Genomic DNA, 55108 nt, shown 5'->3' with positions numbered 1-55108 from the left:
AAGAGAACGTCAAGGATCTCCAGGACATCCCCGAGAACGTCAAGAACCACCTCGAGATCGTGCCCGTGCGATGGATCGACAAGGTGCTGGAAGTCGCGCTGAAATCGATGCCCCAGCCGCTGGTGGACGAAGAGCCGAAGCCGGAGACGCCCAAGCCGGACGCAGCACCTGCAGCAGGTGGAGAAGTGATCAAGCATTGAGCCGGTCCCGGGGCGGAGCGCTTGCGCGACCCCCTCCGCTTCGGCTATACTGCGGGGCTCGCAAGGAAGCGATTTCTTGCGAGCAGCCAGTGAAAAGTGTGCGGGAATAGCTCAGTTGGTAGAGCGCAACCTTGCCAAGGTTGAGGTCGCGAGTTCGAGCCTCGTTTCCCGCTCCAGTCTTGTGATGAAAGGGAAGCTCATGCTTCCCTTTTTTGTCAGCGGTTTTTTGTCAGAATTGCTGGCATCGTCGACAGCGGCTCCAGGGCGCGGTAGCAAAGCGGTTATGCAGCGGATTGCAAATCCGTCCAGGGCGGTTCGACTCCGCCCCGCGCCTCCAGTCTTCCGATCGACGTGTTCCAGTGCATCCTCATCGCCCCGCTCGAGCGGGGCGTTTTTGTTTCCGGCCTCCTGTGCGGCGCTACCATGCGTGCAGGCCTCGATGGCGAAATTGGCAGACGCAGCGGACTTGAGATCAATTTGAGCGCTCGCGCGGAAACGCGCGAGATGAATCCCGTCAAATTCGGAGAACCCCCTGCGGTGCGTCACGCGCTGCGAGGCAACGCCGAGCCAAGCCGCAGCCGAGCCGGAGCGGAAGGTGTAGAGAGCGGACGGCGGGCACCTAAGGCGCAAGCGATGGTGAAGGCGCGCTCCAGACCCCGAACGTGCGCAGCGCTGGCTGCGTGCGGCGGCGAAAGCCGTAGCAGGTAAGAAAATCCGCCGGACCCTGATCGGTCCATCCCGGTTCGATCCCGGGTCGAGGCACCATCGGAACCTTGCGCGGGGGCTGCCGCGTGCCGACACGTATGCGGGCGGGGCGCCTCAAGCCGGCAGCAGCACCTGCGTCTCGGCCTCGAAGCCCAGCCATCGGCCCGCGACCGACTGCAGAGTGGACAGGTCACCGGTGGTCCACAGGCGAGCAGTCTGGCGCGGCACTGCGTCGGTGGCGGCTTGCAGGCTGGTCGCGAGCTGCTGCGCGCGCCGCGCCACAGCATCGGCCGTGTCGACCAGTCGCACCTCGGCCCCGAGCGCCTTCTGAATGTGCTGTGCCACGAACGGGTAGTGCGTGCAGCCCAGCACCACGGTGTCGACATCCGCCTCGCGCAACGGGGCCGTGTACCGGTCCACCAAAGCCAGTACCTCGGCGCTGTCGGCGTCGCCGGCCTCGATCGCGTGCGCGAGACCGGCGCAGGCTTGCAGATGCAGTTGGGCACCCTGCGCATGCGAGCTGACGAGCTGGCGGAACTTGTCGCTGGCCAGTGTGCCGCGCGTGGCCATCACACCGATACGGCCGTTGCGGCTCAGCGCGATGGCCGGCTTGATGCCGGGCTCGACCCCGACGAACTGCACGCCGGGGTGCTCCTCGCGCAGCGCGCGCACGGCCGCGGCAGTCGCCGTGTTGCAGGCCACGACGATGAGTTGTGCGCCTTCGCGCAGCAGGTGGGCGGTCAGCACGCGCGAGCGCTCGATCACGTAGCGTTCGTCGCGCTCGCCATAGGGGGCGTAGCCCGAGTCCGCCACGTAAAGCAGGCGCGAGCGCGGCAGGTGCCGATGCAGTGCCCGCAGCACCGACAGCCCGCCGACGCCGGAATCGAACACGCCGACGCAGGCGGCGGATGCTCGATCGTCCAGGGGCGCGGCGCTGTTCGTCATGGGCGCGCGAGTCTAGCAAGTGGCCGGATCGCGCAGATCCGAGCCCATCATTGACGCCTTCGGACATGTGTAGCTCCGGTGGGGCTCGGTATCATCGTCTTAGAATCGAACGATCGTGCTTTTCTAGGGGCGACATCCCGGACTCGTCGGGCGTCCTCCATAGAATCGCAGCGCAGGTTTGCATCAATCCCGGAGAAGATCGAATGAAGGCACTGGTCGCCGTGAAGCGCGTGGTGGACTACAACGTGAAGGTTCGCGTGAAGAGCGACGGCACGGGAGTGGACACCGCGAACGTCAAGATGAGCATGAACCCGTTCGACGAGATTGCGGTCGAAGAGGCAGTGAGGCTCAAGGAGAAGGGTGTGGTCAGCGAAGTGATCGCCGTCTCCTGCGGCGTCACCCAGTGCCAGGAGACTCTGCGCACCGCGATGGCCATCGGCGCCGACCGCGCCATCCTCGTCGAGTGCACCGAAGAGCTCCAGCCGCTGGCGGTGGCCAAGCTCCTGAAGGCCCTGGCCGACAAGGAACAGCCCCAGCTCGTCATCCTCGGCAAGCAGGCCATCGACGACGACTGCAACCAGACCGGCCAGATGCTCGCCGCGCTCGCCGGCTGGCCCCAGGCCACCTTCGCCAGCAAGGTCGAGATCGCCGACGGCCGCGCCCAGGTCACCCGTGAAGTCGACGGCGGCCTGGAGACCCTCTCCATCGCCCTGCCGGCCGTCATCACCACCGACCTGCGCCTCAACGAGCCACGCTACGTCACCCTGCCCAACATCATGAAGGCCAAGAAGAAGACCCTCGAGGTCCTCAAGCCGGCCGACCTGGGCGTCGACGTCACCCCGCGCCTCAAGACCCTCAAGGTCAGCGAGCCGCCCAAGCGCGGCGCCGGCATCAAGGTGCCCGACGTTGCCACCCTGGTGGCCAAGCTCAAGAACGAAGCCAAGGTGATCTGAGGACCCCCACCATGACCGCCATCCTTGTCATCGCCGAACACGAACACGCCCAGCTCAAGGGCGCCACCCTCAACACCGTCAGCGCCGCCACCGACATCGCCAAATTCACCGGCGGCGAAGTCCACCTGCTGGTGGCCGGCCACCAGGCCGGCGACGCCGCGAAGCACGCCGCGCAGATCCAGGGTGTCACCAAGGTCCTGCACGCCGACGCCCCGCAGCTCGAGGAACAGCTGGCCGAGAACATCGCCGCCCAGGTGCTCGCCATCGCCGCCGGCTACGGCCACATCCTGTTCCCCGCCACCGCGCACGGCAAGAACGTCGCCCCGCGCGTGGCCGCGCTGCTCGACGTCGCCCAGCTCTCCGACGTCACCAAGGTCGACGGCGCCGACACCTTCGAGCGCCCGATCTACGCCGGCAACGCCATCGCCATCCAGCAGAGTTCGGACAAGATCTTGGTGCTCACCGTGCGCACCACCGGCTTCGATGCGGCCGCCGCCCAGGGTGGCAGCGCCCCGATCGAGAGCCTGAGCCCGGTGGCCGACAGCGGCAGCAGCCGCTTCGTTGGCCGCGAAGTGACCAAGAGCGACCGGCCCGAGCTCACCGCGGCCAAGATCATCGTCAGCGGCGGGCGGGCGCTGGGCAGTAGCGACAAGTTCAACGAAGTGCTCATGCCGTTGGCCGACAAGCTCGGTGCGGCGCTGGGGGCCAGCCGTGCGGCGGTGGACGCCGGCTACGCGCCCAACGACTGGCAGGTCGGGCAGACCGGCAAGATCGTGGCGCCCAGCCTGTACATCGCCGCGGGGATCTCCGGGGCCATCCAGCACTTGGCGGGCATGAAGGACTCCAAGGTGATCGTCGCGATCAACAAGGACCCCGAGGCCCCGATCTTCAGCGTCGCCGACTACGGCCTCGAGGCCGACCTGTTCGACGCCGTGCCCGAGTTGGTCAAGCAGCTCTGAGGCCGATCGTCCCCAACCCCATCCGAGCGCCTCGACGTTTCCAGCGTCCGGGCGCTTTTTTGAGCCGACAGAAGCTCGACCCTCCAGGAGACAAGTCATGAGTTACCAGGCCCCCGTCAAGGACATGCTGTTCTGCATGCAGGAACTCGCCGCTCTCGAGGAAGTGGCCAGGCTGCCGGGCTTCGAGGACGCCGGCATCGACACGGCCCAGGCCGTGCTCGAGGAATGCGCCAAGTTCAACGAAGGGGTGGTGGCGCCGCTCAACTGGGAAGGCGACAAGCAGCCGTCGTCGTGGAAGGACGGCCGTGTCACGACGACGCCGGGCTTCAAGGAGGCCTTCCGCCAGTTCGTCGAGGGCGGCTGGCAGGGGCTGCAGCACTCGGCCGACTTCGGCGGCCAGGGACTGCCCAAGACCATCGGCTCGGCCTGCGGCGAGATGCTCAACAGCGCCAACCTCAGCTTCGCGCTGTGCCCCTTGCTGACCGACGGCTGCATCGAGGCGCTGCTGACCGCCGGCTCTCCGGAGCAGCAGCAGACCTACATCCCGAAGATGATCTCCGGCCAGTGGACCGGCACGATGAACCTGACCGAGCCGCAGGCCGGTTCCGACCTCGCGCTGGTGCGCACGCGCGCCGAGCCGCAGCCCGACGGCAGCTACAAGCTGTTCGGCACCAAGATCTTCATCACCTACGGTGAGCACGACATGGCCGAGAACATCGTCCATCTGGTGCTGGCCCGCGTCAGCGGCGCACCGGAGGGCGTGAAGGGCATCTCGCTGTTCATCGTGCCCAAGTTCATCGCCAAGCCCGACGGCTCGCTCGGCGAACGCAACGACGTGCATTGCGTCAGCATCGAGCACAAGCTCGGCATCAAGGCCAGCCCGACGGCGGTGCTGCAGTACGGCGACCATGGTGGCGCGGTGGGCCATCTGGTCGGCCAGGAGAACCGCGGCCTCGAGTACATGTTCATCATGATGAACGCGGCCCGCTACGCCGTCGGCGTGCAGGGCATCGCGGTCGCGGAGCGCGCCTACCAGAAGGCCGTGGCCTACGCGAAGGACCGCGTGCAGAGCCGCCCGGTCGACGGCTCGGTGCGCGGCAGCGCCGCCATCATCCACCACCCCGACGTGCGCCGCATGCTGATGACGATGCGCTCCCACACCGAAGGCTGCCGCGCGATGGCGATCGTCGCCGCGGCCGCCTACGACGCGGCGCATGCCCACCCCGATGCCGAGGTGCGGGCACAGAACGAGGCCTTCTACGAGTTCATGGTGCCGCTGGTCAAGGGCTACAGCACCGAGATGAGCGTCGAGGTCGCGAGCCTGGGCGTGCAGGTGCACGGCGGCATGGGCTACATCGAGGAGACCGGCGCGGCGCAGTACTACCGTGACGCCAAGATCCTGACCATCTACGAGGGCACGACGGCGATCCAGGCCAACGACCTGGTGGGCCGCAAGACCGCGCGCGACGGCGGTGGCACCGCGAAGGCGATCGCGGCCCAGGTCGCCCGCACCGAGGCCGAGCTCGCGGCGCGCGACAGCGTCGCGGCCCGTGCCGTGCTCAAGCGCCTGACAGCGGCGCGCATGGCCTTCGAGCAGGTGGTCGATTTCGTCGCCGGCCACACCAAGGCCAGCCCGAACGCGGTGTTCGCCGGCAGCGTGCCCTACCTGATGCTGGCCGGCAGCCTGATGGCCGGCTGGCAGCTCGCGCGTGCGCTGCTGGTGGCCGAGACGCGTGCCGCGGCCGGCGACGACGTGGCCTTCATGACCGCCAAGGTGGCCACGGCACGCTTCTATGCCGAGCACCAGCTGAGCAAGTTGCCGGGCCTGCGCGACAGCATCGTCGAGGGGGCCGACTCGGTCACCGCGCTGGCGCTCGACGCGTTCTGAGCCGCGGGTCCTCCATGGCGCTGCCGCCCATCCTGCAGAAGCTGCCGCTGCCGATCATCGGAGCGCCGCTGTTCATCATCAGCAACCCCCGGCTCGTGATCGAGCAATGCAAGGCCGGCGTCGTCGGCTCGATGCCGGCGCTCAACGCGCGGCCGGCCACTCAGCTGGACGACTGGCTGGCCGAGATCACCGAGGCGCTGGCGGCGCACGACCGCGCGCATCCCGATCGTCCAGCCGCGCCGTTCGCGATCAACCAGATCGTGCACCGGAGCAACGACCGCCTCGAGCACGACATGGCGGTGTGCGCGAAGTACAAGGTGCCGATCGTCATCACCTCGCTCGGTGCGCGCACCGACATCAACGACGCGGTGCATGCCTGGGGTGGCGTGGTGCTGCACGACGTGATCAACAACGCCTTCGCGCACAAGGCGATCGAGAAGGGCGCCGATGGCCTGATCGCGGTGGCGGCCGGTGCCGGCGGCCACGCGGGCGTGAAGAGCCCGTTCGCCCTGGTGCAGGAGATCCGCCAGTGGTTCGACGGCCCGGTGGCGCTCAGCGGTGCCATCGCGCACGGCGGCGCGGTGCTCGCGGCGCGCGCGATGGGAGCCGACTTCGCCTATGTCGGCTCGGCCTTCATCGCCACGGAGGAGGCCCGCGCGGTCGAGGGCTACAAGCAAGCCATCGTCGACGGCAGCTCGGACGACATCGTCTACAGCAACCTCTTCACCGGCGTGCACGGCAACTACCTGAAGGGCTCGATCCGCAGCGCTGGCCTCGACCCGGACGCGCTGCCCGAGAGCGACCCGAGCGCGATGAACTTCGGTGCGGCGCTGAACGACAGCGGGCCGAAGAAGGCCTGGAAGGACATCTGGGGCTGCGGCCAGGGCATCGGCGCGGTGACGCAGGTCGTGCCGGCCCGCCTGCTGGTCGAGCGGCTGGCGCGCGAGTACCGCGACGCGCAGTCACGCATCGCGGCCTGAGCCCTGGGCGCGCTCAGCGCGCGTTCAGCCCCAGCAATTCGACCTCGAACACCAGCGTCGCATTCGGCGGGATCAGGCCACCGCCGGCGCCGCTGGGGCCGTACGCGATGTCGGACGGGCAGGTCAGCTTGGCGCGGCCACCGACCTTCATGCGCTGCACGCCCTCGGTCCAGCAGGGGATCACGCGGTTGAGCGGGAACTCGATGGGTTCGCCGCGCTTGTAGGAGCTGTCGAACTCGCGGCCATCGGTGAGCTTGCCGCTGTAGTGCACCTTCACCACGTCGGTCGGGCGCGGGCTGCCGCCGCTGCCATCCTTCAGCGACCGGTACACCAGGCCGCTGGGCGTCACCACCGCGCCCGCCTCCTTGGCGGCGCTGGCCAGCGCGTCTGACTGGGCGTGGGCCGTCAGGCTGCCGAGCGCCAGCAGGCCACCGATCAGCAACGCGGGGAAGTTCGAGGTCGGTTTCGTCACGGGCGGCTCCGGCAGCAAGGGGATGAGGCGGCGGATCATGCCCGCGTCGCCGTGCCTGCGCAAACGCGCGGTCATGCGCGACTTCACTCTAGGGGCTGGGGCCGTAATCCTCTTCGCGGCATACCGGGCCGGGCGCACACTCGCGCCCGGTGCTTCCGCTGCGAACGAGGTGTCGCCATGCTGACGGCTCGCGTGCAACTGTTCGAGTTTCTCGATGCCCTGCCGCTGGCGGGCAGCCAGGCGCAACTGCGGGTGAGGGTGGCAGGGCAGTGGATGGTCCGCGTGCAGGTGCCGCCGATCGAGGGCGAACCGCACCCGCATGGCCCTCCGGAGTTCGTGGAAGAACTTCGCCCCGATTTCTCGCGCGCCGTCACCGTCGAAGGCAGCGGCATGACCGGGCTTGACGGTCGTGCGCTCATCGAGCTGTCGCTCGATGCGGCCGTGGCCGCCGTGCGGCGGCAGCGCAAGGGCGGCAAGTCGCCGGTGTCGCTGGCCTTCGACCAGTCGCTGAGCGCCGATGCCTTCGGGGTCTCGCTGCCCTGGAGCCCGCGGGTGCAGGCGGTCGGGCTCGGCCCCGACGCGATGATCGACCGCACGCTGGTGATCGACGTCGCCAAGTCCATCGTGGGCGACACCTCGGCGGTCCACACCACGCTGTGGTTCCAGCTGCACGGCGCGCCGGCGGCCGGGGACCGCCATGTGTGCGAGCTGCGCACGGTCGGCAGCAACCAGCCCGCGCGACGCCTGGGCCTGCGCTTTGATGCCGCCCGGGCGCAGACCGCCACCACAGTCTTCCTCGGCCTGCAGCCCGCCACGCGCTATGCCTACCTGCTGATCGCCGTGCGCGCCGACCACAGCGAACACGTGCTGACGCAAGGCCGGCTGCGCACGCTGCCGGCCGACCCGCAGCGGCTGAGCCTGGCCTTCGGTTCCTGCCATCTGCCCAGCGGTCCGGCGGCGCTCGGGCGCTGGCAGACGCTGGCGCGCCGCGACGACCACGACCTGCTGTTCCTGATCGGCGACCAGATCTACGGCGACGGCATCGAGAAGCAGTTCCCCGACACCGACAGCTGGCTGGAGCGCTACATCCGCCGCTACAACCAGCTCTGGGCCTACCAGCCGATGCGCGACGCGATGCGTAGCCGGCCCACCTACATGAGCCTCGACGACCACGAGGTGGTCGACGACTGGGGAACCGATCGGCCGAAGAGCGAGCCGGCCAAAAGCGAGTTCGAGGCGCGCGAGCGCGACGGCGTCGAGGCCTACCGCATCTTCCAGCAGGCCCACAACCCGGGCGGCTACGGCGCGCCCCGCTTCGACTACCACTACCGCCGCGGCCCGGCGGCCTTCTACTTCACCGACAGCCGCAGCGCGCGCGGACGCAGCGCCGCCTACCCGGTCATGGGCTCGGCCCAGCTCAACCGCATGCGTGCGTGGTCGCGGTCGGCCGAGGTGCGCGAGGCCGACCTGGTGTTCGTCGTCGTGCCGGTGCCGCCGGCCATCCTGCCGATTGCCGAGATCGAGAAATGGGCCAGCCTCGCCGCGCCGGTGGTCGGCGCGGCCGGCGGCTCGCTGGCCGGGGCCATCGCTGGCGGCATCCTGGGCGGCATCGGCGGCTTCATCGTCGGCGGGCCGGCCGGCGCGGCGGCGGGTGCGGCGCTGGGGGCCGAGATCGGCGCGGGCACCGGCGCCGTGGTCGGTGCGGTCGGCGCCAGCGCGTATTACGAGCACCTCGAGGACACCATCCAGGACCCCGACGTGCGCGACGCCTGGACCTACGACAAGAACCTGCCCGATCTCGTGCGCCTGATGGACCTGCTGTTCGACGTCGCCAACGACATCGACGCGCAGGGCCGGCCCGGCCCGCGGCCCAAGGGCGTGTTCATCCTCAGCGGCGACTACCACTTCGGCGCGATCCACCTCGTGCGCTCCACACGCAAGTCGGGCGCACACGACCACCGCAACAACCCGGCGATGGTGCAGATCACCAGCTCCTCGATCTCCAAGGACGCGGTCAACATGCCCGAGTTCGAGACCATCATCCGCGCCGTCGAGTCGGGCGGCGAGTTCCCGCTCGACGGCGACCACTACCGAGCGAAGTTCGTCGGTCGGCTGATGCAGCGCAACTTCGGCCGCGTGGCCTACGAGCGCAGCGGCCCGGGCCGGCGCTACCGCATGCAGATGTACGTGGAGGGCGACAGCGACGCGCTAGCCGAGCTGTTCGAGATCGATCTGGACGCCCGGCCGGTCACGATGCGCAACCTGGTCGGCGAACTGCTGGCCGCGCGCGGCCGCATCACGCTGCTTCGCGTGCACGACATCGGCGGCGGCTACGGCCCGCCCTCCGACCGCATCGACGGCGAGGTGATCATCACGCTCGACAGCGAGCCCGGCCGGGCCTTCGGCTTCCAGCTGCGTCGCGACGCCTCGCTGGCGCTGCGACAGCGTCTGCTGGGCCTGCTGCGCGACGCCTTCAACCACAACCGCACGGTCGCCATCGACTATCTGCGGACCGGCCAGCACAACGGCACGCTGATCCGTGCCAGCGCACTCAACCCCTAGGAGAACGGCATGGGACTCGAGACCAAGAGCGGCAAGATCGTGCTGTTGCGCGTCAACGAGGTCGGCGACGTGTTCGGTCCGGCCAACGACAACATGCAGGTCGAGGTCGTGGTGCAACTCGACAGCCACGTCGCCGGCGCGGCATCGGGCTTCAAGCTGCGCACCGACGGCAGCCAGCCGGTGCGCCAGGGCATGCTCGACCTGCTGCGTGATGCCTTCAACCACGGCTGGCGCGTCGGCTTCGATCACCAGATCGCCGCCGGCAAGACCAAGGGCATCATCGTGCGCGTCTGGCTCACCAAGGACCCCCCCCAAACGACTGGCGGCACCCTCGTGAGCGGCCCCTTGCTCGGCACGGTGGTGATGCGCTGACGCCCGGCGGCGAGGGCCTGGCCCAGAGCGCGCAGGGCGTCGACCGGCAAGCGCGTCGGTGCGTTTCCTACAGAGGGTGCAGCCGCTGGCCGACCCCCGGCTTGGGTGGTGAGCTACGGCGCCTGCGTGCCGTTGCGCCTAAGCTGTTCTCATCGCCACTGCCGATGCATGCAGCACCGATGGGAGCCCGCACCATGAGCACCGCCTTGTCCCTTGCCGCCGCCGGCACCAGCTACGAGTTGCGCTTCGACTCCATGTTCGTCGCCGGCCGCGGGCTGTCCTTCCCCTGCGACGCCAGCGGCTGTGTCGACCTCGATCGCCTGAGCGAGCGCGCGCGCCACAACTACCTGTATGCACGCGCTGTGGTCGGGCGCGAGTTCCTGACGCCGGCCGTCTGCTGCCGCGCGCTGCACTGAGACCGACGAAGGCGGCGTAGGACGCCGCCGACATCGAGCTTCGGCCACTGGCTACCGCTCTGGCGGCCGGAGCTCGCCAAGCTTCTGACAACCTGCGTCGCTCGCGACCGAGCACGACACCGACGGTCAGGACTCTACGTCGAGGGCCACGACCGAATTCTTCGATGACCGCAGCGAGAAGTCGCTGAACCCGCTCCAGCCTCGAGCCGGCCCGGCGCCTATCACAAAGCGCGGCGCGCGTGACGGCCGTCGGCACCGTCGAGCGAACGTCGGGAAGTTTTCCCGGGCGTCGAATTTGCTGCTTGAGGGAAACTCTCCCGCCTGTCACGCATCCCACGCAGGCGCGGATTCGCCGCAGGCGCCGCGTTTCGAACGACAACCGAGGAGACCTTACGCATGAAATTCCATCGCCCGCGTGGTGCCACGCTGCTGCCTGCCTTCGCGATCTCGCTGGTCGTCGGCCTCCAGGGCCCGGCGCTCGCAGCCGGCGAAGCCGGCCTGGCCTACGTCAGCAACCAGAACGGCGAACTGTCGGTGATCGACCTCGCCACGATGGAAGTCACCAACGAATTCAGCAGCCCGGGCAAGGAGCCGCGCGGCCTCGGCGTCACTGCCGACGGCAAGCTGCTGGTCACGGCGAACCGCGCGGATGGCAACATCTCGGTGATCGACCGCGAGACCGGCAAGCTGCTGAGCACCATCGCGATCGGAAAGAACCCCGAGTTCGTGCGCACCCGCGGCCAGATGGCCTTCGTGTCCTTCGAGCCGGCCTCCGACGGCAAGCCGCCGCCGAAGCCGGGCTCGCCGGAGGCGATGGCTGCCGAGAAGGCCAAGGACGACGACGACGAAAGCCCCGCCTATGTCGCCGTGGTCGACCTGAAGGCCGGCAAGGTGCTGCGGCGCATCCGCGGTGGTCTCGAGACCGAGGGCATCGAGTTCTCGGCCGACGGCAAGCACATCCTCGTGACCAACGAGGAAGACGACAACATCACGGTCCACAACATCGCCACCGGGAAGAAGGTCAAGACCGTCGATGTCAAGCCGTATGGCGATCGGCCGCGTGGCATCAAGCGCGCGCCGGACGGCAAGTCCTATGTGGCCACCATCGAGCACGGCAACACGCTGGTGGTGATGGACGACAAGTACAAGGTCGTCAAGTCGGTGCCGACCGGCGACACGCCGTACGGGCTGGCCTTCGACCGCAGCGGCGAGCGCCTGTTCGTGGCCAACGCGAAGAGCAAGACGCTGCAGGTCTACAACGCCAAGACCTACGAGACCCTCAAGACCATCCCGACCGGCGAGCGCTGCTGGCACTTCACCTTTACCCCCGACGACAAGCAGATCCTGATCGCCTGCGGTCGTTCGAACGAGGTGGTGGTGATCGACGCTGTGACGCTGGACGCCACCAAGCGCATCGCCGACAAGAAGCTGCCCTGGGGCATAGTCACGTATCCCAAGTCGGTCGGAAGCCTCGACTGGCCGGAGTGAGCGGCTCCCGCTGGTTCGGGTCGCCGTGCGCGACCTGAACCGCGGAGGTGAATCATGCTCGGAGTGGCCGACTACGGCGCGTTCGTTATCACGGTGATCGTCTTCCTGGCGATCCCGGGGCCCGGCAATCTGGCGCTGATCACCTCCACCGGCAAGGGTGGGCTGCGCGGCGGCTTCGCCGCGACTCTGGGCGTCATCGCCGGCGACCAGGTGCTGATGTGGCTGGCGGTGGCCGGCGTCGCGGCCCTGCTGCAGGCCGCGCCGCTGGTGTTCGGGGCGGTGCAGTGGCTGGGCGCCGCCTACCTGGCCTACATCGGCTACCGGCTGATCACCAGCCGGCCCGGCGACGCGCCGGTGGTCCAGATCCTGCCGCGGCACTATTTCCGCCAGGCCTGCGCGATCACTCTGCTCAATCCCAAGGCCATCGTGTTCTACATGGCCTTCTTCCCGCTGTTCGTCGATCCGGCGCGCCACCAGGGCCTGCCGACCTTCGGTCTGATGGCGGCGACGATCGCCGCACTGACCTTCCTCTACGGCGCCATCGTGGTGCTGCTGACGCACCGGCTGGCCGACCGGCTCCGGGCCAGCCCGCGCATGACGAAGGCGCTGGAGCGGTTGGCGGGCACGCTGCTGATCGGTTTCGGCGTCAAGCTGGTGTTGAGCAAGTAGTCCGCTCCAGCGGGCGGGCGGCGCGCGGCCGACCCCTTGCCGAAGAAGCCTATTGCGTCGCCGGTACAACGGCGGTATCAATGCAGCATTCCCATCGCTCGCCAACCACCGAGGAGACTGCATGGCCACCAAGACCGGGATCGACCAGGAAGCGCTGATCACGATGTTCTCGCAGGCCAGCGCCAAGCAGGGCGAGGCGCTGCGCCAGGCCGTCAGCGAGACCACGCTGCGCGCCCTGCAGGGGCGCGAGCTGACGCTGAAGAACATCCGCGGCGTGCTGAAGACCGTGACCGAAGCCGCCTCCACCGGCGCGGCCCAGCACGGCGGCAAGCCAGCCGAGGTGGAGGCACTGCTCAGCTCGGCGATCGACGGCATGGACACGGCCCTGCTGCAGGCCGTCGAGGCCAACCGCCGAGCGCTGCAGCAGTTCCTCGACCAGGGTGCCGACCTGCAGCAGGGCGGCATCAAGAGCGCGCTGAGTGACCTGGAGAAGCTGGAGAACACCTTCTTCAGCAGCGTCAGCAAGGCGGCCCAGACGGCCGGCGCGCCGCTCCAGGGGCCGTGGACGCAGGTTCTGGACTCGATGAAGCTCAAAGGCACCGACAGCGGCGCGCAGGCGGCGCAGACGGTCGAGCAACTGCTCTCGCAGACGCAGACGGCGATGCGCGACGGCCGGGCCATGAGCCTGCGCGCCGGCAAGGCGTTGATGGACAGCTATGCCGCCCTGGTGAGCGGGGTGCTGATCGGCATGTCCGAAGGCCTGCAGCGCGGCGGCAAGGACGCCGGCGAAGGGCGTGCCGCGCCTTCCTCGCGCAAGCGCTGAGCCGACTCGGGAGCAACGTCATGACCGACCATGTCTACAAGACCATCGAGCTGACCGGCTCGTCGAAGAAGGGTATCGAGCCCGCCGTGCAGAACGCCATCGCGAAGGCACACGAGACCGTGCGCAATATCCAGTGGTTCGAGGTCACCGAGACGCGCGGTCACGTCGTCAAGGGCAAGGTGGCGCACTGGCAGGTGTCGCTGAAGGTGGGCTTCACGCTCGATTAGGTCTCAGGTCTGGTGGGGTAGGCGGTATGGAACTGGCGTTGATCGATCGGGTCTTGGCGGGAATCGCACTCGCCATCTGCGTCGTGCTGCTGCTGCGCCTGGTGGCCGGTGCACGGCGCCGCGACCGTTTCGACGCCGCCGCGCGGCGCGCCTGGCGGGCCGGCCGCCAGCGCGCGGTGGCGCTGTGGCGCTGGCCGGGCCAGCGCCGGGCGGCGGCCCGCGCGGCCGACGAGATCATCCGCCGCGCCGCGCGCCGCGACGCCGACCAGGACGGCAACGTGATCCGTCCCAAGGCCTTCCACGAAGGCCGCGGGCCGCGCAAGCCGCACTGAGCCCGCCGGTGCGCCGGCCGTCGGCGCCCGATCCGCCGCGGTCGGTACGGCTGGTGGCAACATGGCCGCGTTCCCCGCCGTCTCGCCGACGGCCACCGACGGAGATTTCTCGACGATGCGACAGCTGTTCCTGCCCCTGCTGCTGGCCACCGGCCTGCTGGCCTCGTGCGCCACGGTGGTGAACCCGGTCACCGGCCGCGAGGAGCGCACGGTGATGAGCGAGGAGGCCGAGATCGCCGAGGGCAAGAAGGCCCACCAGCAGGTGCTGGCCGAGTACGGCGCCTATGACGACGCCAAGGTCCAGGCCTATGTCGACGACCTGGGCCAGCGCCTCGCGAAGCAGTCGCACCGTGCCAACCTGCAGTGGACCTTCACGGTGCTCGACAGCCCCGAGATCAACGCCTTCGCGCTGCCCGGCGGCTACGTCTATGTGACGCGCGGGATCATGGCCTACATGGAAAGCGAGGCCGATCTGGCCGGCGTCATCGGCCACGAGATCGGCCACGTGACGGCGCGCCACGGCGCGCAGCGTGCCACGCGCCAGCAGACCGCCGGCATCGGCGTGCTGGCCGCCAGCGTGCTGGGCGCCGTGCTGGGCGTGGGCGACGTGGCGAGCCAGGTCTCGCAGAGCGTGGCCGCCGGCTACGTGGCCTCGTACAGCCGCGAGCAGGAGCTGCAGGCCGACCAGCTGGGCGCCGAGTACCTGTCACGCAACCGCTACGACCCGCAGAACATGGTCGACGTGATCCGGGTGCTCAAGCGCCAGGAGCAGTTCGCCGCCGACCAGGCCAAGGCCGAAGGCCGAACGCCGCGCCAGGGCGGCGACTGGCTGGCCTCGCACCCGAGCAACGAGCAGCGCCTGCAGCAGATCACGCAGATCGCCGCCGGCTACAAGGGCAGCGGCTACGTCGACGACGGGCGCACCCGCTATTTGCAGGCCGTCAACGGCCTGCCGTTCGGCGACAGCCGCGAGCAGGGCGTGACGCGCGGGCGCAATTTCTATCACGAGCCGCTGGGCATCGCGCTCACGGCGCCGCAGGGCTGGAAGATCCAGAACGCGCAGGATGCCGTGACGGTGGTCAACGCGGCCGGCGATGCGGGGCTCATCATGCAGACCGTGCCCGACAAGGCCGGCAAGACCCACGAAGAGATCATCCGCAACGTCATCAAGCCGAGCCAGGGACGCACCGAGCCGCTCACGCTGAACGGCCTGAGCGCCACCCATTTCGTCGGCGCGCGCCAGAACCAGCAGGGCCAGACGCAGAACGTCGAGGCGACGCTGGTGACCGGTCCGGGCGCGAAGAACTACGCGCTGCTGTACGCGGGAAAGAACGCCGCCGCATTGCAGAACGCCCGCCCGCAGCTGCGCGAAGCCGAAGGCTCGTTCCGCGCGCTCACCGCCGCCGACCGCAGCGCAGCCCGGCCGTGGGCGCTGAAGTCCGTCGCCTATCCGCGCGGCGGCTTCGCCGAGCTGGCCCGGCGCTCGCCGATCAGCAGCAACGCAGAGCAGCAGCTGCGCCTGATCAACGGCCTCTACGGCGCGACCGACGAGCCCAAGGCCGGCCAGTTGGTGAAGGTGGTGGAGTAGGGTAGGGCGGGCGCTTCAGCCTGCCGCGTCGACCGTCCCGGCGGCGCGCCGCTCGGCATGCTCTCGCACCCCCGTGGGCAGGCGCTTGAGCATGAAGCGGATGGCCAGCGGCACCAGCACCAGGTCGTCGACCACGCCGAAGAAGGGCACGACGTCGGGGATCAGGTCCAGCGGCGAGAACAGGTAGAGCACCACCATCGCCGTGCCCGCCTTCAACCACAGTGGTGCAGCCGGGTGGCGCAGCGCGTACCAGAGCTGGCGCGCGTCCCCGCGCACCGCGAGCCACAGCACCGACAGACGTTTCCACATTGCAGCACCTCCGGGTCATCCGCATCGCTCGGCGAGCGACGACCCTGGCAGTTGCGGCCCGCGGCGCCGAAACTCAAGGGGCTGCCGCCAGAATGTCGACCGATTCCCCCGCGGGGAACCCTGGGGCCTCTCGCGTATCAGACACCGATGACCATGACGAACGACTGGATCGAAGCCCTGAACCGCAGCCTGCGCGGGGCCGTCTCCCTGGTGCTGAAGATGGCGCTGACCCTTGCGGGCCTGGTGTTCATGCTCGGCGTGGTGGTGCTCGGCCTCACCCTCGGCGCGGTGCTGGTGGTGTGGGCGCTGCTGCAAGGCAAGCGGCCCCGGGCCGTGCGCTTCGGCCGTCACCCCGGCGCCGACTGGAACCGCTTCCGCGCGGCCGCCGCAGCGCGGCGCTCGCCGGGGGCTCGCGCCGACGTGCCGTCGCGCGGCGAGGTCGTCGACGTGGAAGTGCGCGAGATCGCCGACCCGCGGCCGCGCGGCGACTGACGGACGGCCAGCGCTCGGCCCAAGACGGCCACGGCGCCGCGAACCGTCCAGCCCGGAGGCACAGCGCGATGGACCGCCGAGTGTTCCTGGCTCAGGCGGGTGCGGGTGCCGTTGCGGCGACCGTGCTGCCGCCCGTCATGGCCGCTGCGGCGCAAGCCGGGCTTCCTGTGCTCACCCGACCCATCGCCCGCAGCGGCGAGCGGGTGCCGGTGGTGGGCATGGGCACCTGGCTCAGCTTCGACGTGTCGCCGGGCGATGCCGAGGCGCTGGCGCGGCGCGGCCAGGTGCTGGCGCGTTTCTTCGCCGGCGGCGGGCGCCTGATCGACTCCTCGCCGATGTACGGCCACGCCGAGGCCGTGCTGGGTGCCTTGCTGCCGGCACTGCCGCAGCCGAAGGCGCTGTTCAGCGCCACCAAGGTCTGGACGCCGATCGGCAGCTATGGCCCCACGCAGATGCAGCGCTCGCTCGACCTGTGGGGGCTGCCGCGCTGCGACCTGATGCAGGTGCACAACCTGCTGAACTGGTCGGCCCACCTGCCGACGCTGCGTCGCTGGCGCGCCGAAGGCCGGGTGCGCCACCTCGGCCTGACCACCTCGCACGGCAACAAGCACGACACGGTGCGCGAACTGCTCGACAGCGAGCGCGACCTCGACACACTGCAGATCACCTACAACCCCGCCGACCGACGCGCCGAGCCATTGATGCGCCTGGCCGCCGCCCGCGGCATGGCCGTCGTGCTGAACCGTCCGTTCGACGGCGGCAGCGTGCCGCGCCGGCTGCGCAACGAGCCGCTGCCGCCGTTCGCCGCCGAACTGGGCTGCAGCGCCTGGGCGCCGCTGGTGCTGAAGTGGGAACTGGTGCACCCGGCGGTGAGCTGCGTGATCCCGGCCACCACCGACCCGGATCACATGGCGCAGAACCTCGAGGCGCTGCGCGGGCCGATGCCGGATGATCGCCAGCACGCCGCGCTGACGGCCGTGTTCGACCGCGTGTTCGGCTAGGGCCGGTCGACGCTAGCCGGGCGTCGAGGCGTCGCCGTCCTCGCCGCCGTGGGCCAGGGCCTGGCGCGCCAGCTCCTCTTCGCTGAGCTCGGGCGCAGCCTCCAGCGCGGCCAGTTCCTCCAGCATCTCGGGCGTGGCTTCGGCGTTGCCGAGCAGCACGTCCTCGAGCGTGGGGTGGGCCACCGGAATCTCATCGTGGTCCTCGGGCGAAGGGTGCACGACGCTGCGGTCGAGTGCCGGCAGGCGGGCCGCGGCGAGTTCGAGCTGCTGGTCGATCAGCTTGGAGAAGTTGCCGTCGTCGGGCAGGGTGGTGGTGCTCATAGCGGGCCTCCTTGCGGTCGGGTCGACGCACCGATCATGCGCCTGCGGGCGGGGTCTTTCCGTCGGGGTTGCCCTCGATGCGCGCGGCATGTGACTTCATGGCGGGACCGTGCCGATCGGGACGAGGTGAGGCTGCAGGATCTCGGCCACCCAGGCCATGAAGGCCTGCACCCGCTGGGGCAGGTGGCGGCGGTGCGCGTACAGCAGCGAGACCGGCAGCGGCGCGGCGCGCCAGGCCGGCAGCACCTCGACGAGCTGGCCGTCCGCGAACAGCCGTCGCACCGCGGCCTCCGGCACCTGGATCATCCCCAGCCCGGCCAGACAGGCGGCCAGGTAGGCCTCGGAATTGTTCACGCTCAGCGGCCCGGGCATCGGCAGGAAACGGGTCTGCGGGCCGGCGGCCTCGTCCACGTACTCGAAGCCTGCCGAGCGCGCGCCCAGCGTCGGCACGTAGTGCACCAGCCGATGCCGGGGCAGATCGTCCAGCGTGACGGGGATGCCATGCGTGGCGACATAGCCCGGGCTCACGCAGTTGACCATCCGGTAGTGGCCCAGCGGGCGCGCGACCAGGCTCGAGTCGACCAGGCTGCCCGCGCGCAGCACGCAGTCGAAACCTTCGCGCACCACGTCGACGCGGCGGTCGGTGCTGCTCAGCTCGACCTCCAGCGCCGGGTGCGCCGCCATGAACTCCGGCAGCCGTGGCACGACGATGTTGCGCGCCGCGCCCAGCGGCATGTCGATCCGCAGCCGTCCGCGCAGCGCCGACGGCGCCGGCCGGAACATCGTCTGCAGTTCCTCCACGTCGGCGAGCATGTCCTTGCAGCGCTCGTAGAACGCCAGCCCGTCCTGGGTCATGTGCACGCGCCGCGTCGTGCGGTGCAGCAGGCGCGTGCCGAGCACCGCCTCGAGCCGCTGCACCGCCGCGGAGACGCTGGCCTTGGGCAGGCCCAGGCTCTGCGCGGCCTGGGTGAAGCTGGCCAGTTCGGCCACGCGGGCGTAGACGCCCATTTCCTGGAGCAGGCTCATGCTGTGGACTCTACTGTTCGTTTTATAGGGACAGTCTAGCTAACTAAGGCGTATTTATCTTATTGATTTGCCTCAATAAAGTGAAGGGATCGGATCAGGCGCCATCCGGCCCCGACTGCAACGTCTCTCTTCACGACAGGAGTTCTCATGAACAGCCCCCCCATCCCCACCGGCAAGATCGCTCTCGTGACGGGCGGCAGCCGCGGCCTCGGCCGCAATGCCGCGCTCCAGCTCGCCGCCCGCGGCGTGGACGTGATCCTCACCTACCGCAGCCGCCGCGACGAGGCCGACGCCGTGGTGGCCGAGATCGAGCGCCAAGGCACCCGCGCGGTGGCGCTGCCGCTCGACGTGGCCGACAGCGCGTCCTTCGCCGGCTTCGCCGCCGCGGTGCGCGAGCAGCTCGCCGGCCGCTGGCAGAGGGGGCACTTCGACCATCTGGTCAACAACGCCGGTATCGGTATCCATGCGTCCTTCGCAGAGACCACCGAGGCGCAGTTCGACGAGCTGATGAACATCCAGCTCAAGGGCCCGTTCTTCCTGACGCAGGCACTGCTGCCCTTGCTGGCCGACGGCGGGCGCATCGTCAACATCTCCACCGGCCTGACGCGCTTCGCGCTGCCCGGCTACGCAGCCTATGCGGCGATGAAGGGCGCGGTGGAGGTGCTGACGCGCTACCAGGCCAAGGAACTGGGCGCACGCGGCATCGCCGTCAACGTGGTGGCGCCCGGCGCGATCGAGACCGACTTCGGCGGCGGCGCGGTGCGCGACCGCAAGGACCTCAATGCCTACATCGCCTCTCAGACCGCGCTGGGTCGCGTGGGGCGGCCCGACGACATCGGCCGGGTGATCGCGGCGCTGCTGTCGGACGACAACGGCTGGGTCAACGCGCAGCGCATCGAGGCCTCGGGCGGCATGTTCCTGTGAGGCGCCGGCCCGGACGCCCGGGCCGGCGGCGCATCGAGGCTGCGGGAGTGCCCGGAGGCGGTCCGCTTGGGTAAGCTCTGCGCGCCGGTGCTCCACCGGCCCCCACATGCGCCCGCCCCGGGCGCGACAAGCTCACGATGAACAGCGACAGCCCACGCCCCTCCGTGCCTGCCGGCGCCGCGCTCTACATCGCGGTGGTGCAGTTCCTGTTCGTCACCACCTGGACCCTCTACGTTCTCTTCCTGCCGCGTCTGCTCGAGTCCGCCGGGCTGCCCGCAGCGTGGACGCCGTGGATCCTGCTGCTCGACCAGGTGGTGTTCCTGGTCGCCGACGTGGCCAGCGGCGTCTTCGCCGACCGGGTGCAGCGCACGCTCGGCCGCATCGGGCCCTGGATCGTCGGGGCAACGGCGGTTTCCTGCGTCGCCTTCCTGCTGCTGCCACATGCCGTGCGGCTGGGTGGCGCAGCGCCACTGCTGGCGCTCGGACTGACCGTGGTGTGGACTCTCACCTCGTCGGCACTGCGGGCGCCACCCTGGGTGCTGCTCGGCAAGTACGCCGCGCGGCCGGCGCTGCCTTGGCTGAACGCGCTGACGCTGGTCGGTCTGGCCGCCGGCGGAGCCACCGCACCCTTCCTCGGCGTGGTGCTGAGGGACGTCGATCCGCGCCTGCCGTTCGCGATCTCCAGCCTGACGCTGCTGGCGGCGACGGCAGGCATCATCCACCTGGAGCGCAGTCTGGCGCGGCGGTCGACCGCAGCGGCGACCGCCACCGCGCCGACACAGCCACAGGCGCCGCGGGTGCTGGACGCGCGTCAAACCGCGTGGATGGTCGGCATCCTGATGCTGGCCGCAGCCTTCCAGTCCCATGTCTCGCTCAATGCCGCGGCGCAGTACCTGCGCTTCGTCCGGCCGGCTGCGCTGGAATTGCTGATGCCGCTGTTCTGGGTCGGCTTCGGCGTGGCCATGGTGGCCGGTGGCGCGCTGTGCAGGCGCCACGGCGCTCTGGCGCTGATGGCCTCGGCCGCGCTGGTGGGGGCGGGCAGTGCACTGGCGGCCGCGAACGCCGGGTCGCTGCCGCTGCTGATCGCGGCGCAGATCGTTGCCGGCGCAGCCTGGGGCGGCATGCTGGTGGCGATGTTCTCGTCGGCCGCGGACCTGGGGCGCAGCGGACGGGAAGGGCTGGCGCTCGGCACGATGTTCGCCATGCTCGCGCTCGCCGCGATCGCCCGCATCGGCGCGGTGCTTGCGGGCTGGCCCACGAGCGCCGCGATGGCGCCGGCAATGGCCTGGTTGCCGGTGGCGCTGTGGGGCGCCGGCGGCGTGCTCATCGGACTGCTCGCGCGGCGAGCTACCTGGCCCAGGAGTCCTTCAGGCCGGTGATCCGGTTGAACACCGGCTGGGCCGGCTGGTGCGCACCGGCGTCCGCCACGAAGTAGCCGTGCCGCTCGATCTGCAGCCGCGCGTCGGCCGCCACGTGCGCGAGCGAGGGCTCGACGTAGCCGGTCACGACCCGCTTGCTCTGCGGGTTCAGCACCGTCAAGAAGTCGCGCCCGCCGGCGTCGGGTTGCGCCTCGGTGAACAGGCGGTCGTACAGCCGCACTTCGGCCGGCACGGCCTCGTGCACGCCCACCCAGGTGATCGTTCCCTTGACCTTCACCGCGTCGGCGCCGGGCGTGCCGCTCTTGGTGTCCGGCACCACCGTGGCGAGCACGGCGTTCGGCGTGCCGTCGGCGTCCTTCTCGCAGCCGGTGCACTCGACCACCACGCCGTACTTCAGCCGCACCTTGTTGCCGGGGAAGAGGCGGAAGAAGCCCTTCGGCGGCGACTCCGCAAAGTCGTCGCGTTCGATCCAAACCTCGGGGCCGAGCGTGAACGCTCGCGTGCCCAGTTCGGGCAGGTGAGGGTGGGCCGGCGCGTGGCAGGGCTCCAGGTGGTCGGCGCTGCCGAACACCTCGGCCCAGTTCGTGAGCTTGAGCTTCAACGGATCGAGGACAGCCATCGCGCGCGGTGCCTTGCCTTCCAGGTCGTCGCGCAGCGCGGCGTCGAGCGTGGCGTAGTCGATCCAGCTGTAGTCCTTGCTGACGCCGATGCGCTCGCAGAACAGCTGGATGCTCTCGGGCGTGTAGCCACGCCGGCGCAGGCCCACAAGGGTGGGCATGCGCGGGTCGTCCCAGCCGTCGACATGGCCCTCGTCCACCAGTTGCTTGAGCTTGCGCTTGCTGGTGACCACGTAGGTCAGGTTGAGCCGTGCGAACTCGTGCTGGTGCGGGCGCGGCTGCGCCAGCAGGCCCAGCGTGCACAGCGTGTCGAGCAGCCAGTCGTAGAACGGGCGCTGGTCCTCGAACTCCAGCGTGCAGATGCTGTGGGTGATGCCCTCCAGCGCGTCCTCGATCGGATGCGCGTAGGTGTACATCGGGTAGATGCACCAGGTGTCGCCGGTGTTGTGGTGCGTCGCGCGCTTGATGCGGTAGATGGCCGGGTCGCGCAGGTTGATGTTGGGCGAGGCCATGTCGATCCGGGCACGCAGCACCGCGGCGCCGTCTGCGAGCTCGCCGTCGCGCATGGCCCGAAAACGCGTCAGGTTCTCGGCCGGCGTGCGGCTGCGGAACGGGCTGTCGGTGCCGGGCGTGTTGAAGTCGCCGCGGGTGGCGCGCATCTGCTCGGCGGTCTGCTCGTCCACGTAGGCGTAGCCGGCCGCGATCAGGGCCTCTGCCGCGCGGTACATGAAGTCGAAGTAGTCGCTGGCGTAGTACAGGTGGTTCACCAACGTCTCCGGGCGGGCGGGATCGCGGCCCTGCCAGTCGAAGCCGAGCCACTTGACCGCGTCGACGATGGCGTCGACGTACTCCTGCTCTTCCTTCTCGGGATTGGTGTCGTCGAAGCGCAGGTGACACACACCGCCGTAATCGCGCGCCAGCCCGAAGTTCAGGCAGATGCTCTTGGCGTGGCCCACGTGCAGGTAGCCGTTGGGCTCGGGCGGGAAGCGGGTGCGGATCTTCGCGGCGTCGGGCGGCGCGCCGGCGTGGTGGGCGGCGTCGCCGGGCGATCCGGCGTAGCGTCGGCCGGCATACGTGCCGGCGTCCAGGTCGCGCTCGATGATGCCGCGCAGGAAATTGCCGGGGCGGTGCATCTCGGCGGGAGCGGCGCCCGGGCCGGGCTTCTTGGGAGCGTGGTTCATTGCGGGCGGGAAAGGGAATCGGCCATTCTAAGGAGCGACCTCCTGGCGGCTGCGGGGTGCCGCATTCACAAAACTTCACCCGCTTTCTTGCATCTGGATACGGATCGCTGTGAACCTGTCTGGGGGCTGACCCGTTCATAGCAGTACGGACATGAAAACCTTCCCCTCGGAAGCGTCCTGACAAGGAGACCGTATGAAGCAAGCGATCCGCAAGACCCTGGCCGTCGCCGCACTCGGCCTCGCCGGGCTGGCAGCCACCGGCGCGGCGCATGCCGGCGGTGTGAACTGGCACATCGGCATCAACCTGCCGGGCATCTTCTACCCGGGGCCGCAGGTGGTCTATGCACCGCCGCCGGTCGTCTACGCGCCGCCGCCGGTGGTCTACGCCCCGCCTCCGCCGGTGTACTACCGCCCGGCGCCCATCGTCTACCAGCCGGCGCCGGTCTATGTGCAACCCGGGCCCCGCGGCTACTGGCGCGAAGGCCGCTGGCATGACCACGGTCGTCGCGACGGCTACCGCGACGACCGCCGCGGCCAGGACGGCTACCGCGATCGCAACGGCGACGGTCGGCCGGACCGCTACCGCTACTGACGGCGGGCCGACAGTCTCGGGTCCGGCACCCGTCGGATCGAGACGGGCAGGCTCCGTGGGCGTCCGTGCCCGCGGGGCCTTTTCTTTGCCGGCGGCCGTGCCGCGGGCCCGGCGATCGGCCTCCCTTAGAATTCAGGCCCACAGAGTACGTGTCATCAGGGAGTCGTGTGCCGTCCGTCCAAGTCATCCAGTCCGCTGCCGGTGCTCCGCTGGAAAAGTCCGCGTCGGAGCATGAACTGGCGGTGCTGCTGGTCGAAGCCCTGAATCTCGAGGTCGCACCGGCCGACATCGATCCGAACGCACCGTTGTACGGCGAAGGCCTCGGCCTCGATTCGATCGACATCCTGGAGGTCGCGCTCGAGGTCTCGCGACGCTACGGTTTCCAGTTGCGATCCGACGACGAGAACAACCAGCTGATCTTCCAGTCCTTGCGCAGTCTTGCGACGCATGTCGCCAAGCACCGCAGTACCTGAGAGCCAGAGCCTCGTCATGCCGAACGGGCGCCTCAGTCTCGGGCTGCTGGCGGCAGCGGCCTACGCAGTCCTTTCCCACTGGCTGATGGTTCACGCGGCCAACCAGCCCTGGGCCATCGCGGCGCTGTTCGGCCCGCTGCTGCTGGCGGCGTTGGGCTTCGCGCTGCGGCAGCGCAACGGTCCGCTGCTCGCCGGGCTGGGGTTCGCGCTGCTCGGGCTCTACGGCATCGTCGCGCGCGGTGGCGTCGGCGACGTGAACCGCCTCTACGTGTTGCAGCATGCCGGCATCCATTTCGCGTTGTTCGTCAGTTTCGCGGCCTCGCTGCGGCCAGGGCGTCTGTCGCTGATCGGCGGCGTGGCGCAGCGCGTGCACGGGGGGCTGTCGCCGGAGATGCGGGTCTACACCGGCAAGGTCACGCGCCTGTGGGCCGGCTATTTCCTCGCCATGACGCTGGCGTCGCTGTGCGTCTATGCGCTGGCGCCATGGAGCGTGTGGTCGTTGCTGGCGAACCTGATCACGCCCGCGCTGATCGCCGCGCTGTTCGCCGGTGAACATCTGCTGCGCTACCGCCTGCACCCCGAGTTCGAACGTGCCACGCTGGCCGCGGCCGTGCGCGCCTACAGCCAAAAGCCGGTGAACGGCGACGCAGCGAGGCGATGAGCGAGGAGGCCGCCTTGACGACTGCCCGGCCTGCCCTGCTGCCGCTGATCGAGCGCGCCGACCTCGACGCACCGCTGGCCTGGCGTGGCGGCGTCGCCGTCAGCGGTCGCCAGTTCCTGGCCGATGTGGCTGCCCAGTCGGCGCGCTTGGCGGCCGTCGGCCCGCTGGTCAACCTGTGCGGCGACCGCTATCGCTTCGCGGTCGGCCTGGGCGCGGCGCTGCTGCGCGGCCGGACCAGCCTGTTGCCGCCGAACGCGCTGCCTGACACGCTGGCGCGCCTGCGCCGGTCTGACCCGACGCTCCAGGCCCTGACGGACGACGAAGGCCTCGCCGTCGACGGCGTGCCGCTGCTGCGGGCCGCGACCGACGCGGCGGTGCCGGGCTCGGCGACGGTGCCGTGCATCGCCGCCGACCTGGAAGCCGCCTGCCTGCTGACCTCGGGGTCGACCGGTGAGCCGCAGCCGCATGCGAAATCCTGGGGCGCGCTGGTCGCCAACATCCGTGCCGCGTCGCAGCGCCTCGCCGAGGTGCTGGAGCGCCCCTCGCTGGCTGGTCTGAACGTCGTGGCCACGGTGCCGGCGCAGCACAGCTACGGCTTCGAGTCGAGCGTGCTGCTGGCGCTGCTGGGCGGCGCGGCTTTCGACAGCGCGCGGCCGTTCTACCCGGCCGACATCGTGCAGGCCCTGGCGCGCCTGCCGCGCCCGCGCGCGCTGGTCACCACGCCGTTCCACCTGAAGACCCTGCTGCTGTCCGGCGTGGCGCTGCCGCCGACCGACCTGGTGCTGTGCGCGACCGCGCCGCTGTCGCCGCAGCTCGCGCTGCAGGCTGAGCGCGCCTTCGGCGGGCCGCTGGTCGAGATCTACGGCTGCACCGAGGCCGGGCAGGTGGCGACGCGCCGCACGGTGCATGGCGAGTCATGGCAGACCTTCGGCGCGCTGCGCGTGCACAGCGAAGGCGAGGGAGAGTCCGAGCGCTTCATCGTCGACGGCGGGCACGTTCTGCAGCCGACGCCGCTCGCCGACGTGCTGCAGCTCGACGGCGCGCAGCGCTTCCGGCTGCTCGGGCGTGCCAATGACCTGATCCACGTGGCCGGCAAGCGCAGTTCGCTGGCGCACCTGAACTACCACCTCAACAGCATCGAGGGCGTGGTCGACGGCGCGTTCTGGCTGCCCGAGGACGTCGCCGACGGCGTGGTCCGGCCGGTGGCCTTCGTCGTGGCGCCGGGGTTGAGCGGCGCACGGCTCATCGCGGCCTTGCGTGCACGGCTCGAGGCGGTGTTCGTGCCACGCCGGGTGGTGCATGTCGACGCACTGCCACGCGAGGCGACCGGCAAGCTCACCGCCGGCGCGCTCGCGCAGTTCGCGCAGGCGCGACTCGGCAACCGGGCGGCGCCGTGAGCGACGCCGCCCTGTGCATCACGCGCCGCGTGGCGGCCGACCACCCGGCGTTCGCGGGGCATTTCCCGGGGCAGCCGCTGTGGCCCGGCGTGTTGCTGCTGGCCGAGGTGATGGAGGCCGTGCAGACATCGCCCGGTCTGGCGGCGCGCCTGGGCGAGCGGCCGACGCTGGCGCAGGCGAAGTTCCTGGCGCCGGTCGGCCCCGGCGACGAGTTGGGCATCCTGCTGCACGACGAGCCCCGCGGCCTGCGCTTCGAGGTGCGGCGCGGCGAGGTGCTGGCCGCCAGCGGGCTGCTGCAGCCGGAGACCGCGGCATGAGCGCGGGCTCGCAGACCACCCGCCACCGCGACGAGGTGCCCATCGACTGGACCCGCGAACCCGAGCGCAGCAACGCCTTCGCGCTGCGCGTGATGAGCTGGATCGCGCTGCACGGCGGCCGGCGCATGGCGCGCTGGTTGCTGCATCCCATCACGCTGTATTTCCTGCTGTTCGCGGCCGGGCCGCGGCGGCAGTCGCGCCGCTATCTCGGTCGCGTTCTGGGCCGTCCAGCCCGCCTGTCCGACGCCTACCGGCAGGTGCACGGCTTCGCGTCGACCATCCTCGACCGGGTCTATTTCCTCGGCGGACGCATGGACCTGTTCGACGTGCAGGTGCACGGCGAATCGCTGATCGACGCAACGCTGGCCGACGGGCGCGGCGCCTTCCTGGTGGGCGCGCACCTGGGCAGCTTCGAGGCGCTGCATGTGGTGGGCCGCACGCGCCCGGCGCTGCGCATCGCGATGGTGATGTACCCCGACAACGCCCGCCTCATCAACAGCGCGCTGGCCGCGGTGGCGCCCGACTTCCGCGCCGACATCATCGCGCTCGGCCGCATGGACTCGATGCTGGCGATCCGTGACTGGCTCGACGCCGGCGGCCTGGCCGGCATGCTGGCCGACCGCTCGCTGCCCGAAGGCAGCTCGACCCGGTCGAGCAGCGTCTCGGTTTCCTTTCTCGGGCAGCCCGCCGAGTTCAACGACGGTCCCTTCCGGCTGGCCGCGCTGCTGCGCCGGCGCGTCATCTTCATGGCCGGGCTCTACCTGGGCGGCAACCGCTACGAGGTCCGATTCGCGCCGCTGGCCGACTTCAGCGAGCGCGCCGGCGATCCTGCCGAGCGCGAGCGGCAGATCCGCGAGGCGGTGCAGACCTATGCCACGCGGCTCGAGGCGCTGTGCCGCGAGCACCCCTACAACTGGTTCAACTTCCATGATTTCTGGCGGGAAGATGCGCCACGCCGCTGAACGGCGCCGCTGGCTGAAGCACGCGGGGCAGGCGGCCGCCTGGCTGGCACTGGGGGCCTCCGGCGCCGCGCCGGCCGCGGGGCCGAGTTTCGAACTGCCCGAGCTGATGGCGCTGCTGGCCCGGCGACGCAGTGGCGAGGCGCGATTCACCGAACTGCGACACGTGCAGGGCCTGGACCAGCCGCTCGAGGCCAGCGGCACGCTCAGCTTCGCGGCGCCCGACCGCCTGGCGCGGCACACGCTCCAACCGCGCCCCGAATCGATGGTGGTGGAGGGCAACACGCTCACGCTCACCCGCAGCGGTCGCAGCCGCAGCTTCGCGCTCGACGCGACGCCCGAACTGGTGGCGCTGGTCGAGGCGATGCGTGCCACGCTGACCGGCAATGCGCAGACGCTGACGCGCTACTTTCGCGCTCAGCTGGCCGGCAGCGCGGAGAAGTGGACGCTCGACCTCGTGCCCGCCGACAGCCGGCTGGCGGGCCAGGTGCGCAGCGTTCGCATCGCCGGTCAGCAGGGCGCGCTGTACAGCATCGAGATGCTGCTGGTGGGCGGCGATCGCTCGGTGATGAGCATCGATCCGCTGTCCGCGGGCACGGCCGCCTCGGCACCGGTGCAGCCGTGACGCGGCGCTCCGCGCCGTGGCTGCACCAGCGCAGCTGGCTCGTGCTGCTGCTGTGGTTCGCCGGCATGCTGGTGGGTGGCGTGCTGATCGCCCGCACCAGCTTCAGCACCGACCTGTCGGCCTTCCTGCCGGCCCGTCCCGACGCACGGCAGCGCGTGCTGATCGAGCAACTGCAGAACGGCGTGGCGGCGCGCACGCTGCTGGTCGGCATCGACGGCGGTGATTCGGCGCAGCGGGCCCAGGCGTCGCGCGCGCTGGCCGCAGCCCTGCGCGACAGCGGTCGATTCGATCAGGTGCAGAACGGCGACCGCAGCCAGGGCTCCGGCGATTGGGCCACCGCCGGCAGCTGGCTGGTCGAGCACCGCTACCAACTCAGCCCGGCGGTGACGCCGGAGCGCTTCAGCGTCGCCGGGCTGCGAGATGCGATCGACGAGACGCTGTCGCTGCTCGGCACGCCGGCCGGCAATGCCGTCAAGCCGCTGCTCGAGCGCGACCCGACCGGCGAGATGCAGCGCATCGCCGAATCGCTGATCCCGACCAGTGCGCCGCGCAGCGAGGAGGGCGTGTGGGTTGCCCGAACGGCGCCGCGCGCCTTGCTGCTGCTCATCACGCACGCCGCCGGCGCCGATCTCGACGGCCAGGCCGACGCGGTCGAGCGCGTGCGACTGGCTTTCGCACCGCTGGCCGCGCAGGGGCTGACGCTGCAGCTCAGCGGCGCCCCGGTGTTCGCGGTGCAGAGCCGCGCGCAGATCGAGCACGAGGCGATCCAGCTGGCCCTCGTCGGCAGCCTGGTGATGGGCGGCCTGCTGCTGCTGGCGTTCGCGTCGCTTCCGGCGCTGGCCGTGGCATTGCTGCCGGTGGCGACCGGTATCGTCGCGGGCATCGCGGCGGTGAGTGTCGGCTTCGGCACGGTGCATGGCTTCACGCTGGCGTTCGGCAGCACGCTGATCGGCGAGGCGGTCGACTACGCGATCTACTACCTGATCCAGGCGCGCGGCGCCGCGGCACCCGGCAGTGGCTGGCAGCACTGGCTGAAGGACAACTGGCCCACGGTGCGGCTGGGCCTGCTCACGTCGGTGTGCGGCTTCGCGGCGCTGGCGTTCTCGGGCTTCCCGGGCCTGGCGCAACTCGGCGTGTTCTCGATGGCCGGGCTCACCGGCGCCGCACTGGCGACGCGCTTCGTGCTGCCGGTGCTGGTGCCCGACGGTGCGGCAGGGCGCGGCCTGCGGCAGTCGATGGGCCGCTGGGCCGGGGCGGCGTTGCGGCGGTTGCCGCGGCTGCGTGTGGCCTTCTTCCTGCTGGGCGCCGCGGCCATCGTCCTGCTGGCGACGCGCAGCGAACCGCTGTGGCGCGGCAGCCTCGGTTCGCTGAGCCCGGTGCCTGAGGCGGCACTGGCGCTCGCCGAGCAACTGCGCGCCGACCTCGGCGCCAGCGACGCACGCACGCTGGTCGTGGCCACCGGCGCCGACGAACAGGCCGCATTGCGCGCGGCCGAGGCCGCCGGCGCACGGCTCGACGCGCTCGTGGCGCAAGGCCTGCTGGCCGGCTATGAGTCGCCGGCCCGGCTGCTGCCGAGCGTGGCCACGCAGCGCGCCCGCCAGGCGGCGCTGCCCGAGGCGGCGGAGCTGCGCGAGCGGCTGCTGCAGGCCACCGCCGGCGGCCCGCTGAAATCCGCGCGCCTGGAGCCTTTCATCGCCGAGGTGCAGCAGGGGCGCGACCTGGCACCCGTCGAGCGCGCGGCGCTGAACGGCAACCCGCTGGCTTCGGCGGTCGACGCGTTGATGCTGCCGCGTCGCGACGGCGGCTGGTCGGCGCTGATCGCGCTGCAGCCCGGCCCCACCGAACTGGGCGCCGAGCGCCTGCGCGCGGCCTTGCAGGGGCTGAGTGGCCTCGAGGTGGTCGACATCGGCCTCGAACTGAACAGCCTCTACGGCAGCTACCTCCACGAGGCCTTCCTGCAGGCCCTGCTGGGCGCGCTGGCGGTGGTGCTGCTGCTGGCTCTCTCCCTGCGCTCGCTGCCGCGGCTGTTCGCCGTGTGCCTGCCGCTCGCGCTGGCGGTGCTGCTCACGCTGGCCGGATTGGCGCTGCTGGACGTGGCTCTGGGCATTCTTCACCTGGTCGGTCTGCTGCTGGTGGTGGCGGTGGGCTCGAACTACGCGCTGTTCTTCGACCAGATCCAGAACGCCCCCGCCCGCAACGCGGCCGGAGACCCGGCGCCTGTCAGCGACGACACGCTGGCCTCGCTGCTGCTGGCCAACCTGACCACGGTGGCGTCGTTCGGGCTGATCGCGCTGTCGGACATCCCGGCGCTGTCGGCGATCGGGCGGGTGGTGGCCCCCGGGGCGCTGCTGGCGCTGCTGCTGGCGGCGGCCTGCTCGCGGCCGCTGCGCCTGGAGCGTGCTGCCTGATCGCGGGTCCGGCGCGGCCTTGCAGTCAACGTGCTGTGGGAAAATTGCCGCTTGCAGTAACCCGCCAGCGCCCCGCCACCGCGGCGGCTTTCCCCATGTCCCACGCCTCCTCCTCGAGCGCCGCCTGGCCGATGCCACCGCTGCTGCGCGCCAGCCTCGGCCTGCATGCGGTGGCGGCCGGCGCGGCGATCGCCGTGCCGGGGGCGGCTCCGTGGGCTTTCGGCAGCGTGCTGGCCAACCACGCGGCGCTCACCGCGGCCGGACTGTGGCCGCGCAGCGGGCTGCTCGGCCCCAACGTCACGCGGCTGCCCGACGCCAGCGCCGCGCACGGCGAGATCGCGCTGACCATCGACGACGGCCCGGACCCGGCGGTCACGCCCGCGGTGCTCGACCTGCTGGACCGGCACGGCGCGAAGGCGAGCTTCTTCTGCATCGCGACGCGCGCCGCGGCCCAGCCGGCGCTGACGCGCGAGATCCTGGCGCGCGGCCACTGCGTGCAGAACCACAGCCATGTCCACCGCCACAACTTCGCGATGCTCGGACCGCGCGGCTATGCCGCCGAGCTCGACCGCGCGCAGCAGGTACTGAGCGACATCACCGGCCGCCGCCCGCACTGCTTCCGCGCGCCTGCGGGCTTGCGCAACCCCTTCCTCGACCCGGTGCTGCACCGGCTCGGTCTGCACCTGGTGAGCTGGACGCGGCGCGGCTTCGACACGCGCGAGCGCGCGCCCCAGCGCGTGCTCGAACGCCTGACACGCGGCCTCGCTGCCGGCGACATCCTGCTGCTGCACGATGGCCATGCAGCGAAGACGGCGGCCGGCCAACCGGTGCTGCTGGAGGTGCTGCCGCTGCTGCTGGCCCGGTGCCATGCCGCCGGGCTGCGCTGCGTGACGCTGACGGCCGCGCTGCCGCCGCGCGGGACGGCGAGCGCCCCATGAGCGATGTGAACGACACCACCGCGGCGTCGGCGGCTGGCGCCGGCCGCATGACGCCGCTGGCGGTGACCGCCTACACGCTGGCCAGCGCGCTGGGCGTCGGCCGCGCGGCCACGCTGGCTGCGCTGCGCGCCGGCCGCAGCGGCCTGGCACGCAAGAGCTTCGAGACCGTGGCGCTCGACACCTGGATCGGCGAGGTCGAGGGCGTCGATGCGCAGATGCTGCCGCCTGCGCTGGCCGACTTCGACTGCCGCAACAACCGGCTGGCCTGGCTCGGGCTGCAGGCCGACGGCTTCGCGGCCGGCGTGGCGCGGGCGCGGGCGCGCTTCGGGCCGCGCCGCATCGGCGTGTTCCTCGGCACCAGCACCTCGGGCATCCTGCAGACCGAACTGGCCTACCGCCGCCGCGATCCGGCGACCGGCGCACTGCCGGCTGATTTCCGCTACGCGCAGACGCACAACACCTATTCGGTGGTCGACTTCACCCGCCGCGCGCTCGAGCTGCAAGGGCCGTCCTGCGCCGTGTCGACCGCCTGCTCTTCGAGCGCCAAGGTGTTCGGTCACGCGGCCCGGCTGATCGAGCTGGGCGTGATCGACGCGGCCGTGGTCGGTGGCGTCGACAGCCTCTGCCTCACCACGCTGTATGGCTTCAACTCGCTCGAGCTGCTGTCGAACGACATCTGCCGGCCCTGGGATGCACAGCGCCACGGCCTGTCGCTCGGCGAGGCCGCAGCCTTTGCGCTGCTGGAGCGTGACGCCGACGCTCCGAAGGCCTGGCTGCGCGGCGTCGGCGAGAGCAGCGACGGCTACCACATGAGCAGCCCGCATCCGCAAGGCGCCGGCGCAGCCGAGGCCATGCAGGCGGCGCTCGCGCAGGCCGGCGTGGGGCCGGACGAGATCGATTACCTCAACCTCCACGGCACCGCGACGCCCAACAACGACAGCGCCGAGGACCTGGCCGTGTGCACGGTGTTCGGCGATCGGCTGCCCTGCAGCTCGACCAAGGGCGCGACCGGCCACACGCTGGGTGCGGCGGGCGGCGTCGAGGCGGCGATTTCGATGCTGGCGCTGCAGCATGGCCTGATGCCGGGCGGCCTGAACCGGCGCGTGCCCGACACGGCGCTGCGCAGCCGCTATCTCGATGCCAATGTCGAGTCGCGCCTCGGCCTGGTGGCGAGCAATTCCTTCGGCTTCGGCGGATCCAACGCCTGCCTCGTCTTCGGAGCGGCCGCATGAGCGCAGCCCTGTGCGTAGTTGTGCGAGGCATCGGCCTGCTGGGGCCGGGCCTGACCGACTGGAGCGCGGGCCGGCAGATGCTGCGCGATCCGTCCGCCTGGGTTGTCCAGCCGACCGTGCTGACGGCCCCGGGCCGGCTGCCGCCGGCCGAGCGCCGCCGCGCCGGCGACATCGTCAAGCTGTCGATGGCCGTGGCCGACCAGGCCTGCGCGCAGGCCGGCATCGATACCCAGAGCCTGGCGACGGTGTTCACCGCATCGAGCGGCGACGCCGCCAACTGCCATGCGCTGTGCGAAGCGCTGGCGACGCCGCAGCGCGCGATCTCGCCGACACGCTTTACCAACTCGGTGCACAACGCGGTGGCGGGCTACTGGCACATCGCCACCACCAGCCGCGCGCCTTCGACCAGCCTCTGCGCGCACGACGGCAGCTTCGGTGCCGGCCTGCTGGAGGCGATGGCGCAGTGCATGAGCGCCCGCCGGCCGGTGCTGCTGGTGGCCGGCGATGCGCCTTACCCGGAGCCGCTGCATGGCGTGCGGCCCCTGTCGGGCGCCTTCGGCGTGGCCTTGCTGCTCGATGTCGATCCGGGCGACGCGCCGCTGCCGATGCTGACGCTGCGCAGCAGCGAGGCCGATGCACCGGCGAGCGACTGCGGCGATGCCGCACTCGATGCGCTGCGCCTCGGCGTGCCGGCCGCCCGCAGCCTGCCGCTGCTGCGCGCGCTGGCCGGCGGTGCGCCGGCCTCGCTGCGCATCGAGGGACTGGAGGGCTTCACGGTCGAGGTCCGGCCCCATGCCTGAGGCCTTCCCGGCTGCCGCGCCGGCCATGATGGACCGTGCCGGCATCGCGCTGCGCATCCCGCACCAGGGCCGCATGTGCCTGCTCGACCGGCTCGTGTCCTGGTCGCCGGAGCACATCCACTGCGTCGCCGTGAACCATCGTGAGCCCGACCATCCCCTGCGCAGCGCCAGCGGTCTGCTGTCGCCGTGTGCGATCGAGTACGCCGCACAGGCTATGGCGCTGCACGGCGCGCTGCTCGCTCCGCCCGGGGCCGGGCCGCGGCCCGGCTACCTGGCGAGCGTGCGCAACGTGCGGCTGGCAGTCGCGCGGCTCGACGGCGTGGCCGGGCCGCTGCAGGTGCGCGCCGAGCGCCTGGCCGGCGAGGCCAGGCAGGTGATGTACCGCTTCGAAGTCAGCGACGAGCACGGCCGCTTGCTGGTCGACGGGCGCGCGACCGTGGTGCTCGACACGCCGCTCGCGAGGGCGCCCGCCGCGCGCGACCAGCCGTCACCGGAGATCGAGCCATGAGCCTGGACCACAAGCGTGCCCTCGTCACCGGCGCCAGTGGCGCGCTCGGTGCCGCGATCGCCCGTCGGCTGGCGCGCGATGGCGCGTCGCTGCTGCTGCACGCCAACGCGCGGCCGCAGGCGGTGGAGCAACTGGCCGAGGCGATCCGTGGCGACGGTGGCCAGGCCGAGTGCTGCGTGTTCGACCTGACCGACGCTGATGCCTCGCGCACGGCCTGCGAGCGCCTGCTCGAGGGCGGACCGGTGCAGGTGATCGTCAACAACGCCGGCGTGCACGACGACGCGGTGTTCCCCGGCATGCGCGCCGAGCAGTGGCACCGCGTGATCGATGTGTCGCTGCACGGCTTCTTCCACGTGACCCAGCCGCTGCTGCTGCCGATGCTGCGCACCCGGTGGGGCCGGGTGATCAACATCTCCTCGGTCGCGGCACTGGCCGGCAACCGCGGCCAGGTGAACTACGCGGCGGCCAAGGGCGCGCTCAACAGCGCGACAAAGGCTCTGTCTCTGGAGGTCGCGAGCCGGGGCGTCACCGTCAATGCCATCGCGCCGGGCATCATCGCCTCACCGATGGCCGATGCCGCCTTCGATGCCGCGACCATCGCGCAGCTGGTGCCGTGCAAGCGCGCCGGCACGCCCGAGGAAGTGGCCGATCTGGCGGGCTTCCTCGCCAGCCCCGCGGCGGGCTACATCACCGGACAGATCATCTCGATCAACGGCGGCATGCTGTGAGCCCCGGTGCATCGGGCGTCCACGCCACCGAACAGCTGCTGTTCTTCACGCTGCTGCAGCTGGCCATCATCGTGCTGGCGGCACGAGCCGGCGGCGCGCTGGCGCGGCGCGTCGGCCAGGCGCTGGTTGTGGGGGAGATCGTGGTCGGCATCCTGCTCGGGCCCTCGCTGTTCGGCCTGCTGGCGCCCGGCCTGTTCGACCTCGTGTTCCGCTCGACACCGCCGCAGCCACTGAACATCCTGTCGCAGATCGGTCTGCTGCTGCTGATGTTCCAGATCGGCCTGGAGTTCGATTTCGCGCACCTGCGTGAGCGGCGCAACCGGCGCGCGGTGCTCGCGGTGTCGGTCGCCGGGCTGGTGGCGCCGTTCGCGCTGGGCCTGCTGTTCGCGGCCCTGGTGCCGGCCGCGCTGGTGCCCACGCCCAACCGATTGAGCTTCGCGCTGTTCATCGCGACGGCGTTCTCGATCACGGCGATGCCGGTGCTCGGGCGCATCATGATGGAGTTCGAGCTGACGCGACGGCCGGTCGGCGTGATCGCCATCAGCGCCGCAGCGGTCAGCGACGTGTTCGGCTGGCTGCTGCTGGCGATCGTCACCGCGCTCAGCACCTCGGGGCTGGTGCCCTGGAGCTTCGGGCTGCACGCGCTCGGCGTGCTGCTGTTCGGCGTGGTGTGCTGGTGGGGTGTGCGCCCGCTGCTGAGGCGCTTCGTGCGCGCCCAGTTGGCTCAGGCCGGCGAGCGCGAGCTGCCGGCCACGCTGATGGGTGGCGTGATCGCGGCGGTGTTCGTGGCCGGCATGACGACCTACCAGCTCGGCATCTTCGCGGTGTTCGGCGGCTTCATGATCGGTGTGCTGCTGCACCAGGAGCGCCGCTTCGTGCAGGCCTGGAACGACAAGGTCGGCAGCTTCGTCAACGTGTTCTTCCTGCCGATCTTCTTCACCTACACCGGCCTGCGCACCGATGTCGGCTCGCTGGGAACGGCCTCGGACTGGGGCTGGTGCGCGCTGCTGATCGGGCTGGCCACCTTGGGAAAGCTGGGCGGCTGCTGGCTGGCGGCGCGCCGTGCCGGTCAGTCGCCCGCGGAGGCTCGCATCATCGGCGTGCTGATGAACACGCGCGGGCTGATGGAATTGATCGTCATCAACGTCGGCTACGACCTCGGCGTGATCGGCCGCGAGCTGTTCACGATGCTGGTGCTGATGGCCCTCTTCAGCACCGTGATCACCACCCCGCTGCTGCGCCGCTGGGTGCCGCTGGCCGGGGTGCTGCCGGAGCGAGTGGCGCCTGCTTGAGGGCATTGTTTGTAGTGCGAACGGGTGCGGGCGCCGCGCCGGTCCACTGTGTTGCGCTCGTGTCCCCCGCGGTTCGCCCTGCGGGCCGACCGCTCCTCCTCTACCTCGCTCCACACAGCGGCCCGCCACGGCGCGTCGATACATCGCGGACCGCGGGGACTTGAAGACCTTCGCTTGCCACGGTGGTGCGTGCGACCAGGGCGTCGGGTGAATGGCGAAGAGAGGTAAAGGAGGAGGGGTCGGCCGCAAGGCCGGCGCCGGGGGAGTGAGGCCGCGCGGGGGCGCCGGAAGGCGACTCCCGGCTGCCGAACGCCCAGACGCGATACAAGCGGCTGGGCACGAACGCAGCCGTTCACCCGATGGCCTGGTCAGCAGCGGACGATCGGGCTCAAGCCTGGAATGGCGGCAACCGCCGCAGACGGCGCCACAGCAGCACCGGCAGCCGCAGCAGGAACTCCAGCATCAGCCGCGTGTGCATCCAGGTGAGCAGCAGGTTGTCGCGGCCGTAGCGGAAGTGCGAGACGCCGCCTTCCTCCGGGCGAAGGTATTTCACCGGTGCGTCTCGGTTGATCGGCTTGATGCCGCGCCAGGCGAGCCGCACCACCGCTTCGGTGTCGAAATCGAAGCGGCGCATCCAGGGCTGGCGCGCCATCACCGCGGCCAGCGCGGCGATCGGGTAGACGCGAAATCCATACAGCGAGTCGGCCACGCCGGCGCCCAGCGTCTCGAGGTCGGTCCAGGCGTTGGAGACGCGCCGTCCGCGCACCCGCAGCAACGGTGCGCTGGCGTCGAACACCGGGCGGCCGAGGATCATCGTGTCGGGCCGGGCGAGCGAGGCGTGCATGAACTCCGGAATCAGAGCGGCCGGGTGCTGGCCATCGGCATCCATCGTCAGCGCGTGCGTGTAGCCGGCTGCCTGCGCAGCAAGCAGGCCGTGCAGCACCGCGGCGCCCTTGCCCTGGTTGCGCGGCAGCACCAGCACGCGCAGCCCCGCATCGCCGACGGCCAGGCGCTGCACGTCGGCCGTGCTGCCGTCGGTGCTGCCGTCGATCACCACCCACACGGGGTTCCACTCGGCGCGGGCCTCGCGCACCGTGTCGCAGAGCCTGGCCCCGGTGTCGAAGCTGGGGATCAGCACCAGGTGCGTGGTCGACGGCGTCATGCGGCGGGGCCCGGCGGCTTCACGCCGGCAGCGAAATAGGCTTCGAGCTGTGCGAGCAGCGCATCGGTATCGTCCTGCGGCGCGAAGCGCTCGCCCAGCCGCACCGAGAAGCGGATCGGCAGCGGCGGCAGCTTCCAGATCGGCCAGCCCTTGCCGAGGTAGGGCGACTCGGTGTCGATGAAGACCGTCTGGATCGGCGCCCTGGCCAGCTTGGCGATCAACGTCACGCCGGGCCGGAACGCGTTGATCGGATGGCGCGTGGTGCGCGTGCCCTCGGGAAAAAGCACCAGCTGGCCGCCGTGCTGCAGGTCCTGCACCGCGAGGCGGATCATGCCGCGCGGCGAGTCGTTGCGGATGTAGCGCGCCAGCCGCGCGCCGGCGCCGAGGAAGGGGTTGTGCATCAGCCCGGCCTTCATGATGCAGGCGCTCTTGGGCAGGCGGGCCACCAGCATCAGCGCATCGAGCAGGCTGGGATGGTTGGCGACGAGGATCAGCCGCGGCTCGTCCTTGAACGCATCGAGCGCGTTCGCGTCGAGCTTGATCATGCCGCTGGCCGAAGCCAGCAGCCAGTAGAGACGGTAGCCGTAGGCGATGCCGGCGCGGCCGACGACCAGGCCGCGATCGCGCGGCAGCAGCGGGTAGAGCAGCAGCGCGGTCAGGTTCCAGATCGTCGACATCACGCCGAGCAGCAGCAGCAGCGCGAGCAGTGCCAGGCTCAACGGAAGGGCGAACAGGCGCTTCATCGGTCGGAGGATACGGTCTCGGACGAGGTCGCGAAGACCCAGCTGAACGCGATGCCGAACGAGAGGTTGTCGCGCTGGCGCACCAGCGGGCTGTCGGCGAAGCGCGCACCGTGCAGTGTGTCGTAACGGACGAACAGGCCGGCCCAGGTGCGCTCGAAACGCCGCGACAGCGTCGCGGTGGCCTGGGCCCCGGCGTAGCCGCCGCGGCTGCGGTAGGCCGGTCGATCGGCGGTGGCATCGGCCGCCGGTACGTCGTAGAAATAGGCGTTGAAGCGGCGGCTGCCGAACAGCGGACCGCTCATCAGGCCGAGGTTCCAGCCGGAGCCGCCGGCGTTCTCGACATCCAGGCTGAGATTCGGCGTGGCGGTCCAGCCGATCCCGCGCACGTGCGACTCCAGCGTCAGCGCCGCGCGCAGGGGCGCTCGCAGTTGCAACGTCCAGCCGGTGCCGCGGGCGGCGGTCCAGTTCAGGTTGGGGCCGAGCTCGAGCGTCGGCGCGAGATCGCTCATGCCCTGACGTGCGTCGTTGTCCTCGCTGCGCGTCGGCGCGGTGGCGGCGAGGCTCAGATCGAAGTCGAGCCGGTCCGACTCGAACAGCACGGCACGCGCGCCGTCGCGGTCGGCCTTGAAGATCTTGCCGCGGTACACGACGTAGGGCAGCGGCAGCAGCCAGTCGTGCGACTGGTCGGCGCCACGGTAGTGCGGCAGGCGCAGGCCCGCCGCACCGAGCCCCAGCTCCCACAGCGGTCTTTGCACCTCGGCCGCGACCGGCGGCGAGGCGGTCCAGGCCAGCAGCGAGGCGATGCAGGCGTTCCCGGCCAGCCGCCTCACGCGCGTACCTCGCCGGGCGCGAAGGCGTGGGCTTCGATCTCGACCAGCAGTTCGCGACGGCAGACGTCGCCCTGCAGCAGCACGGCATCCCGCAGTGCCACGGCGTCGTTGCCGAGCGCGTCGCCGAGCAGCGACAGCACCTGCGGGGCGTCGCTTGCGTGGCGCACGTACACGGTCAGCGAGAGCTGATCGAGCTCGAAGCGCGCGGTGCTGCGCTGGCGTGCGGCGCCGAGCACCGCTTCCAGATTCGTCAGCGTCTCGCGCGTTTGTGCGGCCACGTCGCCGGCGTGCAAGCTGGCGTGGCCGACGATGCTGGCCGTGCCGGAGATCAGCAGCGCCACCTGGCCCGCGCCGGCGTCGAACACCGCCGCGCGCGAGAAGCTCGGGCTGCGCGGGCCGTATTCGCTCGGGTAGTGATAGGCCGACACCTGCCGCGGGTTCTCGACCTGCAGCGGCCGCGTACTCCCGGCCAGGAAGTGCACGCAGAACGGGCCGCCTTGCGTGCCCAGCGCGCAGGCCGCTGGAGCGCCCTCGAAGGCGGGGCGCTGCGCGTCGAAGAAGGCCTGCTGGCGCCCCAGGTTGAACTGGCGGTAGCGCTCGAGTCCGCCGCCGTCGCCGTTGATGTCGGGCAGATAGTTCCACAGCCGCAGCAGGTGGTCGCAGCCGGTCTGGGCCAGTGTGGCGAACACGTCCTGGTAGGCGCGCTGCGCGAGCGCCTGCATGCTGCCGTCGGCCTGGAGGGTTTCGTCGAGCTGCAGCGAGCCGAACAGCCAGTGGCCGTCATGTTGCCAGTGGACGCTGCCGCACCGTCCGGCGCCGACCTGCAGTGTGGAGCTGCACCAGGCGTCGACGCGCGGGCCGGCGGCGGCCAGGGGTTGGCCGGCTACCGTGGCCAGGCCGGGTGCGGGGGACATGCCGTAGCCGAGTGCACCCAGCGGCGGCGTCGCGCCGGCGACGAGCGCCGACCACTGCGATGGTGTGAGGCGTTGGACGCTCAGGTGGGGCGGAGGATGGGCAGCCGGCACCGTCACTGCGCCTCGAGGATGTTCTCGCCGCGCAGCGGACCCATGTCCTGGATGTTGCGGCGATGCCGCCGCCAGCCGCCGATGGTGCGGCGCAGGCTGCGCAGGGAAATGAGGTAGTAGATGCCCTTCATGGCCCACAGCGAGGGCCAGATCGGCGTCTTGCCGTAGATGTCGCCGGCCAGCAGCGACAGCAGCGCTTCCTTCACTCGCAGCGGGTTGGCCGGGTACATGAACATCTCGCGGATGGTCGGGTTGGTGACGCGGAAGATGAACCACGAGTACTCGCGCGGCCCCTTGCGCATCGTCGCCTCGAAACGCTTGCGGGCGGCCACGGCCTCGGCGGGGCGGTCCAGGCAGCTGGCTACCACGTCGGCGCCGTCGAAGGCGCTGTGCATCGCGAGGTAGACGCCCGACGAGAACATCGGGTCGATGAAGGTGAAGGCATCGCCGAGCAGCAGGTAGCGCTCGCCGCTGCAGTGGGTGGCGCAGTACGAGAAGTTGCCGGTCGCGTGCACGTCGCCGCCCACCAGCGTGGCGTCCTTCAGGCGGTCGGCCAGCTCGGGGCACAACGCGATGGTGTCGTCGAAGAACTCCTTCAGCGGCTTGTCGCGCTGCTTCAGGTAGTAGGGCCAGCACACCGCACCGACGCTGGTGCTGCCGTCGGCCAGCGGGATGAACCAGAACCAGCCGTGGGCGAACCACATGATGCTGATGTTGCCCTCCTTCACGCCCGGCAACCGGCGCGCACCGGTGTAGTGGCCGAACAGCGCGGAGCTGTTGTGCGCCGGGTTCTTTTCCTTGCAGCGCAGCTTGTTCGCGATGAAGGTGTCGCGCCCCGACGCGTCGACCACGAAGCGGGCCCGCCAACTGCGCCGCGCGCCGTCGTCCAGCGTGGTCTGCACGGTGGCGCCTTCGGCGTCGAAGCTCACGTCGCGCACGCGGCAGCCCTCCAGGGTCTTGGCGCCGGACGCCGCGGCGTGGCGGAACAGCAGTTCGTCCAGCTCGGAGCGGCGCACCTGCCAGGCATAGGGCTGGCGCTTGTCCCACTGGTCGGCGAACTCGAGGTAGCTGCGGTGCTGGTGCTCGGGCGACACGAACTCGATGCCCCACTTGGGCATGCCGATCTTCTCGACCTGGTCGCGCACGCCGAGCCGGTCGAACAGCGCGACGTTGGCGGGCAGCAGCGATTCGCCGATGTGGAAGCGCGGGTGGTGGGCCTTCTCCAGCAGCACGACGTCACGGCCCTGTTTCGCCAGCAGGGCCGCGACGGTGGAGCCGGCCGGGCCGCCGCCGATGACGAGCACGTCGCAGAAGGACGACGGTGTGTCGGAGGAAGATGCAGCGGAGTTCATGGGTTCAGTTGCGGGCCGGCTTGACGGCCGTGTACTCGGAGAAGATGCCGAGCTCGACATGGCGCTGCACCTGTTCGAAGCCCGCGGCCCGCAACGCCTCCATCACCGATTCCGGCGAGATGCAGGCCTCGATGGTGTCCCAGTAGTAGCGCCACAGCTCGGCGGTGTCGCTGCGGCGCCCGACCGCGCGTGCGATCAGCGGCACCACCGCACGCATGTAGCCGCGCAGCAGCGTGGTCGGCAGGCGCCCGACGGGGCGCGTGATCTCGAGCAGCAGCAGCCGCCCGCCGGGCCGCAGGGCGCGGTGGAACTCGGAGAAGGCCGCCGACACGTCGGCGATGTGCCGCAGCGCGTAGCCGAGGCTGAGGAAATCGGCGCTGGCATCGTCGCAGGGCAGGGCCTCCGCGCGGCCCTGCCGCAGCTCGACGCCGGGCAGATGCACCTCGCCCATCATGCCGGGGCTGGGATCGACGCCGACCAGGCGGCCGCCCGGTCCGATCAGGCGCAGCGCCTCGCGCGCGACCATGCCGGTCCCGATGCCGACGTCGAGCACCTGCGCGCCGGTGGTGAGCCCGGCCCGCTCCAGCGCCCGCCGGCGGTACCAGGGGCCGGAGCCCAGGGCCAGGATGCGCTCGATGCGCTCGTAGTCCGGCGCGGTGTCGTCGAAAATGCGGCGCAGGAAGCGCTGGTGATCGGCTTCGTCTCCGTAGTAGGCGCTGAGCGGCGCATGCGGGGCCAGGGCCTCGCGGGGCGGAGGGGTGGAGGGCGGGCCGGATTGCATCGAACGATTATGGCAAGCCGCTGCAGAAGCCCCTTCCGCATGACCGAGCGTGGGCAGGGGGCCGGCGGGGCGGCGACACTCCGGGTCGGCCGATCGTCGGCCGTCATGGCCGCGGTGGCTTCACGCAAGTTCACAGTCCTTCACGCCGGGCTCAAGTGCGCGTGGCAACTTTCGCCTTTGCCCGAGATCGCAGTGACATGAAAAGAACGATGCTGTTGGGGGGTGCCGTGGTGCTGGTCGCCGCAGGGGCCGCCCTCGCTTGGACGCTGACGCAGCGCCCGCCGGCCTCCGCCCCGCGCGCCGCGGCCGCAGCGGCCGGCGCCGCCGTCACGGTGACCACGGTACCGGCACGCCGCGAGGATTTCGCTCTGGAACTGGGGGCGACCGGCACCGTCAGCGCCCTGAACCGTGTGGAGATCCACCCGCAGATCAGCGCCGCGATCGATCGGGTGCACATCCGCGAGGGGCAGTCGGTCCGCACCGGCGACCTGCTGTTCACGCTCGACAGCCGGGCCGCCCAGGTGCGCGTGGCCCAGGCGCAGGCGCAGTTGCAGCGCGATCTGGCAACGCTGGCCGATGCCGAGCGGCAACTGGCTCGCAGCCGCGACCTGCTGCGGCAGAACTTCGTCTCGCAGAGCGCTGTCGACACCAATCTCAGCCAGGTCGAGGCGCAGCAGGCCGTGGTGGCGGCCGACCGCGCGGCGATCCAGGCGGCGCGCGTGGACCTCGGCTATGCGCGCATCGTGGCACCGAGCCCGGGCCGTGTGGGCGCGATCGCGGTCTATGCCGGCAGCTACGTGACGCCGGCCTCGCCGGCCCTGGTGACCATCACCCAGCTCGACCCGATCGCGGTCAGCTTCCCGGTGCCGCAGCGGCACATCGGCGCGCTGCTGGCCAGCCTGAAGTCAGGCACCGGCCGTGTCACTGCGCAGTTGCCGGACGCGCAGGCGCCGCTCACCGGCACGCTGCAGTTCGTCGACAGCGCGGTCGACGCGAATTCGGGCACCGTGCAGGTCAAGGCGCAGTTCGCCAACCCGCAGCAGCAGCTGTGGCCCGGTGCCTACGCCGACGTGAAGCTTGCGGTCGGCAGCCTGCCGGGCGCGATCCTGGTGCCGCAGGCCGCGATCATCCAGGGCGCCAAGACCAAGTCGGTCTACGTGGTCGGCGCGGACGGCAAGGCGCAGCTCCGTGAGGTGGAGGTCATCGCCTCGGCCGGCGACGTGGCGGCCGTCGGCGGCGTGCAGGCGGGCGAGCGCATCATCGTCGACGGCAAGCAGAACCTGCGGCCCGGCGCGGCGGTGGTCGAGCAGGCCGTCCCGGCAGCCGGCGCGGCGAGCCGGCCGGCGCGTCGCGTGGCCGCCGCCTCGGAGCCGCGGCCATGAACCTTTCGGAGTTGTTCATCCGCCGTCCGGTGATGACGGTGCTGTTGAACCTCGCGATGGTGGTGGCCGGCGTCATCGCCTACCGGCAGATCCCGATCGCCGCGCTGCCGAGCTACAACACGCCGGTCATCAACGTCACCGCGTCGCTGCCCGGCGCCAGCCCGGAGACCATGGCCACTTCGGTGGCCTTGCAGCTCGAGAAGCAGTTCTCGACTATCCCTTCGCTCAGCATCATCAGCTCGAGCAGCACGCTGGGCAATACCTCGCTGACGCTCGAATTCGACGAGGGCCGCGACATCGACGCGGCCGCGGTCGACGTGCAGGCGGCATTGCTGCGGGCCGAGCGCACGCTGCCGCAGGACATGACGGCGCCGCCGTCCTACCGCAAGGTGAACCCGGCCGACGCGCCGGTGCTGCTGATGGCGATGACCTCGCCATCGATGAACCTTTCGGACCTGAACGACTACGCCGAGCACCTGATCTCGCCCGCGCTGTCCACGCTGCCCGGCGTAGCGCAGGTGAACATCTTCGGGCAGCGACGCTTTGCGGTGCGCGTGCGGGTGCTGCCGCAGGCGCTGGCCGCGCGCGACATCGCGATCGAGGAGCTCAGTGCGGCGCTCGCCACCGCCAATGCCAACACGCCGGTCGGCACGCTCGAGGGCGACCGCCAGACGCTGACGGTGCAGGCCAACCGGCAGCTGCGCAACGCGGCCGAGTTCTCCGACCTGATCGTCAGCAGCAAGAACGGCAACACCGTGCGGCTGCGCGACGTGGCGGCGGTCGAGGACAGCTACGAGAGCGTCAAGACCTCGGCCAACTTCAATGGCGAGGCGTCGATCACGCTGGCCGTGCAGCGCCAGCCAGACGCCAACACCGTGGCCGTGGTGGATGCGGTCAAGGCGGCGCTGCCGGGCTTTAGCGCGCAGCTGCCGCAGTCGATCCGGCTGAGCCTGCTGAACGACCGCTCCACCTCGATCCGCGAGGCGCTGCATGACGTGAACCTCACGCTGCTCGGCACCATCGTGCTGGTGGTGCTGGTGATCTTCCTGTTCCTGCGCCGCGCGGTCGCGACGGTGATCCCGACGCTGTCGCTGCCGGTGTCGCTGATCGGCGCGGTGGCGCTGCTGTGGGCCGGCGGCTACAGCCTCGACAACATCTCGCTGCTGGGGCTGACGCTGGCCGTGGGCCTGGTGGTGGACGACGCGATCGTGATGCTCGAGAACATCATGCACCACGTCGAGCGGGGCATGGACCCGTTCGAGGCGGCGCTCAAAGGCTCGCGCGAGGTCGGCTTCACCATCATCTCGATCTCGACCTCGCTGGTCGCGGTGTTCATCCCGATCTTCTTCATGCCCGGCGTGATCGGCCTGCTGTTCCACGAGTTCGCGGTGATCGTCTCGCTGGCCATCCTGGTGTCGGCGTTCGTCTCGCTGACCCTGGTGCCGATGCTGGCGGGCCGCTACCTGAAGCCCGAGGCCACGCAGCGCCCGCCGGGCGCGCTGGTGCGCGGCTTCGAGCGCGGCTTCGAGGCCACGACACGCTGGTACACGCGCTCGCTCGACCTGGCGCTGCGGCACCGCCGCCTGGTGCTGGGGGTGGGCGTACTGACCTTCGCGCTGACCGCGCTGATGTTCGTCACCATCCCGAAGGGCTTCTTCCCCGAGGAAGACATCGGCCAGATCCGCGCGTCGACCGAAGCCTCCGAGGACACATCTTTCGCGGCGATGGTGAAGCTGCAGGACCAGGCGGTGCAGGTGATGCTGGCCGATCCCAACGTGTTGAGCGTCAACTCGGTCAACGGCGGCAGCGGCACGCAGAACACCGGCCGCATGTTCATCAACCTGAAGCCGCGCAGCGAGCGCCCGCCGATGAAGCAGGTGGTCGAGGGACTGCGCAAGCAACTGAGCCAGGTGGCCGGCATCACCGTCTACCTGCAGCCGGTGCAGAACCTGCAGCTCGGCGGGCGCCAGAGCAAGAGCCGCTACCAGTACATCCTGCAGAGCGTGAAGGCCGACGAGCTGAACGACTGGGCGGCCAAGCTGCAGGAGAAGCTGCGCGCCGACCCGCGCTTCCGCGACGTGACCTCCGATTCGCAGCTCAAGGGCCTGCAGGCCTCGCTGAAGATCGACCGCGACAAGGCCAACACCCTGGGCGTTTCGGTCGACTCGATCCGCAACGCGCTGTTCAGCGCCTTCGGCGAGCGCCAGGTCGCCACCATCTACACCACCGCCGACAGCTACCAGGTGATCATGGAGGTGGCACCCGACGCCAAGCGAGACGAGAGCGCCTTCGACGGCATCTACCTGCGCAGCAGCAACGGGGCCCTGGTGCCACTGAACAGCTTCGCGACGGTGGAGCGCACGCTGGGGCCGACCTCGGTCAACCACGTCGGGCAGCTGCAGGCGGTGACGGTGTCGTTCAACCTCGCGCCGGGCGTGCCGCTCGGCGCTGCGACGAAGCAGCTCGAAGCCTATGGCCAGGAGATCCGCCTGCCGGCGTCGGTGATCACCAGCTACGGCGGCGATGCGGCGGTGTTCAAGACCTCGCAGGGCAGCCAGGCGATCCTCATCGTCGCAGCGCTGCTGGTGATCTACGTGCTGCTGGGTGTGCTGTACGAGAGCTACATCCACCCGCTGACCATCCTGGCCGGCCTGCCTTCGGCCGCGGTCGGGGCCTTGCTGATGCTCGAACTCTTCGGGCAGGACCTGACGTTGATCGCGACCATCGGCATCCTGCTGCTGATCGGCATCGTGAAGAAGAACGCGATCATGATGATCGACTTCGCGCTCGATGCGCAGCGCAACCAGGGCATGGCGCCCGAGGCGGCGATCCGCGAGGCCTGCGTGCGGCGCTTCCGGCCGATCACGATGACCACGCTGGCCGCGCTGATGGGCGCGGTGCCGATCGCACTGGGCATCGGTGCCGGTGCCGAGCTGCGGCAGCCGCTGGGCCTGGCGGTGGTCGGCGGCCTGCTGTTCTCTCAGGCGATCACGCTCTACCTGACGCCGGTGATCTACCTCTACCTCGACCGCTACAGCGGCCGCGGACCGATCCAGACGCCGGAAGCCGTGGAGGCTCGCTGAGGAGTACGGGGCGTCGGGTCTGGCTCAGCGCCGCTTGCTGCCGCCGAGCAGGCTGCCGAGCACGCCGCGGATGATCTCGCGGCCCACCGTGGTGCCCATGGTGCGCACGGCCGACTTGGCCATCGACTCGGCCAAGCCTTCGCGCTTGCCGCCGCGCGGACCGGTCGAACCGAACAGGATGTCGCCCAGGCCGCCGAGCATGCCGCCGCCGTCTTGCGCCGGCGCAGCGCCGTCGGCACTCCGGTTCGCCTTCAGCTGGTCGGCCGCGTCCGCGGTCGCGGCACCGCGGCCCTTGAGCTTTTCGTAGGCGGACTCGCGGTCGACGGTCTTCTCGTAGACGCCGGCCACCAGCGAGCCGGCGATCAGCGCCTTGCGCTGCTCGGGTGTGATGGGGCCGATCTGGCTGCCTGGCGGGATCACGTACACACGCTGCGTGATGCCGGGGCGACCCTTCTCGTCGAGCAAGCTGACGAGGGCCTCGCCGACCGCGAGTTCGGTGATCGCGGTGGCGATGTCGAGGCCGGGGTTGGCGCGCATCGTCTCGGCGGCCGACTTGACGGCCTTCTGGTCGCGCGGCGTGAAGGCGCGCAGCGCATGCTGCACGCGGTTGCCCAGCTGGCCGAGCACGCTGTCGGGCACGTCGAGCGGGTTCTGGGTCACGAAGTAGACGCCGACGCCCTTGGAGCGTACCAACCGCACCACCAGCTCGATACGCTCGACCAGGGCCTTGGGCGCGTCGGTGAACAGCAGGTGGGCCTCGTCGAAGAAGAACACAAGCTTGGGCTTCTCGAGGTCGCCTACCTCGGGCAGCAGCTCGAACAGCTCGCTGAGCATCCACAGCAGGAAGGTCGCGTAGAGCCGCGGCGAGGTCATCAGCTTGTCGGCGGCCAGGATGTTGATCACGCCCTTGCCGTCGGCGGTCTGCATGAAGTCGCCGATGTCGAGCATCGGCTCGCCGAAGAAGCTGTCGCCGCCTTGCTCCTCGATCTGCATCAGGCCGCGCTGGATCGCGCCCACGCTGGCGGCGCTGATGTTGCCGTACTCGGTCTGGAACGCCTTGGCGTTGTCGCCCACGTGCTGCAGCATCGCGCGCAGATCCCGCAGGTCGAGCAGCAGCATGCCGTTGTCGTCGGCGATCTTGAACACCAGCGACAGCACGCCCTGCTGGGTCTCGTTGAGCGCGAGCATGCGGCCCAGCAGCAGCGGCCCCATGTCGGACACGGTGGCGCGCACCGGGTGCCCCTGGGCGCCGAACACGTCCCACAGGGTGGCCGGGCAGGCGAGCGGTGCCGGCAGGTCCAGGCCGCGGTCCTTCAGCACCTTGGCGAGCTTGTCGTTCACGCTGCCGGCCTGGGCGATGCCGGTCAGGTCACCCTTCACGTCGGCCAGGAAGACCGGCACGCCGATCCTCGAGAACTGCTCGGCCAGGGCCTGCAGCGTGATGGTCTTGCCGGTGCCAGTGGCGCCGGTGATCAGGCCGTGGCGGTTGGCCAGGGCGGGCAGCAACGCGCATTCGATCTCGCCGTGCTTGGCGATCAGCAGGGGTTCGGCCATGGGGTCCTCGGCAGGGGGGCGGGCGAAGACGCGGAGGCGTCCACTAAAATCATTGCAATCCTAAGCTTTCCGAAACGAGAACAACATGGCCGGCCATTCCAAATGGGCCAACATCCAGCACCGCAAGGGTCGCCAGGATGAGAAGCGCGGCAAGATCTGGACCCGCATCATTCGAGAGATCGTCGTGGCGGCCCGTGCCGGCGGCGGCGACACCACGATGAACCCGCGGCTGCGCCTCGCGATCGAGAAGGCCAAGGCCGCCAACATGCCGGCCGACCGCATCAAGTACAACGTCGACAAGGCCACCGGCAACCAGGAAGGCGTCAGCTACGAGGAGATCCGCTACGAGGGCTACGGCATCGGCGGCGCGGCGATCATCATCGACACGATGACCGACAACCGGGTGCGCACGGTGGCGGAGGTGCGGCACGCCTTCAGCAAGTACGGCGGCAATCTGGGCACCGACGGCTCGGTGAGCTTCCAGTTCAAGCACTGCGGGCAGTTCGTGTTCGCGCCGGGCAGCAGCGAGGACAGGATCATGGAGGTGGCGCTCGACGCCGGCGCCGAGGACGTGGTCACTGCCGAGGACGGTGCCATCGAGGTGCTGTGCGCGCCGCCCGACTTCGAGGCGGTGCAGGAGGCGCTGAAGGCGGCCGGGCAGGTGCCTGAACTGGCCGAGGTGACGATGCGCGCCGAGAACACCGTGGCGCTGGCCGGCGAGGACGCGCAGCGCATGCAGAAGCTGCTCGACGTGCTGGAAGACCTGGACGACACGCAGGCCGTGTTCCACAACGCCGAACTGGACGAGTGAGCAGAACGACATGAAGGTTCTCGTCATTGGCGGCGGCGGCCGCGAGCACGCGCTGGCCTGGAAGCTGGCGCAGTCGCCCAAGGTGCAGATGGTCTACGTGGCGCCGGGCAACGGTGGCACGGCGCTCGATGTGCGCCTGAAGAACGTCGCGATCACGGAGGTGGACGCGCTGGCCGACTTCGCGCAGGCCGAGAAGATCGGCCTCACCGTGGTCGGCCCGGAGGCGCCGCTCGCGGCCGGCGTGGTCGACGTGTTCCGTGCCCGCGGCCTGCGGGTGTTCGGCCCGACCCAGGCGGCCGCGCAACTGGAGAGTTCGAAGGCCTTCTCGAAGGACTTCATGAAGCGTCACGGCATCCCGACCGCCGCCTACGAGACCTTCTCGGACGCGGTGGCGGCGCACGCCTATGTCGACCGCGTCGGCGCGCCGATCGTCGTCAAGGCCGACGGCCTGGCCGCGGGCAAGGGTGTGGTCGTCGCGACGACGCTCGATGAGGCCCACCAGGCGGTCGACTGGATGCTGGCCGGCAACAGCGGCGACAACAAGCTCGGCGTCACGCACAACGCCGGGGGCGCGCGCGTCGTGATCGAGGAATTCCTGGCCGGAGAGGAAGCCAGCTTCATCGTGCTGGCCGACGGCAGGCACGTGCTGCCGCTCGCCACCAGCCAGGACCACAAACGGCTGAAGGACGGCGACGCCGGCCCGAACACCGGCGGCATGGGCGCCTACTCGCCGGCGCCGGTGGTCACGCCCAACATCCACGCCAAGGTCATGCACGAGATCATCCAGCCCACGCTCGACGGCATGGCGCGTGATGGCATTCCCTATACCGGCTTCCTCTACGCCGGGCTGATGATCGACGCCCACGGCAACCCGAAGACGCTGGAATTCAACTGCCGCATGGGCGACCCGGAAACCCAGCCGATCATGATGCGCCTCAAGAGCGACCTGCTGGAGGTCATGACGCATGCGGCCGACGGCACGCTCGACCAGGTCGAGCTGCAGTGGGACCGCCGCTTCGCGCTCGGCGTGGTGATGGCCGCGCACGGCTATCCCGAGCAGCCGCGCAAGGCCGACGTGATCACCGGCCTGCCGCCCGAGGCCGCGGATGCGGTGGTGTTCCACGCCGGCACCGGCAAGCTGGGCAAGGACATCGTCACGAGCGGTGGGCGCGTGCTGTGCGTCACCGCGCTGGGCGACTCGGCCAAGGTGGCCCAGGCGCGTGCCTACGACGCGCTGTCGGGCATTTCCTTCGACGGCATGCAGTTCCGCCGCGACATCGGTCACCGTGCGATCAAGCGCTGATCCGGCCCCGATGACCGACACGCAAGCCGTCCGGGACTACCTGCTGGGTTTGCAGGAGCGCATCGTCGCCGCGCTGGAGGCGGAGGACGGTGGACGCTTCCTGAGCGACCGCTGGACGCGCGAACCGGGCGGCAAGCTCGAGGGCGAGGGGCTGTCGCGGCTGATCGAAGGCGGCCGCCTGCTCGAGCGCGGCGGCTGCAGCTTCAGCCATGTGCGGGGCCAGGCGCTGCCGCCTTCGGCCACGCAGCACCGCCCCGAGCTCGCCGGCGCGCCCTTCGAGGCGATGGGCGTGTCGCTGGTGTTCCACCCCCGCAACCCCTACGTGCCGACGGTGCACATGAACGTGCGCATGCTGGCCGCGCACCGCGCCGACGGCGAGACCGTCACCTGGTTCGGCGGCGGTATGGACCTGACGCCGTACTACGGCTTCGAGGACGACGCGGCGCACTTCCATTCCACCTCCCGCGATGCGCTGGCGCCGTTCGGCGACGACAAGTACCCGCGCTTCAAGCAATGGTGCGACGAGTACTTCTTCCTGAAGCACCGCAACGAGCCGCGCGGCATCGGTGGCGTGTTCTACGACGACTTCTCCGAGCTCGGCTTCGACGGCAGCTTCGCGATGACGCGGGCGGTCGGCGACGCGCTGCTCACGGCCTACCTGCCGATCGTGCAGCGCCGCCAGGCCCTGCCGTTCGGCGAACGCGAGCGCGAGTTCCAGAGCTACCGGCGTGGCCGCTATGTCGAGTTCAACCTGGTCTGGGACCGCGGCACGCTGTTCGGGCTGCAGTCCGGCGGGCGGACCGAATCCATCCTGATGTCGATGCCGCCTGCGGCGACCTGGCGCTACGACTGGAAGCCCGAGGCCGGCACGCCGGAAGCCCGGCTCTACAGCGATTTCCTGCGGCCTCGTGACTGGGCGGCCCTGACTTGAACGCCGCGCCCCAACGCCGCATCGGCCTGTACGGCGGCAGCTTCGATCCGCCGCACATGGGCCATCTGGTGCTCGCGATGACCGCCGTGCAGCACCTCAAGCTCGACGAGCTGCGCTGGATTCCGGCCGGCGTGCCTTGGCAGAAGGACCGCACGCTGCTGAGCGGCACGCACCGCGGGGCGATGGTCAAGGCGGCCATCACCGGCCATCGCGGCTTCAAGATCGACCGCCGCGAGATCGAGCGGAGTGGCCCCAGCTACACCATCGACACGGTGCGCGAGTCGCAGCTCGCCGAGCCGAACGCGAAATGGTTTCTCGTGATCGGGCAAGACCAGTATGAGCGCCTGCCCACCTGGCACGAGTGGCGCGAGCTGATCACGCGGGTCACGCTGGCCGTAGCCGGGCGCAATGGCAAGTCGCCGGCCCCGCCGTCGGAACTGCTGGCGGTGTGGCACCGCATCGAGGCGCTGCCGATGCCGCCGATGAATGTCTCGTCGACGGCGATCCGTGCCCACCTCGCAGCCGGCGGCACCGCGCAGTCGCTGGTTCCCGACATGGTGCCCACCGTGGTCGCGCGCTATATTGACCGTTACCACCTCTACGCGCCACCTCGCGGTGGCGTTTCCGCCGCCTGAGGGCGGCACCCAGCCCGGAGCTGCATGGACATCCGCAAACTGCAACGCGCCATCGTCGATGGCCTCGAGGACGTGAAGGCCCAGGACATCCAGGTCTTCAACACCGAGCACCTGTCGCCACTGTTCGAGCGGGTGATCATGGCCTCGGGCATGAGCAACCGGCAGACCAAGGCCCTGGCCGCCAGCGTGCGGGATGCGGTCCGGTCGCAGGGCTTCCCGGTCATGCGCACCGAGGGCGAGGACAACGGCGAGTGGATCATCGTCGACTGCGGCGCGGCCGTGGCGCACATCATGCAGCCGGAGATCCGTCGCTACTACCACCTCGAGGAGATCTGGGGCGGCAAGTCGGTGAAGATGAAGTTCGGCGAGGTGAGCAAGGGCCTGGTCAAGGCCTCGGCGCCGGACGACACGCCGGCCGACACGAAGAAGCGCGCGGCAGCCAAGAAGCCGGCAGCGAAATATTCGTCACGGCCCGCCGCGTCGGCTCCTGCGGCGCCGGCGCGCAAGTCCGCCGCGGGCAAGACGCCTGCGGCCAAGAAACCGGCCGCCCGCAAGACGACGGCGTCCAAGTCCCCGGTCGCGAAGAAGGCGCCGGCTCGGACCACGACCTCCACGACCCGCGCGCCGGCAACGAAGCGCGCCCCTGCGAAGAAGTCGGCTCCGTCGCGCAAGACTTCGCGGGCATGAAGCTCGCGCTGGTCGTCGTCGGCCAGCGCCTGCCGAGCTGGGCCGAGACCGCCTGCGAGGACTATCTCAAGCGTTTTCCACCCGATTGGCGCGTGGAACTCAAGGCGGTGAAGGCGGAGCCGCGCACCCAGGGCAAGACCGTGGACGCCCTGAAGGCCGCCGAGGCGCAGCGCATCGAGGCGGCCTGCGCCAAGGGCGCACGCCGTGTCGTGCTCGACGAGCGGGGCACTCGCCTGACCACCGCGCAGCTGGCGCAGCGCCTGCTTGCCTGGCAGCTCGACGGCCGCGACGTGGCGCTGCTGATCGGTGGCCCCGATGGTCTGGCCGACACGCTCAAGGATGGCGCCGAAGAAACGCTGCGCCTGTCGGACCTGACGCTGCCCCACGCGTTCGCACGGGTCTTGCTCGCCGAAGCGCTGTACCGCGCGTGGTCGGTCAACGCCGGGCATCCTTATCACCGTGAGTAGCGACCGTGCCTGAGTTTCTCTATCTGGCGTCGCAGAGCCCGCGACGGCGTCAACTGCTGCTGCAGATCGGCGTGCGCCACGAACTGCTGCTGCCCGGCGCCGACGAGGACAGCGAGGCGCTGGAGGCCGTGCTGCCCGGCGAAGCGGCGGACGACTACGTTCAGCGCGTGACGCTCGCCAAGCTCGCGGCGGCGCGGGCGCGCCTGCTGCGCCGGGAACTTCAGGCCGCGCCCATCCTGTGCGCCGACACCACGGTGGTGCTGGGCGAACGCATCCTCGGTAAGCCCGACGACGACGAGGAGGCTGCGCACATGCTCGAAGCCTTGTCGGGCCAGACCCACCGGGTGCTGACGGCGGTGGCGGTGGTCGAGGGGCCGCACGCGGCGTTCGAGCCGCACCTGCGGCTGCAGGCGTCGACCGTGCGGCTGCGGCCACTGTCGTCCGACGAGATCGTGCGCTACGTCGCGAGCGGCGAGTCGCACGGCAAGGCCGGCGCGTACGCGATCCAGAGCCAGGCGGCCGCATGGATCGAGCACATCGAGGGCAGCTACACCGGGATCATGGGCCTGCCGCTGTTCGAGACGGCCCAGTTGCTGAGGCCGCTGGGCTGGCAGTTCTAGGTCTCGGCCGGGCCCCGTTGGCCCTTGATGCGCCATCCTCTCAGGGCGAGAGCAGACCGATTTTGGGCTGGCTTTTCGGCGCTTGAGCCGCTGCGCTTTCGGGGCATTCTCACGAAATCTGTGCCTTCGTCAGTTACGGCTGTGAACAAGTGCTGCTGATGAGAACGCTTGTCATTTGACGCTCACACGGAGCGTCTTGCGGTCGCTACTCTTCCGGTCGTCAGCAAACTGAAGGCTTGCAAGGGAGTCGTGGTTTTGGCGTGGCCGCGGTGTGGCGGGCGCCCTGTTCAACATAATGAAATACAACGTCAATCTTTTGCATGGAGTGGCCTGGAGTACTGTCGGGAAAATCGCGCAGGTACTTCTCGGTTTCATCACGCTGGCGGCCTTCGCCCGTTTTCTCGGGCCGGAGGCCTTCGGTATTGTGGCAATCGCCTGGGTGGCGGTCGGCGTCGTCGAACTCATCACCGGCGGGATGCTGGCGGAAAGCCTGATCCAGCAGAAGGAACTGCGCCCGGCGCACACCAACACGACCTTCTGGCTGCTGTTCGGTTTCGGCTTCATCAGCTTCGTGGTGATCAGCTCGTTTAGCGACGGCATTGCTGCGCTGGTGGGCGGCCCCAAAGAGGTCGCGACCGTGCTGGGCTGGCGAGCCATCAGCTTGCCCCTGGGCGCGGTGAGCGGTGTTCATCGGGCGCTGCTGCGCAGGGAAGGCCGCTTCAAGGCGGTCGCCACCGTTGAAACCGTGGGTTCGATGATCGCCAGCGTGCTCGGGATTTCTCTCGCGGTGTCTGGTGCGGGGATCTGGAGCATCATCGTCAATGAGGTATCTCGCGTCGGCTTCACGATGCTCGGCGCGATGATCGCGACGCGTTGGCGGCCCGGTTTCGAGATCGAGCGCAAGGCGTTCATGGAATTGCTCAATTTCAATATTGGGTCGCTGGCTGGTGTCGCCATGCTGTATATCGACCGAATGATTCCGCGCCTGGTCATCGGTAATTATCTCGGGGCCTCGGCGGTTGGTATCTACACGATGGTGGAGCGGCTGCTGGAGCAGGTCGGGGATATCCTGATCGGACCGGCCTGGGATGTCACGTTGGTGATGTCGGCGCGCTCGCAAGGGCAACCCGAGGCGCTGCGCAAGCTGATGCGGCAGACCATCCTGGCGAGCGCACTGGTGGTAGTTCCGATCTACCTCGCGCTGGTCGTTCTGGCGCCGACCTTGATCGATCTGGTGTTCGGAACCCGCTGGGCGGGCGCGGCGACCGTGGTGCAGTTGTTCCTGCTGGGCGGCCTGCTGCTGCCGGCTTCGGAACTGGGCGTCGCCGTGCTGCGGGGCATCGGCCGGTCATCGCTGGCCATCATGCTCATGGTGGCCGATGTGGTCGTGCAGGCGGTGATGGTTATCGCGGTCGTCGGTTGGGGCCTGGAGGCGGTGGCCGGCGTGCGCGTCGCGAAGGAGCTGATCCTCTGGCCGGCGGGTGCCATTGTTTTGGCACGAGTTATCGGCCTGAGCGTCAGGTCGCAGGCCGCGGCGGCGTTCACTCCCGTGCTCGCGGCGGCACCGATGGCCGCTGTCATCTGGGCCGTTCATCATCTGCTCTCGCCACTGTGGCCGCAGCAGTTCGCCATGGTCGCTGCCGCGCTGGCGGGAGCCGTGACCTATCCCTGCATGTTGCGCTGGCTCGTCCCTTCGTCGTTCGAGTCGGCTGTCTCGACCGTCAAGTCGGCGCTGCGCGCGCGCTCAAGCCATTGAATGCCGTGTGCAGTCATGTTCAAGGTGAACGCTTTTTCGGTACGGGCAGGTCTGCCGGCGATCCCGCTAGGGTTTTTTCGCTGTAGCGAGCGATCGGATGAAGTCTGAAATAGATCTTATGAACAAACACGCTGCGGCCGCTGACCTGAGTTACTGGCGGGTGCGACTTGGGGGAGTGGAGGAGCTGAGGCTGCCGGTGGACCGGGAGAGGCCGAGCCGACCGCATG

At 70.2% G+C, this 55108-nt stretch carries 55 protein-coding genes and 2 tRNA genes (1 of these 57 cut by a window edge); 44 read left to right on the top strand and 13 right to left on the bottom strand.

The features are described 5' to 3' along the window. The 3 genes from lon to ASC67_RS14485 form a co-directional block, all read left to right on the top strand. On the top strand, positions 1–200 hold the final stretch of the coding sequence (gene lon, locus ASC67_RS14495; RefSeq protein ID WP_056322405.1) for an endopeptidase La. The gene continues 2218 nt to the left of window position 1, outside the view; only the last 200 of its 2418 coding nucleotides appear in the window; its start codon lies off the left edge, out of view; the stop codon is at positions 198–200. Between the two features lie 100 nt (positions 201–300). Continuing rightward, a tRNA-Gly gene (locus tag ASC67_RS14490) sits at positions 301–376 on the top strand. Positions 377–463: 87 nt separating this feature from the next. Next, positions 464–537: transfer RNA gene (locus tag ASC67_RS14485), tRNA-Cys, on the top strand. Between the two features lie 482 nt (positions 538–1019). On the opposite strand, the gene murI is transcribed toward ASC67_RS14485, so the two are convergent. Beyond that, a complete protein-coding gene (gene murI / locus ASC67_RS14480) occupies positions 1020–1850 on the bottom strand; it encodes a glutamate racemase (RefSeq protein WP_056322401.1) in 831 nt (276 codons plus the stop codon). Between the two features lie 203 nt (positions 1851–2053). On the opposite strand from murI, the gene ASC67_RS14475 reads away from it, so the two are divergent. The 4 genes from ASC67_RS14475 to ASC67_RS14460 all read left to right on the top strand — a co-directional run bounded on the left by ASC67_RS14475 (position 2054) and on the right by ASC67_RS14460 (position 6630). After that, the gene (locus tag ASC67_RS14475; RefSeq protein WP_056322396.1) at positions 2054–2803 is read left to right on the top strand and encodes an electron transfer flavoprotein subunit beta/FixA family protein; all 750 of its coding nucleotides are present in this window, start codon (positions 2054–2056) and stop codon (positions 2801–2803) included. Between the two features lie 11 nt (positions 2804–2814). Next, entirely contained in the window at positions 2815–3762 is a 948-nt protein-coding gene (locus ASC67_RS14470; RefSeq protein ID WP_056322393.1) for an electron transfer flavoprotein subunit alpha/FixB family protein, read from the top strand. Between the two features lie 97 nt (positions 3763–3859). Then, a complete protein-coding gene (locus ASC67_RS14465; protein WP_056322390.1) occupies positions 3860–5650 on the top strand; it encodes an acyl-CoA dehydrogenase in 1791 nt (596 codons plus the stop codon). Between the two features lie 14 nt (positions 5651–5664). Then, entirely contained in the window at positions 5665–6630 is a 966-nt protein-coding gene (locus ASC67_RS14460) for a nitronate monooxygenase family protein (protein WP_056322386.1), read from the top strand. Positions 6631–6643: 13 nt separating this feature from the next. On the opposite strand, the gene ASC67_RS14455 is transcribed toward ASC67_RS14460, so the two are convergent. Beyond that, the gene (locus tag ASC67_RS14455; RefSeq protein WP_235566342.1) at positions 6644–7102 is read right to left on the bottom strand and encodes an FKBP-type peptidyl-prolyl cis-trans isomerase; all 459 of its coding nucleotides are present in this window, start codon (positions 7100–7102) and stop codon (positions 6644–6646) included. A gap of 177 nt (positions 7103–7279) precedes the next feature. On the opposite strand from ASC67_RS14455, the gene ASC67_RS14450 reads away from it, so the two are divergent. From ASC67_RS14450 to ASC67_RS14410, 9 genes are all read left to right on the top strand, one after another. Then, a complete protein-coding gene (locus tag ASC67_RS14450; protein WP_056322383.1) occupies positions 7280–9664 on the top strand; it encodes an alkaline phosphatase D family protein in 2385 nt (794 codons plus the stop codon). 9 nt (positions 9665–9673) lie between these two features. After that, positions 9674–10036: a hypothetical protein gene (locus tag ASC67_RS14445; protein ID WP_056322379.1), complete on the top strand. Its 363-nt coding sequence runs from the start codon at positions 9674–9676 to the stop codon at positions 10034–10036. A 194-nt stretch (positions 10037–10230) separates the two neighbouring features. Further along, complete coding sequence (locus tag ASC67_RS14440) at positions 10231–10452, top strand: hypothetical protein (RefSeq protein WP_056322375.1); 222 nt, start codon at positions 10231–10233, stop codon at positions 10450–10452. Between the two features lie 396 nt (positions 10453–10848). Beyond that, positions 10849–11940 carry an amine dehydrogenase large subunit gene (locus tag ASC67_RS14435; protein ID WP_056322371.1) on the top strand — a complete coding sequence of 364 codons (1092 nt, stop codon included), beginning with the start codon at positions 10849–10851 and terminating at the stop codon, positions 11938–11940. A 54-nt stretch (positions 11941–11994) separates the two neighbouring features. Next, on the top strand, positions 11995–12609 hold the full coding sequence (locus ASC67_RS14430; RefSeq protein ID WP_056322367.1) for a LysE family translocator: 615 nt from the start codon (positions 11995–11997) through the stop codon (positions 12607–12609). A 121-nt stretch (positions 12610–12730) separates the two neighbouring features. Continuing rightward, a complete protein-coding gene (locus ASC67_RS14425) occupies positions 12731–13432 on the top strand; it encodes a DUF6781 family protein (RefSeq protein ID WP_056322363.1) in 702 nt (233 codons plus the stop codon). 20 nt (positions 13433–13452) lie between these two features. Continuing rightward, positions 13453–13659: a dodecin gene (locus ASC67_RS14420; protein WP_011828904.1), complete on the top strand. Its 207-nt coding sequence runs from the start codon at positions 13453–13455 to the stop codon at positions 13657–13659. A gap of 26 nt (positions 13660–13685) precedes the next feature. Next, the gene (locus tag ASC67_RS14415) at positions 13686–13991 is read left to right on the top strand and encodes a hypothetical protein (RefSeq protein WP_056322360.1); all 306 of its coding nucleotides are present in this window, start codon (positions 13686–13688) and stop codon (positions 13989–13991) included. A 61-nt stretch (positions 13992–14052) separates the two neighbouring features. Beyond that, positions 14053–15579 carry a M48 family metalloprotease gene (locus tag ASC67_RS14410; RefSeq protein WP_235566341.1) on the top strand — a complete coding sequence of 509 codons (1527 nt, stop codon included), beginning with the start codon at positions 14053–14055 and terminating at the stop codon, positions 15577–15579. Between the two features lie 15 nt (positions 15580–15594). Here the strand turns inward: ASC67_RS14410 and ASC67_RS14405 are convergent, their stop codons facing one another. After that, entirely contained in the window at positions 15595–15888 is a 294-nt protein-coding gene (locus ASC67_RS14405) for a YkvA family protein (RefSeq protein ID WP_056322356.1), read from the bottom strand. Between the two features lie 147 nt (positions 15889–16035). Here ASC67_RS14405 and ASC67_RS14400 point away from each other — a divergent pair, with 147 nt between their 5' ends. Both ASC67_RS14400 and ASC67_RS14395 read left to right on the top strand, forming a co-directional pair. Then, positions 16036–16380 carry a hypothetical protein gene (locus tag ASC67_RS14400; protein WP_156466781.1) on the top strand — a complete coding sequence of 115 codons (345 nt, stop codon included), beginning with the start codon at positions 16036–16038 and terminating at the stop codon, positions 16378–16380. A 68-nt stretch (positions 16381–16448) separates the two neighbouring features. After that, complete coding sequence (locus tag ASC67_RS14395; RefSeq protein WP_235566339.1) at positions 16449–17381, top strand: aldo/keto reductase; 933 nt, start codon at positions 16449–16451, stop codon at positions 17379–17381. Between the two features lie 12 nt (positions 17382–17393). On the opposite strand, the gene ASC67_RS14390 is transcribed toward ASC67_RS14395, so the two are convergent. Beyond that, positions 17394–17702, bottom strand: a complete 309-nt coding sequence (locus ASC67_RS14390; protein ID WP_056322349.1) for a hypothetical protein — start codon at positions 17700–17702, stop codon at positions 17394–17396. Between the two features lie 96 nt (positions 17703–17798). Continuing rightward, complete coding sequence (locus ASC67_RS14385) at positions 17799–18728, bottom strand: LysR family transcriptional regulator (RefSeq protein WP_056322346.1); 930 nt, start codon at positions 18726–18728, stop codon at positions 17799–17801. Positions 18729–18875: 147 nt separating this feature from the next. Between ASC67_RS14385 and ASC67_RS14380 the strand changes: the two genes are divergently transcribed. Both ASC67_RS14380 and ASC67_RS14375 read left to right on the top strand, forming a co-directional pair. Continuing rightward, positions 18876–19652 carry an SDR family NAD(P)-dependent oxidoreductase gene (locus tag ASC67_RS14380; protein WP_056322342.1) on the top strand — a complete coding sequence of 259 codons (777 nt, stop codon included), beginning with the start codon at positions 18876–18878 and terminating at the stop codon, positions 19650–19652. A 137-nt stretch (positions 19653–19789) separates the two neighbouring features. Next, positions 19790–21031, top strand: a complete 1242-nt coding sequence (locus tag ASC67_RS14375; RefSeq protein WP_056322337.1) for a hypothetical protein — start codon at positions 19790–19792, stop codon at positions 21029–21031. On the opposite strand, the gene ASC67_RS14370 is transcribed toward ASC67_RS14375, so the two are convergent. Beyond that, positions 21000–22829, bottom strand: coding sequence for a glutamine--tRNA ligase/YqeY domain fusion protein (locus tag ASC67_RS14370; RefSeq protein WP_056322334.1), 1830 nt, complete (start codon positions 22827–22829; stop codon positions 21000–21002). The genes ASC67_RS14375 and ASC67_RS14370 overlap by 32 nt on opposite strands. 193 nt (positions 22830–23022) lie before the next feature. Between ASC67_RS14370 and ASC67_RS14365 the strand changes: the two genes are divergently transcribed. From ASC67_RS14365 to ASC67_RS14305, 14 genes are all read left to right on the top strand, one after another. Continuing rightward, positions 23023–23421 (top strand): hypothetical protein, encoded by a 399-nt coding sequence (locus ASC67_RS14365; RefSeq protein ID WP_056322329.1) that lies wholly within the window; start codon positions 23023–23025, stop codon positions 23419–23421. A gap of 167 nt (positions 23422–23588) precedes the next feature. Next, a complete protein-coding gene (locus tag ASC67_RS14360) occupies positions 23589–23894 on the top strand; it encodes a phosphopantetheine-binding protein (RefSeq protein WP_156466780.1) in 306 nt (101 codons plus the stop codon). 16 nt (positions 23895–23910) lie between these two features. Further along, a complete protein-coding gene (locus ASC67_RS14355) occupies positions 23911–24555 on the top strand; it encodes a hypothetical protein (RefSeq protein ID WP_056322322.1) in 645 nt (214 codons plus the stop codon). 14 nt (positions 24556–24569) lie between these two features. Further along, positions 24570–25952 (top strand): AMP-binding protein, encoded by a 1383-nt coding sequence (locus ASC67_RS14350; protein WP_235566338.1) that lies wholly within the window; start codon positions 24570–24572, stop codon positions 25950–25952. After that, entirely contained in the window at positions 25949–26269 is a 321-nt protein-coding gene (locus tag ASC67_RS21065; RefSeq protein WP_235566337.1) for a 3-hydroxyacyl-ACP dehydratase, read from the top strand. Before ASC67_RS14350 ends, ASC67_RS21065 begins: the two co-directional genes overlap by 4 nt. Further along, on the top strand, positions 26266–27231 hold the full coding sequence (locus ASC67_RS14345) for an acyl-CoA synthetase (protein WP_056322318.1): 966 nt from the start codon (positions 26266–26268) through the stop codon (positions 27229–27231). The genes ASC67_RS21065 and ASC67_RS14345 overlap by 4 nt, the downstream gene beginning before the upstream one ends. Continuing rightward, on the top strand, positions 27197–27853 hold the full coding sequence (locus ASC67_RS14340; RefSeq protein WP_056322315.1) for a LolA-related protein: 657 nt from the start codon (positions 27197–27199) through the stop codon (positions 27851–27853). Before ASC67_RS14345 ends, ASC67_RS14340 begins: the two co-directional genes overlap by 35 nt. A gap of 65 nt (positions 27854–27918) precedes the next feature. Beyond that, positions 27919–30261 carry an MMPL family transporter gene (locus ASC67_RS14335; protein WP_235566349.1) on the top strand — a complete coding sequence of 781 codons (2343 nt, stop codon included), beginning with the start codon at positions 27919–27921 and terminating at the stop codon, positions 30259–30261. Positions 30262–30356: 95 nt separating this feature from the next. Continuing rightward, on the top strand, positions 30357–31199 hold the full coding sequence (locus ASC67_RS14330; protein WP_056322306.1) for a polysaccharide deacetylase family protein: 843 nt from the start codon (positions 30357–30359) through the stop codon (positions 31197–31199). A gap of 47 nt (positions 31200–31246) precedes the next feature. Beyond that, a complete protein-coding gene (locus ASC67_RS14325; RefSeq protein WP_056323152.1) occupies positions 31247–32431 on the top strand; it encodes a beta-ketoacyl-[acyl-carrier-protein] synthase family protein in 1185 nt (394 codons plus the stop codon). Beyond that, on the top strand, positions 32428–33231 hold the full coding sequence (locus ASC67_RS14320; protein WP_056322303.1) for a beta-ketoacyl synthase chain length factor: 804 nt from the start codon (positions 32428–32430) through the stop codon (positions 33229–33231). The genes ASC67_RS14325 and ASC67_RS14320 overlap by 4 nt, the downstream gene beginning before the upstream one ends. After that, entirely contained in the window at positions 33224–33739 is a 516-nt protein-coding gene (locus ASC67_RS14315; RefSeq protein WP_056322298.1) for a hotdog family protein, read from the top strand. The genes ASC67_RS14320 and ASC67_RS14315 overlap by 8 nt, the downstream gene beginning before the upstream one ends. Next, complete coding sequence (gene fabG / locus ASC67_RS14310) at positions 33736–34467, top strand: 3-oxoacyl-ACP reductase FabG (RefSeq protein ID WP_056322292.1); 732 nt, start codon at positions 33736–33738, stop codon at positions 34465–34467. Before ASC67_RS14315 ends, fabG begins: the two co-directional genes overlap by 4 nt. After that, the gene (locus tag ASC67_RS14305; protein WP_056322287.1) at positions 34464–35759 is read left to right on the top strand and encodes a cation:proton antiporter; all 1296 of its coding nucleotides are present in this window, start codon (positions 34464–34466) and stop codon (positions 35757–35759) included. Before fabG ends, ASC67_RS14305 begins: the two co-directional genes overlap by 4 nt. Before the next feature lie 388 nt (positions 35760–36147). Here the strand turns inward: ASC67_RS14305 and ASC67_RS14300 are convergent, their stop codons facing one another. The 6 genes from ASC67_RS14300 to ASC67_RS14275 all read right to left on the bottom strand — a co-directional run bounded on the left by ASC67_RS14300 (position 36148) and on the right by ASC67_RS14275 (position 41652). Then, on the bottom strand, positions 36148–36921 hold the full coding sequence (locus ASC67_RS14300) for a glycosyltransferase family 2 protein (RefSeq protein WP_056322284.1): 774 nt from the start codon (positions 36919–36921) through the stop codon (positions 36148–36150). Beyond that, entirely contained in the window at positions 36918–37664 is a 747-nt protein-coding gene (locus ASC67_RS14295) for a lysophospholipid acyltransferase family protein (RefSeq protein ID WP_156466778.1), read from the bottom strand. Before ASC67_RS14295 ends, ASC67_RS14300 begins: the two co-directional genes overlap by 4 nt. Next, positions 37661–38494, bottom strand: a complete 834-nt coding sequence (locus ASC67_RS14290) for a MipA/OmpV family protein (RefSeq protein ID WP_056322280.1) — start codon at positions 38492–38494, stop codon at positions 37661–37663. The genes ASC67_RS14295 and ASC67_RS14290 overlap by 4 nt, the downstream gene beginning before the upstream one ends. Beyond that, positions 38491–39408, bottom strand: coding sequence for a hypothetical protein (locus ASC67_RS14285; protein ID WP_310731987.1), 918 nt, complete (start codon positions 39406–39408; stop codon positions 38491–38493). Before ASC67_RS14285 ends, ASC67_RS14290 begins: the two co-directional genes overlap by 4 nt. 113 nt (positions 39409–39521) lie before the next feature. Next, complete coding sequence (locus tag ASC67_RS14280; RefSeq protein WP_056322275.1) at positions 39522–40871, bottom strand: NAD(P)/FAD-dependent oxidoreductase; 1350 nt, start codon at positions 40869–40871, stop codon at positions 39522–39524. Positions 40872–40875: 4 nt separating this feature from the next. After that, positions 40876–41652, bottom strand: a complete 777-nt coding sequence (locus ASC67_RS14275; RefSeq protein WP_056322270.1) for a class I SAM-dependent methyltransferase — start codon at positions 41650–41652, stop codon at positions 40876–40878. A gap of 197 nt (positions 41653–41849) precedes the next feature. On the opposite strand from ASC67_RS14275, the gene ASC67_RS14270 reads away from it, so the two are divergent. Then, complete coding sequence (locus ASC67_RS14270; RefSeq protein ID WP_056322267.1) at positions 41850–43034, top strand: efflux RND transporter periplasmic adaptor subunit; 1185 nt, start codon at positions 41850–41852, stop codon at positions 43032–43034. After that, on the top strand, positions 43031–46117 hold the full coding sequence (locus ASC67_RS14265) for an efflux RND transporter permease subunit (protein WP_056322262.1): 3087 nt from the start codon (positions 43031–43033) through the stop codon (positions 46115–46117). Before ASC67_RS14270 ends, ASC67_RS14265 begins: the two co-directional genes overlap by 4 nt. Positions 46118–46141: 24 nt before the next feature. On the opposite strand, the gene ASC67_RS14260 is transcribed toward ASC67_RS14265, so the two are convergent. Then, positions 46142–47671, bottom strand: a complete 1530-nt coding sequence (locus ASC67_RS14260; protein ID WP_056322257.1) for a helicase HerA-like domain-containing protein — start codon at positions 47669–47671, stop codon at positions 46142–46144. 85 nt (positions 47672–47756) lie between these two features. Here ASC67_RS14260 and ASC67_RS14255 point away from each other — a divergent pair, with 85 nt between their 5' ends. The 8 genes from ASC67_RS14255 (at position 47757) to ASC67_RS14220 (ending at position 54881) form a co-directional block, all read left to right on the top strand. Then, on the top strand, positions 47757–48482 hold the full coding sequence (locus ASC67_RS14255) for a YebC/PmpR family DNA-binding transcriptional regulator (protein ID WP_056322252.1): 726 nt from the start codon (positions 47757–47759) through the stop codon (positions 48480–48482). 10 nt (positions 48483–48492) lie between these two features. After that, positions 48493–49785: a phosphoribosylamine--glycine ligase gene (gene purD / locus ASC67_RS14250; RefSeq protein WP_056322248.1), complete on the top strand. Its 1293-nt coding sequence runs from the start codon at positions 48493–48495 to the stop codon at positions 49783–49785. 10 nt (positions 49786–49795) lie between these two features. Continuing rightward, complete coding sequence (gene hemF / locus ASC67_RS14245; RefSeq protein ID WP_056322243.1) at positions 49796–50716, top strand: oxygen-dependent coproporphyrinogen oxidase; 921 nt, start codon at positions 49796–49798, stop codon at positions 50714–50716. Further along, entirely contained in the window at positions 50713–51351 is a 639-nt protein-coding gene (gene nadD / locus ASC67_RS14240; RefSeq protein WP_056322238.1) for a nicotinate-nucleotide adenylyltransferase, read from the top strand. The genes hemF and nadD overlap by 4 nt, the downstream gene beginning before the upstream one ends. 24 nt (positions 51352–51375) lie before the next feature. Next, positions 51376–52038: a ribosome silencing factor gene (gene rsfS / locus ASC67_RS14235; protein WP_056322233.1), complete on the top strand. Its 663-nt coding sequence runs from the start codon at positions 51376–51378 to the stop codon at positions 52036–52038. After that, entirely contained in the window at positions 52035–52505 is a 471-nt protein-coding gene (gene rlmH / locus ASC67_RS14230; protein WP_056322227.1) for a 23S rRNA (pseudouridine(1915)-N(3))-methyltransferase RlmH, read from the top strand. Before rsfS ends, rlmH begins: the two co-directional genes overlap by 4 nt. A 5-nt stretch (positions 52506–52510) precedes the next feature. Further along, positions 52511–53125: a nucleoside triphosphate pyrophosphatase gene (locus tag ASC67_RS14225; RefSeq protein WP_056322222.1), complete on the top strand. Its 615-nt coding sequence runs from the start codon at positions 52511–52513 to the stop codon at positions 53123–53125. 295 nt (positions 53126–53420) lie between these two features. Then, positions 53421–54881 carry an oligosaccharide flippase family protein gene (locus tag ASC67_RS14220; RefSeq protein WP_082536034.1) on the top strand — a complete coding sequence of 487 codons (1461 nt, stop codon included), beginning with the start codon at positions 53421–53423 and terminating at the stop codon, positions 54879–54881. Positions 54882–55108 lie beyond the last annotated feature (227 nt).

Origin of the sequence: Methylibium sp. Root1272 (genome assembly GCF_001425905.1) — a bacterium.
Classification (GTDB): Bacteria; Pseudomonadota; Gammaproteobacteria; order Burkholderiales; family Burkholderiaceae_C; genus Methylibium.
The sequence above is the reverse complement of the archived record's forward strand: the minus strand, read 5'-3'. Positions and strand labels throughout refer to the sequence as shown.

Excerpts from the sequence above, each read along its gene's own strand:
- murI (WP_056322401.1), bottom strand. The coding sequence starts at position 1,850 with ATGACGAACAGCGCCGCGCCCCTGGACGATCGAGCATCCGCCGCCTGC.
- ASC67_RS14475 (WP_056322396.1), top strand. The coding sequence starts at position 2,054 with ATGAAGGCACTGGTCGCCGTGAAGCGCGTGGTGGACTACAACGTGAAG.
- ASC67_RS14470 (WP_056322393.1), top strand. The coding sequence starts at position 2,815 with ATGACCGCCATCCTTGTCATCGCCGAACACGAACACGCCCAGCTCAAG.
- ASC67_RS14465 (WP_056322390.1), top strand. The coding sequence starts at position 3,860 with ATGAGTTACCAGGCCCCCGTCAAGGACATGCTGTTCTGCATGCAGGAA.
- ASC67_RS14460 (WP_056322386.1), top strand. The coding sequence starts at position 5,665 with ATGGCGCTGCCGCCCATCCTGCAGAAGCTGCCGCTGCCGATCATCGGA.
- ASC67_RS14450 (WP_056322383.1), top strand. The coding sequence starts at position 7,280 with ATGCTGACGGCTCGCGTGCAACTGTTCGAGTTTCTCGATGCCCTGCCG.
- ASC67_RS14445 (WP_056322379.1), top strand. The coding sequence starts at position 9,674 with ATGGGACTCGAGACCAAGAGCGGCAAGATCGTGCTGTTGCGCGTCAAC.
- ASC67_RS14440 (WP_056322375.1), top strand. The coding sequence starts at position 10,231 with ATGAGCACCGCCTTGTCCCTTGCCGCCGCCGGCACCAGCTACGAGTTG.
- ASC67_RS14435 (WP_056322371.1), top strand. The coding sequence starts at position 10,849 with ATGAAATTCCATCGCCCGCGTGGTGCCACGCTGCTGCCTGCCTTCGCG.
- ASC67_RS14430 (WP_056322367.1), top strand. The coding sequence starts at position 11,995 with ATGCTCGGAGTGGCCGACTACGGCGCGTTCGTTATCACGGTGATCGTC.
- ASC67_RS14425 (WP_056322363.1), top strand. The coding sequence starts at position 12,731 with ATGGCCACCAAGACCGGGATCGACCAGGAAGCGCTGATCACGATGTTC.
- ASC67_RS14420 (WP_011828904.1), top strand. The coding sequence starts at position 13,453 with ATGACCGACCATGTCTACAAGACCATCGAGCTGACCGGCTCGTCGAAG.
- ASC67_RS14415 (WP_056322360.1), top strand. The coding sequence starts at position 13,686 with ATGGAACTGGCGTTGATCGATCGGGTCTTGGCGGGAATCGCACTCGCC.
- ASC67_RS14410 (WP_235566341.1), top strand. The coding sequence starts at position 14,053 with ATGGCCGCGTTCCCCGCCGTCTCGCCGACGGCCACCGACGGAGATTTC.
- ASC67_RS14405 (WP_056322356.1), bottom strand. The coding sequence starts at position 15,888 with ATGTGGAAACGTCTGTCGGTGCTGTGGCTCGCGGTGCGCGGGGACGCG.
- ASC67_RS14400 (WP_156466781.1), top strand. The coding sequence starts at position 16,036 with ATGACCATGACGAACGACTGGATCGAAGCCCTGAACCGCAGCCTGCGC.
- ASC67_RS14395 (WP_235566339.1), top strand. The coding sequence starts at position 16,449 with ATGGACCGCCGAGTGTTCCTGGCTCAGGCGGGTGCGGGTGCCGTTGCG.
- ASC67_RS14390 (WP_056322349.1), bottom strand. The coding sequence starts at position 17,702 with ATGAGCACCACCACCCTGCCCGACGACGGCAACTTCTCCAAGCTGATC.
- ASC67_RS14385 (WP_056322346.1), bottom strand. The coding sequence starts at position 18,728 with ATGAGCCTGCTCCAGGAAATGGGCGTCTACGCCCGCGTGGCCGAACTG.
- ASC67_RS14380 (WP_056322342.1), top strand. The coding sequence starts at position 18,876 with ATGAACAGCCCCCCCATCCCCACCGGCAAGATCGCTCTCGTGACGGGC.
- ASC67_RS14375 (WP_056322337.1), top strand. The coding sequence starts at position 19,790 with ATGAACAGCGACAGCCCACGCCCCTCCGTGCCTGCCGGCGCCGCGCTC.
- ASC67_RS14370 (WP_056322334.1), bottom strand. The coding sequence starts at position 22,829 with ATGAACCACGCTCCCAAGAAGCCCGGCCCGGGCGCCGCTCCCGCCGAG.
- ASC67_RS14365 (WP_056322329.1), top strand. The coding sequence starts at position 23,023 with ATGAAGCAAGCGATCCGCAAGACCCTGGCCGTCGCCGCACTCGGCCTC.
- ASC67_RS14355 (WP_056322322.1), top strand. The coding sequence starts at position 23,911 with ATGCCGAACGGGCGCCTCAGTCTCGGGCTGCTGGCGGCAGCGGCCTAC.
- ASC67_RS14345 (WP_056322318.1), top strand. The coding sequence starts at position 26,266 with ATGAGCGCGGGCTCGCAGACCACCCGCCACCGCGACGAGGTGCCCATC.
- ASC67_RS14340 (WP_056322315.1), top strand. The coding sequence starts at position 27,197 with ATGATTTCTGGCGGGAAGATGCGCCACGCCGCTGAACGGCGCCGCTGG.
- ASC67_RS14335 (WP_235566349.1), top strand. The coding sequence starts at position 27,919 with ATGCTGGTGGGTGGCGTGCTGATCGCCCGCACCAGCTTCAGCACCGAC.
- ASC67_RS14330 (WP_056322306.1), top strand. The coding sequence starts at position 30,357 with ATGTCCCACGCCTCCTCCTCGAGCGCCGCCTGGCCGATGCCACCGCTG.
- ASC67_RS14325 (WP_056323152.1), top strand. The coding sequence starts at position 31,247 with ATGACGCCGCTGGCGGTGACCGCCTACACGCTGGCCAGCGCGCTGGGC.
- ASC67_RS14320 (WP_056322303.1), top strand. The coding sequence starts at position 32,428 with ATGAGCGCAGCCCTGTGCGTAGTTGTGCGAGGCATCGGCCTGCTGGGG.
- ASC67_RS14315 (WP_056322298.1), top strand. The coding sequence starts at position 33,224 with ATGCCTGAGGCCTTCCCGGCTGCCGCGCCGGCCATGATGGACCGTGCC.
- fabG (WP_056322292.1), top strand. The coding sequence starts at position 33,736 with ATGAGCCTGGACCACAAGCGTGCCCTCGTCACCGGCGCCAGTGGCGCG.
- ASC67_RS14300 (WP_056322284.1), bottom strand. The coding sequence starts at position 36,921 with ATGACGCCGTCGACCACGCACCTGGTGCTGATCCCCAGCTTCGACACC.
- ASC67_RS14295 (WP_156466778.1), bottom strand. The coding sequence starts at position 37,664 with ATGAAGCGCCTGTTCGCCCTTCCGTTGAGCCTGGCACTGCTCGCGCTG.
- ASC67_RS14285 (WP_310731987.1), bottom strand. The coding sequence starts at position 39,408 with ATGTCCCCCGCACCCGGCCTGGCCACGGTAGCCGGCCAACCCCTGGCC.
- ASC67_RS14280 (WP_056322275.1), bottom strand. The coding sequence starts at position 40,871 with ATGAACTCCGCTGCATCTTCCTCCGACACACCGTCGTCCTTCTGCGAC.
- ASC67_RS14275 (WP_056322270.1), bottom strand. The coding sequence starts at position 41,652 with ATGCAATCCGGCCCGCCCTCCACCCCTCCGCCCCGCGAGGCCCTGGCC.
- ASC67_RS14270 (WP_056322267.1), top strand. The coding sequence starts at position 41,850 with ATGAAAAGAACGATGCTGTTGGGGGGTGCCGTGGTGCTGGTCGCCGCA.
- ASC67_RS14265 (WP_056322262.1), top strand. The coding sequence starts at position 43,031 with ATGAACCTTTCGGAGTTGTTCATCCGCCGTCCGGTGATGACGGTGCTG.
- ASC67_RS14260 (WP_056322257.1), bottom strand. The coding sequence starts at position 47,671 with ATGGCCGAACCCCTGCTGATCGCCAAGCACGGCGAGATCGAATGCGCG.
- ASC67_RS14255 (WP_056322252.1), top strand. The coding sequence starts at position 47,757 with ATGGCCGGCCATTCCAAATGGGCCAACATCCAGCACCGCAAGGGTCGC.
- purD (WP_056322248.1), top strand. The coding sequence starts at position 48,493 with ATGAAGGTTCTCGTCATTGGCGGCGGCGGCCGCGAGCACGCGCTGGCC.
- hemF (WP_056322243.1), top strand. The coding sequence starts at position 49,796 with ATGACCGACACGCAAGCCGTCCGGGACTACCTGCTGGGTTTGCAGGAG.
- rsfS (WP_056322233.1), top strand. The coding sequence starts at position 51,376 with ATGGACATCCGCAAACTGCAACGCGCCATCGTCGATGGCCTCGAGGAC.
- rlmH (WP_056322227.1), top strand. The coding sequence starts at position 52,035 with ATGAAGCTCGCGCTGGTCGTCGTCGGCCAGCGCCTGCCGAGCTGGGCC.
- ASC67_RS14220 (WP_082536034.1), top strand. The coding sequence starts at position 53,421 with ATGAAATACAACGTCAATCTTTTGCATGGAGTGGCCTGGAGTACTGTC.